This is a genomic window from Aerosakkonema sp. BLCC-F183 (assembly GCF_041929145.1).
GTDB lineage: Bacteria > Cyanobacteriota > Cyanobacteriia > Cyanobacteriales > Aerosakkonemataceae > Aerosakkonema.
Window position 1 is genome coordinate 1 of record NZ_JBHFNU010000044.1, and the last position, 57,671, is coordinate 57,671.

Annotated in this window: 56 protein-coding genes and 1 CRISPR repeat array (1 of these 57 running past the window's edge); of the genes, 21 read left to right on the top strand and 35 right to left on the bottom strand. The window is 43.7% G+C overall.

What is annotated here, in order from left to right:
* Positions 1–19: 19 nt before the first annotated feature.
* The 4 genes from ACE1CD_RS11460 to ACE1CD_RS11475 form a co-directional block, all read right to left on the bottom strand.
* Positions 20–577 carry a transposase gene (locus ACE1CD_RS11460; protein ID WP_374824054.1) on the bottom strand — a complete coding sequence of 186 codons (558 nt, stop codon included), beginning with the start codon at positions 575–577 and terminating at the stop codon, positions 20–22.
* Positions 574–906, bottom strand: a complete 333-nt coding sequence (locus tag ACE1CD_RS11465) for a transposase (protein WP_374824057.1) — start codon at positions 904–906, stop codon at positions 574–576. Before ACE1CD_RS11465 ends, ACE1CD_RS11460 begins: the two co-directional genes overlap by 4 nt.
* Positions 907–990: 84 nt before the next feature.
* Positions 991–1,473 (bottom strand): SDR family NAD(P)-dependent oxidoreductase, encoded by a 483-nt coding sequence (locus ACE1CD_RS11470; protein WP_374824060.1) that lies wholly within the window; start codon positions 1,471–1,473, stop codon positions 991–993.
* A gap of 141 nt (positions 1,474–1,614) precedes the next feature.
* On the bottom strand, positions 1,615–2,460 hold the full coding sequence (locus tag ACE1CD_RS11475; RefSeq protein ID WP_374795938.1) for a nuclear transport factor 2 family protein: 846 nt from the start codon (positions 2,458–2,460) through the stop codon (positions 1,615–1,617).
* Positions 2,461–2,506: 46 nt separating this feature from the next.
* Here ACE1CD_RS11475 and murG point away from each other — a divergent pair, with 46 nt between their 5' ends.
* Complete coding sequence (gene murG / locus ACE1CD_RS11480) at positions 2,507–3,619, top strand: undecaprenyldiphospho-muramoylpentapeptide beta-N-acetylglucosaminyltransferase (RefSeq protein WP_374824063.1); 1,113 nt, start codon at positions 2,507–2,509, stop codon at positions 3,617–3,619.
* Positions 3,620–3,868: 249 nt separating this feature from the next.
* Here the strand turns inward: murG and ACE1CD_RS11485 are convergent, their stop codons facing one another.
* The 5 genes from ACE1CD_RS11485 to ACE1CD_RS11505 form a co-directional block, all read right to left on the bottom strand.
* Positions 3,869–5,059, bottom strand: a complete 1,191-nt coding sequence (locus ACE1CD_RS11485) for a low temperature requirement protein A (RefSeq protein ID WP_374824066.1) — start codon at positions 5,057–5,059, stop codon at positions 3,869–3,871.
* 79 nt (positions 5,060–5,138) lie between these two features.
* Positions 5,139–7,544 carry a CHASE domain-containing protein gene (locus tag ACE1CD_RS11490; RefSeq protein ID WP_374824069.1) on the bottom strand — a complete coding sequence of 802 codons (2,406 nt, stop codon included), beginning with the start codon at positions 7,542–7,544 and terminating at the stop codon, positions 5,139–5,141.
* A 440-nt stretch (positions 7,545–7,984) separates the two neighbouring features.
* Positions 7,985–9,463 (bottom strand): RtcB family protein, encoded by a 1,479-nt coding sequence (locus tag ACE1CD_RS11495; protein ID WP_374824072.1) that lies wholly within the window; start codon positions 9,461–9,463, stop codon positions 7,985–7,987.
* Between the two features lie 349 nt (positions 9,464–9,812).
* The gene (locus ACE1CD_RS11500) at positions 9,813–10,214 is read right to left on the bottom strand and encodes a type II toxin-antitoxin system VapC family toxin (protein WP_374795943.1); all 402 of its coding nucleotides are present in this window, start codon (positions 10,212–10,214) and stop codon (positions 9,813–9,815) included.
* A complete protein-coding gene (locus tag ACE1CD_RS11505) occupies positions 10,211–10,426 on the bottom strand; it encodes a hypothetical protein (RefSeq protein ID WP_374795944.1) in 216 nt (71 codons plus the stop codon). The genes ACE1CD_RS11500 and ACE1CD_RS11505 overlap by 4 nt, the downstream gene beginning before the upstream one ends.
* Before the next feature lie 153 nt (positions 10,427–10,579).
* Between ACE1CD_RS11505 and fusA the strand changes: the two genes are divergently transcribed.
* Together fusA and ACE1CD_RS11515 are read left to right on the top strand one after the other, a co-directional pair.
* Positions 10,580–12,643 carry an elongation factor G gene (gene fusA / locus ACE1CD_RS11510; protein WP_374824075.1) on the top strand — a complete coding sequence of 688 codons (2,064 nt, stop codon included), beginning with the start codon at positions 10,580–10,582 and terminating at the stop codon, positions 12,641–12,643.
* 210 nt (positions 12,644–12,853) lie between these two features.
* Positions 12,854–13,024, top strand: coding sequence for a hypothetical protein (locus tag ACE1CD_RS11515; RefSeq protein WP_374824077.1), 171 nt, complete (start codon positions 12,854–12,856; stop codon positions 13,022–13,024).
* Positions 13,025–13,186: 162 nt separating this feature from the next.
* Here ACE1CD_RS11515 and ACE1CD_RS11520 read toward each other — a convergent pair whose 3' ends face one another.
* Both ACE1CD_RS11520 and ACE1CD_RS11525 read right to left on the bottom strand, forming a co-directional pair.
* Complete coding sequence (locus ACE1CD_RS11520) at positions 13,187–13,432, bottom strand: hypothetical protein (RefSeq protein WP_374824080.1); 246 nt, start codon at positions 13,430–13,432, stop codon at positions 13,187–13,189.
* 12 nt (positions 13,433–13,444) lie between these two features.
* Positions 13,445–13,801, bottom strand: a complete 357-nt coding sequence (locus ACE1CD_RS11525; RefSeq protein ID WP_374795947.1) for a hypothetical protein — start codon at positions 13,799–13,801, stop codon at positions 13,445–13,447.
* 352 nt (positions 13,802–14,153) lie between these two features.
* Here ACE1CD_RS11525 and ACE1CD_RS11530 point away from each other — a divergent pair, with 352 nt between their 5' ends.
* Both ACE1CD_RS11530 and ACE1CD_RS11535 read left to right on the top strand, forming a co-directional pair.
* A complete protein-coding gene (locus ACE1CD_RS11530) occupies positions 14,154–14,378 on the top strand; it encodes a hypothetical protein (protein WP_374795948.1) in 225 nt (74 codons plus the stop codon).
* Positions 14,379–14,383: 5 nt separating this feature from the next.
* Positions 14,384–14,653, top strand: coding sequence for a type II toxin-antitoxin system RelE/ParE family toxin (locus tag ACE1CD_RS11535; RefSeq protein ID WP_374795949.1), 270 nt, complete (start codon positions 14,384–14,386; stop codon positions 14,651–14,653).
* A gap of 144 nt (positions 14,654–14,797) precedes the next feature.
* Here ACE1CD_RS11535 and ACE1CD_RS11540 read toward each other — a convergent pair whose 3' ends face one another.
* From ACE1CD_RS11540 to ACE1CD_RS11555, 4 genes are all read right to left on the bottom strand, one after another.
* Positions 14,798–15,121 carry a clan AA aspartic protease gene (locus ACE1CD_RS11540; RefSeq protein ID WP_374795950.1) on the bottom strand — a complete coding sequence of 108 codons (324 nt, stop codon included), beginning with the start codon at positions 15,119–15,121 and terminating at the stop codon, positions 14,798–14,800.
* Between the two features lie 38 nt (positions 15,122–15,159).
* On the bottom strand, positions 15,160–15,432 hold the full coding sequence (locus ACE1CD_RS11545; RefSeq protein WP_374795951.1) for a hypothetical protein: 273 nt from the start codon (positions 15,430–15,432) through the stop codon (positions 15,160–15,162).
* A gap of 247 nt (positions 15,433–15,679) precedes the next feature.
* On the bottom strand, positions 15,680–16,396 hold the full coding sequence (locus ACE1CD_RS11550) for a hypothetical protein (protein WP_374824083.1): 717 nt from the start codon (positions 16,394–16,396) through the stop codon (positions 15,680–15,682).
* A gap of 210 nt (positions 16,397–16,606) precedes the next feature.
* Entirely contained in the window at positions 16,607–17,116 is a 510-nt protein-coding gene (locus tag ACE1CD_RS11555) for a hypothetical protein (RefSeq protein ID WP_374824085.1), read from the bottom strand.
* Between the two features lie 254 nt (positions 17,117–17,370).
* On the opposite strand from ACE1CD_RS11555, the gene ACE1CD_RS11560 reads away from it, so the two are divergent.
* The 3 genes from ACE1CD_RS11560 (at position 17,371) to ACE1CD_RS11570 (ending at position 19,903) form a co-directional block, all read left to right on the top strand.
* A complete protein-coding gene (locus tag ACE1CD_RS11560; protein WP_374824428.1) occupies positions 17,371–18,744 on the top strand; it encodes an NB-ARC domain-containing protein in 1,374 nt (457 codons plus the stop codon).
* 267 nt (positions 18,745–19,011) lie between these two features.
* The gene (locus ACE1CD_RS11565; RefSeq protein ID WP_374824088.1) at positions 19,012–19,488 is read left to right on the top strand and encodes a Panacea domain-containing protein; all 477 of its coding nucleotides are present in this window, start codon (positions 19,012–19,014) and stop codon (positions 19,486–19,488) included.
* Positions 19,469–19,903, top strand: coding sequence for a hypothetical protein (locus tag ACE1CD_RS11570; protein ID WP_374824090.1), 435 nt, complete (start codon positions 19,469–19,471; stop codon positions 19,901–19,903). Before ACE1CD_RS11565 ends, ACE1CD_RS11570 begins: the two co-directional genes overlap by 20 nt.
* 227 nt (positions 19,904–20,130) lie before the next feature.
* On the opposite strand, the gene ACE1CD_RS11575 is transcribed toward ACE1CD_RS11570, so the two are convergent.
* Positions 20,131–20,619 (bottom strand): DUF29 domain-containing protein, encoded by a 489-nt coding sequence (locus ACE1CD_RS11575; RefSeq protein WP_374824093.1) that lies wholly within the window; start codon positions 20,617–20,619, stop codon positions 20,131–20,133.
* A gap of 100 nt (positions 20,620–20,719) precedes the next feature.
* Between ACE1CD_RS11575 and ACE1CD_RS11580 the strand changes: the two genes are divergently transcribed.
* From ACE1CD_RS11580 to ACE1CD_RS11590, 3 genes are all read left to right on the top strand, one after another.
* Positions 20,720–22,606: a tetratricopeptide repeat protein gene (locus ACE1CD_RS11580; protein ID WP_374824095.1), complete on the top strand. Its 1,887-nt coding sequence runs from the start codon at positions 20,720–20,722 to the stop codon at positions 22,604–22,606.
* Between the two features lie 143 nt (positions 22,607–22,749).
* Complete coding sequence (locus tag ACE1CD_RS11585; protein WP_374824097.1) at positions 22,750–25,317, top strand: FkbM family methyltransferase; 2,568 nt, start codon at positions 22,750–22,752, stop codon at positions 25,315–25,317.
* 460 nt (positions 25,318–25,777) lie between these two features.
* Positions 25,778–26,956, top strand: coding sequence for a pentapeptide repeat-containing protein (locus ACE1CD_RS11590; protein ID WP_374824099.1), 1,179 nt, complete (start codon positions 25,778–25,780; stop codon positions 26,954–26,956).
* 139 nt (positions 26,957–27,095) lie between these two features.
* Here the strand turns inward: ACE1CD_RS11590 and ACE1CD_RS11595 are convergent, their stop codons facing one another.
* The gene (locus tag ACE1CD_RS11595) at positions 27,096–27,980 is read right to left on the bottom strand and encodes a hypothetical protein (protein ID WP_374824102.1); all 885 of its coding nucleotides are present in this window, start codon (positions 27,978–27,980) and stop codon (positions 27,096–27,098) included.
* A 246-nt stretch (positions 27,981–28,226) separates the two neighbouring features.
* On the opposite strand from ACE1CD_RS11595, the gene ACE1CD_RS11600 reads away from it, so the two are divergent.
* A complete protein-coding gene (locus tag ACE1CD_RS11600; protein ID WP_374795962.1) occupies positions 28,227–28,652 on the top strand; it encodes an ester cyclase in 426 nt (141 codons plus the stop codon).
* Between the two features lie 73 nt (positions 28,653–28,725).
* Here ACE1CD_RS11600 and ACE1CD_RS11605 read toward each other — a convergent pair whose 3' ends face one another.
* Both ACE1CD_RS11605 and ACE1CD_RS11610 read right to left on the bottom strand, forming a co-directional pair.
* Positions 28,726–29,796, bottom strand: coding sequence for an aldo/keto reductase (locus ACE1CD_RS11605; protein ID WP_374795963.1), 1,071 nt, complete (start codon positions 29,794–29,796; stop codon positions 28,726–28,728).
* A gap of 32 nt (positions 29,797–29,828) precedes the next feature.
* Positions 29,829–30,224: a VOC family protein gene (locus ACE1CD_RS11610; RefSeq protein ID WP_374824105.1), complete on the bottom strand. Its 396-nt coding sequence runs from the start codon at positions 30,222–30,224 to the stop codon at positions 29,829–29,831.
* A 375-nt stretch (positions 30,225–30,599) separates the two neighbouring features.
* On the opposite strand from ACE1CD_RS11610, the gene ACE1CD_RS11615 reads away from it, so the two are divergent.
* Positions 30,600–32,219, top strand: a complete 1,620-nt coding sequence (locus tag ACE1CD_RS11615; protein ID WP_374795965.1) for a methyl-accepting chemotaxis protein — start codon at positions 30,600–30,602, stop codon at positions 32,217–32,219.
* Between the two features lie 85 nt (positions 32,220–32,304).
* On the opposite strand, the gene ACE1CD_RS11620 is transcribed toward ACE1CD_RS11615, so the two are convergent.
* The 5 genes from ACE1CD_RS11620 to ACE1CD_RS11640 form a co-directional block, all read right to left on the bottom strand.
* Positions 32,305–32,553 (bottom strand): type II toxin-antitoxin system HicA family toxin, encoded by a 249-nt coding sequence (locus ACE1CD_RS11620; RefSeq protein ID WP_374824108.1) that lies wholly within the window; start codon positions 32,551–32,553, stop codon positions 32,305–32,307.
* Positions 32,550–32,780, bottom strand: coding sequence for a type II toxin-antitoxin system HicB family antitoxin (locus ACE1CD_RS11625; RefSeq protein WP_374795967.1), 231 nt, complete (start codon positions 32,778–32,780; stop codon positions 32,550–32,552). Before ACE1CD_RS11625 ends, ACE1CD_RS11620 begins: the two co-directional genes overlap by 4 nt.
* Positions 32,781–33,061: 281 nt before the next feature.
* Complete coding sequence (locus ACE1CD_RS11630; protein ID WP_374824111.1) at positions 33,062–34,555, bottom strand: CIA30 family protein; 1,494 nt, start codon at positions 34,553–34,555, stop codon at positions 33,062–33,064.
* A gap of 37 nt (positions 34,556–34,592) precedes the next feature.
* Positions 34,593–34,928, bottom strand: coding sequence for a XisI protein (locus ACE1CD_RS11635; protein ID WP_374795969.1), 336 nt, complete (start codon positions 34,926–34,928; stop codon positions 34,593–34,595).
* Positions 34,916–35,329 (bottom strand): element excision factor XisH family protein, encoded by a 414-nt coding sequence (locus ACE1CD_RS11640; RefSeq protein ID WP_374795970.1) that lies wholly within the window; start codon positions 35,327–35,329, stop codon positions 34,916–34,918. The genes ACE1CD_RS11635 and ACE1CD_RS11640 overlap by 13 nt, the downstream gene beginning before the upstream one ends.
* Positions 35,330–35,592: 263 nt before the next feature.
* Between ACE1CD_RS11640 and ACE1CD_RS11645 the strand changes: the two genes are divergently transcribed.
* Both ACE1CD_RS11645 and ACE1CD_RS11650 read left to right on the top strand, forming a co-directional pair.
* Complete coding sequence (locus ACE1CD_RS11645) at positions 35,593–38,319, top strand: MBL fold metallo-hydrolase (RefSeq protein ID WP_374824114.1); 2,727 nt, start codon at positions 35,593–35,595, stop codon at positions 38,317–38,319.
* Between the two features lie 432 nt (positions 38,320–38,751).
* Positions 38,752–39,705: a CRISPR direct-repeat array (repeat unit 37 nt; unit sequence GTTTCCAAATCCTTAATCCCCGCAAGGGGACTGAAAC).
* Positions 39,706–39,790: 85 nt separating this feature from the next.
* Positions 39,791–41,293 carry a phenylacetate--CoA ligase family protein gene (locus ACE1CD_RS11650; RefSeq protein WP_374824117.1) on the top strand — a complete coding sequence of 501 codons (1,503 nt, stop codon included), beginning with the start codon at positions 39,791–39,793 and terminating at the stop codon, positions 41,291–41,293.
* A 107-nt stretch (positions 41,294–41,400) separates the two neighbouring features.
* Here the strand turns inward: ACE1CD_RS11650 and ACE1CD_RS11655 are convergent, their stop codons facing one another.
* The 7 genes from ACE1CD_RS11655 to fabG all read right to left on the bottom strand — a co-directional run bounded on the left by ACE1CD_RS11655 (position 41,401) and on the right by fabG (position 50,114).
* A complete protein-coding gene (locus tag ACE1CD_RS11655) occupies positions 41,401–43,782 on the bottom strand; it encodes an adenylate/guanylate cyclase domain-containing protein (protein ID WP_374824120.1) in 2,382 nt (793 codons plus the stop codon).
* A gap of 118 nt (positions 43,783–43,900) precedes the next feature.
* Complete coding sequence (locus ACE1CD_RS11660; protein WP_374824123.1) at positions 43,901–44,686, bottom strand: PAS domain S-box protein; 786 nt, start codon at positions 44,684–44,686, stop codon at positions 43,901–43,903.
* Between the two features lie 17 nt (positions 44,687–44,703).
* Positions 44,704–44,910 carry a hypothetical protein gene (locus ACE1CD_RS11665; RefSeq protein WP_374795975.1) on the bottom strand — a complete coding sequence of 69 codons (207 nt, stop codon included), beginning with the start codon at positions 44,908–44,910 and terminating at the stop codon, positions 44,704–44,706.
* Between the two features lie 37 nt (positions 44,911–44,947).
* Entirely contained in the window at positions 44,948–45,478 is a 531-nt protein-coding gene (locus ACE1CD_RS11670) for a Rab family GTPase (RefSeq protein ID WP_374795976.1), read from the bottom strand.
* Positions 45,479–45,480: 2 nt separating this feature from the next.
* Positions 45,481–48,276, bottom strand: coding sequence for an OmpA family protein (locus tag ACE1CD_RS11675; RefSeq protein ID WP_374824126.1), 2,796 nt, complete (start codon positions 48,274–48,276; stop codon positions 45,481–45,483).
* 115 nt (positions 48,277–48,391) lie between these two features.
* Positions 48,392–49,006 (bottom strand): hypothetical protein, encoded by a 615-nt coding sequence (locus ACE1CD_RS11680; protein WP_374795978.1) that lies wholly within the window; start codon positions 49,004–49,006, stop codon positions 48,392–48,394.
* Between the two features lie 283 nt (positions 49,007–49,289).
* Positions 49,290–50,114 carry a 3-oxoacyl-ACP reductase FabG gene (gene fabG, locus ACE1CD_RS11685; protein WP_374795979.1) on the bottom strand — a complete coding sequence of 275 codons (825 nt, stop codon included), beginning with the start codon at positions 50,112–50,114 and terminating at the stop codon, positions 49,290–49,292.
* A 237-nt stretch (positions 50,115–50,351) separates the two neighbouring features.
* Between fabG and ACE1CD_RS11690 the strand changes: the two genes are divergently transcribed.
* The 3 genes from ACE1CD_RS11690 (at position 50,352) to ACE1CD_RS11700 (ending at position 52,433) form a co-directional block, all read left to right on the top strand.
* Complete coding sequence (locus ACE1CD_RS11690; RefSeq protein ID WP_374824129.1) at positions 50,352–51,290, top strand: hypothetical protein; 939 nt, start codon at positions 50,352–50,354, stop codon at positions 51,288–51,290.
* Between the two features lie 68 nt (positions 51,291–51,358).
* Positions 51,359–51,586 (top strand): hypothetical protein, encoded by a 228-nt coding sequence (locus ACE1CD_RS11695; protein WP_374795981.1) that lies wholly within the window; start codon positions 51,359–51,361, stop codon positions 51,584–51,586.
* A gap of 163 nt (positions 51,587–51,749) precedes the next feature.
* Complete coding sequence (locus ACE1CD_RS11700; protein ID WP_374824132.1) at positions 51,750–52,433, top strand: Uma2 family endonuclease; 684 nt, start codon at positions 51,750–51,752, stop codon at positions 52,431–52,433.
* A 261-nt stretch (positions 52,434–52,694) separates the two neighbouring features.
* Here the strand turns inward: ACE1CD_RS11700 and ACE1CD_RS11705 are convergent, their stop codons facing one another.
* The 3 genes from ACE1CD_RS11705 to ACE1CD_RS11715 all read right to left on the bottom strand — a co-directional run bounded on the left by ACE1CD_RS11705 (position 52,695) and on the right by ACE1CD_RS11715 (position 54,590).
* Positions 52,695–53,450 carry a tetratricopeptide repeat protein gene (locus ACE1CD_RS11705; protein WP_374795983.1) on the bottom strand — a complete coding sequence of 252 codons (756 nt, stop codon included), beginning with the start codon at positions 53,448–53,450 and terminating at the stop codon, positions 52,695–52,697.
* A gap of 110 nt (positions 53,451–53,560) precedes the next feature.
* Positions 53,561–53,809, bottom strand: a complete 249-nt coding sequence (locus ACE1CD_RS11710) for a hypothetical protein (RefSeq protein WP_374795984.1) — start codon at positions 53,807–53,809, stop codon at positions 53,561–53,563.
* A 214-nt stretch (positions 53,810–54,023) separates the two neighbouring features.
* Positions 54,024–54,590: a hypothetical protein gene (locus ACE1CD_RS11715; protein WP_374824134.1), complete on the bottom strand. Its 567-nt coding sequence runs from the start codon at positions 54,588–54,590 to the stop codon at positions 54,024–54,026.
* Between the two features lie 257 nt (positions 54,591–54,847).
* On the opposite strand from ACE1CD_RS11715, the gene ACE1CD_RS11720 reads away from it, so the two are divergent.
* From ACE1CD_RS11720 to ACE1CD_RS11730, 3 genes are all read left to right on the top strand, one after another.
* A complete protein-coding gene (locus ACE1CD_RS11720; protein WP_374795986.1) occupies positions 54,848–55,210 on the top strand; it encodes a VOC family protein in 363 nt (120 codons plus the stop codon).
* Between the two features lie 202 nt (positions 55,211–55,412).
* Positions 55,413–56,696, top strand: a complete 1,284-nt coding sequence (locus ACE1CD_RS11725; protein ID WP_374824137.1) for a recombinase family protein — start codon at positions 55,413–55,415, stop codon at positions 56,694–56,696.
* Between the two features lie 138 nt (positions 56,697–56,834).
* Positions 56,835–57,392, top strand: coding sequence for a peroxiredoxin (locus ACE1CD_RS11730; RefSeq protein ID WP_374824140.1), 558 nt, complete (start codon positions 56,835–56,837; stop codon positions 57,390–57,392).
* A 35-nt stretch (positions 57,393–57,427) separates the two neighbouring features.
* Here the strand turns inward: ACE1CD_RS11730 and ACE1CD_RS11735 are convergent, their stop codons facing one another.
* Positions 57,428–57,671, bottom strand: partial view of a phosphatidylglycerol lysyltransferase domain-containing protein gene (locus ACE1CD_RS11735; protein WP_374824143.1) — the end only. It continues 1,439 nt past the right edge of the window; only the last 244 of its 1,683 coding nucleotides appear in the window; its start codon lies off the right edge, out of view — the gene reads right to left on this strand; it ends in the stop codon at positions 57,428–57,430.

Genomic DNA, 57,671 nt, shown 5'->3' on the forward strand with positions numbered 1-57,671 from the left:
GATACAGCGCTTTGCGCTGTTATGAGGTACAGTAACAACAACGAGCAAACCAATTTCTTAAATGTTGAGGATTGATTAAATGGAGAGCCACTGCAATGATTTTATCAATCATAGAAGTGGAAGTGGGAGCGAACTTCCGCAAAAAAGATTTGAGTTGCGACCACCAAAGTTCAATTGGGTTAAAATCAGGAGAGTATGGAGATAAACAAACAACACTCGCACCTACAGATTGAATCATCGGCTCAATAGATGCTAGTTTATGGGCGGGTAAATTATCCATAACTACTACTGCTCCAGGCCATAATTGAGGACATAAAAACTTCTCAATAAATACGGTAAATGCTTTGCCATCCATTGAATCATTCATGGTCATCAATGCCAACACTTTATTAATACTAATTGCACCAATAGCTGTGACTTTAGCAGCCCGATAAAATGGTTTTAGTTCGGTTAATCTTGTGCCTGGATATGAACGAGCATGAGTTCTGGTCAACCCTAGTAGAATGCCTGTTTCATCCAGAAATACGAGATTTTCTGGCTCGATATGTTTGATTGAGTCCCAATACTCGACTCTCAATTTTTGAACTCTTTCTGTCGCCGCTTGGCTACTGTACCAAGTTTTTTTTTCCGATTTAACCCTAATTTTTGCAAACAGCGACACATGGCCGACTGACTCACCCAATTTCCTGTTTTAACTGCAAATAATTCACATAACTCGGCTAAAGTGGCATCTGGATGCTCTGCTACCAATGCTTTCACTTCTGGTTCCGCAGAAGTCAGATAACTAAATTGTGGCTTTCCCGTCTGTTTGGGCTGTAGGTTTCCCTCTGTTCGTTGTTGGTTTACCAGTTTTTGGACTAAACTTTTACTGACAGCAAAATTGGCGGCTACTTTCCTGATTGACATCTTTTCTACCAAATGCGCTATCACTATTCTTTTGCGGAACTCAACTGAATATGCTTTCATTACCTTTGGCTACAAAATGATATCTTATTGTACCTCATAACAGCGCAAAGCGCTGTAAGTTTGATAAGCGGCGATCGAACCGATATTTACGACATGACCTTTACCGCGATTTATCATTCCCGGTACTATGTAGCGTGTGACGTATAGCAAACCTTTGATATTAGTATCGATCATTTCTTCCCAGTCTTGGAATGAGCCTTCTTGAAGTTTGTTTAAACCTCGACTCAGACCTGCGTTGTTAATCAAAATATCTATATTAGACCAAGGTTCTGGGAGAGATTTTAGAGCTGATTCGACTTGGGTGCGATCGCGCACATCGAGTTGTAACAAATGAATTGAGGAGGAAAATTCTTTGCCGAGTCGAGCTGCTAACTCTTCTAACCTTTCAAAGCGCCGCGCTGCCAAAATTAATTTTGCACCCGCTTGTGCAAAAATTTTGGCACAAGATGCACCAATACCGCTACTTGCACCCGTAATTAGAACAATTTGGTCTTGAAGGGAAAGCATTTTCAGTGATCTTTAGCTTTTAGATTGTCTATTGTTCATTGGTAGGTTGGATTTCGCTACTTTCAACCCAACCTACAGTTATTGCTTTTGACTTTTGACTTTTGACTTTTGACTTTTGACTTTTGACTTTTGACTTTTGGCCTAACTTCCAGAACTAGAAGAGGGACGGTTGGGAGATACATTTCTGCCAGTGGTATTGACAACTGGTAAACGTTGTGTATAAACAGTCATACCATCGGCTCGGATCAAAACGGCAGAAATCCAGTATTTACCTTCCTGGGCGGGTGCGCGACCCACCTTAAAAATACCGCCTGCATCCAATCCTTCTAATTCGATCGGACCGTTGTTAATATATTTATCCGCTTTGACGGGTTGTTCCAAAGCTGTTCCCACCAGCAAGTCATCGCCTAGCGGCTCTTTGACTATCACATCCAGGTTATATTCTTGATTTGTGCGGACTTGTGCGGGTAATCTGACATCAAGTGTGGGTGGCTTTTGACCGGAGGCGAGCTGAGTTTGTTCGCTGAGAATTTCTTGGCTGACTATTTTTTGGCCTTCAAAGCCTTGGCGCGATCGAATTGTTGAGTTAAAAGTCCAGTCTCTTCCTTGTACTGGCTGAGTACCGGTAATTTTAGTGACTGTTTCTGCGATAATCCTGCCGCCTTGAGATTCCCAAGATACAAGTTCTGTGCGGTAATTAAGCTGGGGGTAGAGTTGCCAGAGTTGGGTAAGAGTTTTTTCCATACTCTGACGATTTAAGCCATCGGAATGGCTAAAATTCGGACTGTAGAACTGCATGACAGCCTGAACGTTGCGCTTGTTGGCGGCTGCATCTATTTGGGATATGGCGTTTTTCAATTCGGGGGGTGCGGTATCGGGAGTCGCTGCGCGGGCGCTTGTCCACCCAGTCGATAAGCCCAGCGTTAGCAGAACAAGCAGAGGAAAATGTTGGGAAATGCCTTTGAGTAAATTTAGAGGGTGACGCATCGGTAATATTTTGAGAGTTGGTGATTCGATCGCTTTTATTTAATTGATGCTAACTGACAAACAGAATTTGGATCGACAAGTGGCTTCCCCAGAAGGATCGCCCAAGGCGTCGCCGCGACTGCTAATTGCTGCCAGCGGTACGGGCGGACATCTATTTCCGGCTCTAGCTGTGGCAGAACAATTGCCAGATTACCAAATTGAGTGGCTGGGTGTTCCGAATCGGCTGGAAAAACAGCTGGTTCCTTCTCAGTATCCTCTGAATACGATCGCTCTGGAAGGATTCCAGCAACGTTTTGGTTTGGGTACGCTGCGAATTGTGGCTCGTTTCGCCAATTCTATTCTTGTTTGTAGGAAACTGCTAAAACAGGGAAAATTTAACGGCGTGTTTACTACAGGCGGGTATATTGCAGCACCGGCGATTATTGCGGCGCGATCTCTCGGTTTGCCTGCTATCCTCCACGAAGCCAATGCTTTGCCTGGAAAAGTGACTCGATTCTTGAGTCCTTTGTGTAGCACTGTGGCTGTGGGGTTTGAAGTGGCGGCGAATTACTTAAAACAAGGTAAGACAATTTATACCAATACGCCAGTGCGATCGCAATTCCTTTCGCCGCAAAAGCTAGACCTGCCCATTCCAAAGAACGTCCCCCTAATTGTAGTGTTTGGTGGATCTCAGGGTGCGGTGGCAGTCAACAAGCTGGTGCGGGAATGCGCTAGTACTTGGTTTGATGCTGGTGCTTGGGTTGTCCACCAAACTGGAGATAAAGATCCAGATGCCGCGACGCTTCAGCATCCGCAATATATCCAAGTGCCATTTTATGACAATATGGCTGGACTGCTGCAACGCGCTAATTTAGCAATTAGTCGTGCGGGTGCCGGTTCGCTAACAGAATTGGCGGTAACGGGAACGCCTGCAATTTTGATTCCTTATCCTTTTGCAGCAGAAGATCATCAATTTTTTAATGCTTCTGTGTTTAAAGATGCAGGTGCGGGATTGATATTTCGACAATCGGAACTAACGGCAGAGGTGTTGAAAGGGGAGGTGTTGAGTTTGTTGCAAGCACCGGATAAACTGCAAAAAATGGCTGATGCTGCTGCTAGTTTGGCAGTCAAAGATAGTGCCGATCGCTTGGCAAATTTAGTGCGGCAATTGATTAATTAGCAATTTTTGGGCTGAATATTGTAGAGACGTTTTATGAAACGTCTCTACAGCCGATTGAGATAAAGGGGGGTCATCGAAGCGGTTTGGTATTATATCGTGTCCGGTTGCATCGGGAGTACATGAGTGATGCGAAAAATTGTCTGCTGGAATCGAGGGTTAAATTTTAACCGCAGATGTGGACAGATAAACGCAGATAAACGCAGATAAGAGAGCGATTTTTTGAGGCAATCGATGTTACCGGACATGATATCAGTTATTTGCTTGAGGTAGAGATTGACGACTTCGCAGCAGATCGAGAACAACTTGTAAAGCGCAAGCCAAAGCAACTAACACCATCAATACAATTGGTGAAAGATTTATGCCACCGATCGCGATAATTAAAATAAAAGCGGCAGATCCGATGCGATAGGCGGCTAAAATTTTACTCCGATGCTTTGCGCCGACAATACAGGTAATTAGGTGGATGACAGCAAGGGAAATTAAGCAAATTGCGACAGCACCGCAGATCAGCCATCGTTCCGGAGATGGTAGTGCGATCGCTTTTTTGCTAGATACAATGATGTGTTCTACTCCGACACCAGTCGCTGCAATGCCGATCGCCAGGGGTAAATGAAAATAAAGCCATGTGAGACTGATCCCCATTTTGCCAGATGCCATTCCTCGCAGGGGAGAACCATCAACGCTGTCAAAGTAAATCCACCACAAGCTAAAAGCGATACTCATACCCAGCAAAGCGACGCCGGCAGATAAAATACCCCATTGCAATTGGGCGACTGCTCTGACTACACCTATGACTGCTTCACCCAAGACAATGATAGTAAATAGCCCGACTCTTTCAGGTACGTGGGAAAATGAAGGGGGTATTTTGGCTACTAATTTTCCTGCTGTTAGAGGGGTACCGAAATCGATAATTAGTGCTAATATCCAAAGTGCAAATCGCCAAGGAGGTGGAACAGAAATTGACAGCAGCCAAATTGCAACGGCGAGCGAAAAGCCTCTGGCGTACCAATTTGTCAAACTACGGGCGACGGGGACATGGTATCCAGCGATGAGATACTGGACAATCAAAATACCTCTCACGGTTATGTAGGATAAAGCAAAGCCATCTGAACTTTCCTCTAAGCCGTGATGGACGTTGACTGCCAAAACTGCGATCGCTACCATTTGCAGTAGTGTCAGCAGTCGGTGTCCTAAGTCGTCGGTATCGAAGCGAGTGGCGTAAAAAGTTGCCCCGACCCAAGACCACCAAATTGGTACGAATAGCAGCATATAGCACAAAAAGCCCGATACGGAAAGGTGTCCGTCTAAATAATGCGCTACTTCTGCGATCGCTGCTACAAAGACTAGATCGTAAAATAATTCCAGCCAAGTAGCGCGGCGTTCCTCTTCCTCTTCTTCAAGAGTACGCAGGCGGGGAGGTTGCCAAAAACCTTTTGTCATCCCAGGATCTCCGAAGTATTTCTGGTTTCAATATATATTTAGCTGAAAATTGGACTTTATAGTGTAAAAATTAACAGTTTCAAAGCACGGGAATTTCAATCCAGAATTCGGTACCTTTTCCCGGTTCCGATTCACAACGCAGCACACCGCCATGCTTTTCCACCACAATTTGATAACTGATCGATAAACCCAGTCCCGTACCTTTTCCTACAGGCTTAGTAGTGAAAAAAGGGTCAAATAGTCGTTTTTTTACTTCTGGCGTAATTCCAGGGCCATTATCAGCAATTTTAATTATAACTCGCTGAGGATAATCTACAATTGTAGTAGTAATTTTTATCGTACTGGGGGAACTTTTAATCTCTGCGGTTGAGCGCTGGGCATTATAACTATCTAAGGCATCAATAGCATTAGCGATAATATTCATAAATACCTGATTTAGCTGTCCGGCATAACACTCCACCAATGGCAGTTTGCCATACTCTTTAATCACTTCAATTGCCGGATGTTCTGGTTTTGCTTTCAGACGATTTTGTAAGATTAATAAAGTATTATCAATGCCCTCGTGAAGATCGACAGCTTTCATATCCGCTTCATCGAACCGAGAGAAGTTCCGCAAGCTGAGGACAATTTGACGAATGCGATCGGCTCCCATTTTCATCGAAACAAGTATTTTAGGCAAATCTTCGACAAGAAAATCTATATCGCCGTCTTCAATATGCTCTTGAATTTCTCGATCGGGGTAGGGATAATGCTGTTGGTACAACCGCACGAGTTCCAACAAAACTTGCACGTATTCATCAATGTGAGTTAGGTTGCCGTAGATAAAGTTAACTGGGTTGTTAATTTCATGGGCTACTCCCGCCACCAATTGACCGAGACTGGACATTTTTTCAGTTTGAATGAGTTGAACTTGAGCTTTTTGGAGTGCGTCTAGTGTTTGCTGTAGCTGTTCGGCTTTCTCGCGTTCCCGTGCTTCTGATTCGCGCAAGGCATCAAGAGCCTGTTTGCGATCGGTAATATCGTTATTGATTTCCAATATGGCAAAGATTTGGCCATATTCATCTTTTTGTAAAGTCCAACGACTGGCAACGATGATTTTTTCCCCATTGTGCTTAGTGTGAATTAACTCTCCCTCCCAATGACCTTCCTGTAGGAATAAAGCCATAATTTCTTCCAGAGGTTGCGGAAAAATTGTTTGCAATAATGAATGAATATAGTTACCCAAAGACTCAGCTTTTGACCAACCATATAACCGTTCGGCACCTTGATTCCAATAAGTAATTTTATCGTCAAGGTCTCGAATTATAATGCTGTCATTAGCTAGGTCTAGCATTTCCATATTTTGCTGCAACTTTTGTAGGGTTTCGCTCAGTTGTTTGGCTTGTGCTGTACGTTCTTGCACGAGATATTCTACCTGGAAGGTATAACGCAATGACATCATTATATAAATTGTTAAAAATATTGTTAACAGTAAACTGCTCGCCAAAGTTAATCCCGTTTTCCAGTAACTCTTGATGGCAATATATCCCGGTTCTGGAATTATGACGATCGACCACTGACGATCGGCAACTTGGAGGCTGCGGCTACAGAAAACAAAGTTATTCCAGCAAAGCGATTTATCAGCAATTTTTAGAGGTACTTCGTGGCTGGGATCTGTGACGATCTCTTGATTTTTTGATTGGTAAAATGAGAGGAAGCGATCGCTAACAGGAGCCGTATCATCAAAAATATAAAAATTGAAGCGATCTAACTCTAATCCCGGTAAAGCAGCTTTGACAATATCAGCTATTTGAAAAACAGCAGTAACAACTCCTTCAAAGTTTTCCCGACGAGATTGCAGGTTGTTAACAGAAGTGCCATTCCGGTAGACTGGTTGAAATGTTAAAAAGCCGAGTTTTCTGGTTGTAAAGATTCTAACTCGTCCGGTACTACTCATCGCTGCTGTATCGCGTGCATTTTCCAAAGCAGCGCGACGCATAGGATCGGAAGCTAGATCGAAGCCGATGGCTACATTCTGGCTATTTGAGGAACTTACATAGGTGATGGGGAAATATTCTGGGCGCTCTCCCGCTCTGACCATCTGGCCTTGGGCTCCGCTTTCTGTAATCTGGAAGTTGGGATAACCTTCCGTTCGCACTGCTTGCTCGAAAGCTTGTCGTTCCTCTGCCAATACCCGCTGCGACCAATTAAATCCCAGGATGCTGGGATACTTTGCCAGGAAATCTCCCACAAAAATTTTAAATTCCTGCCGATCGACTTTTCCAGATGCTGCATACAACTTGCCAGTTGCTTGCAGCATTCCCAAATTGGTGTCTATACTTTGCTGCAAGGCAGTTGCCAGCTTGTCTGCTTGGTTTTTAAACTGAGCTTTTCGGTTTTCTGTTTCCCATTTACCCACAGTTAGGCTAGCGACAACGGATAAAAAAATACCCGCGCACAGCATCAGCAACGCTGGAGTGTAATGGCGCTTTTTAGGTAAAGCCATATAGTATGAACTTAGCCTTTGGCTAGTAGTGCTGTTATTTGAAAAGTAGATGGTTCCCGATTGGAGGCGATCGGCTTTGGGCCACTAGGCCAGATGCGAATTTCGATCGCAGCTGACACCATATACGAAGGCCGATGCCCTTAAGTGATTGCTATCCTGATATTAGGTAATATTTTCATAGATTGAGAACCAATTTTGAAATCTGTGGGCCATCGTGCCAGTACGGAACGAGTTCGTTCAGATTGATTAGACCTCTCCTCGAAAAGAATCTCAGAGACAGGCAGGATGCCTATCCCACAAGAATTTTTGGATATCTCTATTGAGCAAAGTAAAGCTAAATAAGAGATTGCTTTGTGGCGATCGTTTTGAGATTAGTTTAAAAATCAAATATAGGTCTGAAAAAAGTAAGGCAAGCATTGCCCACCTTACTTTACTGGCTACTATGCTTTAAAAGTCAACACAGGTTTGAGACGCGCCACTACACCAACCAAACCAGCTGCAATTTGAACATCAATTACTGGCTGAATTGGCTTATAAGCTGCGGGTGCTTCTTCGATTCTGCGTTCCTCGCGCAGAGTGATGCAATCTATACCAGTTAAACCCAAAGCATCCTCACTTTTATCTGCACCTTCACGATTGAGATCGAAACGAGAACGTATCCGACCCGCACCATGAGAAGCAGAACAAAGAAATTCTGAATTTCCTTTCCCAATTAATAGATAAGAAGTTGCTCCCATCGAACCGGGAATAATTACTGGTTGTTGCGGATGCGCGGGACAAGCACCTTTACGAGTTACCCAATGATTCCCCTCAAAAAGAGTAATATTGTGAGGTAAATCATATACTAAAGGTGCTGCCAAATCTCCATAAACTTCCCGCAATCGCAAACGCAATAATTCGGCCAATAAAAGACGATTGATAAAACCGTAATTGGCAGCAGTTGCTTCTGCTTGTAGATAGTCGCTGACGAGGTTGGGATTGGCTGTTAAGGAAAGAGGAAAAAGGCGAGAATCGGGATATTTGAGGTGTTTTGGCCATGCCGCTTGAGCGCGATCGCGCCACATTCCGCCAATATATTTGCCCACATTGCGAGAACCGGAGTGAATCGTAAAAGCGAGTTGTCCTTTCCGCACGCCCCAAGCAAAAGCTGTCGCTTTGTCTTCGATTTCTTCTACTACCTGAATTTCGACAAAATGATTGCCTCCTCCGATGGTAGCCAATCCACCATCGCGCACGATTCCGGTGTCGGGAACGAGTTCTTCTGGTGCCCATTTCCAGCCACCATTCATGGAACCGCCCAAATATACCCGGTCAATTTCATTCGCCAATTGGTCTAAATTCGACTTAGCAACGCTACCTGTAGGCGCATCCAGCATCACATCCAACCAACCCGGAATTCCGTACTGAAAAAGGGCGCGGGCGGTTTTAGCAGTCATGGCGACATCGCGAGTACCGAAGAAGTAATCGCCTTTCATCAATTCGACAAAGCGATCGCGTTTTTGCAGGAACTTCTCCAGCGACAAATCCGCAACGTGCAACCGCATTCCGCAGTTGATATCGGAACCGAGAGCGGCGGAAATAACCATCCCTTCTGTTTGCACGATCGAGCCTATAGCAACCCCAGCATCACCGGGATGAAAGTCTGGCGTTGCACAGCACTTGCAAACAGAACCGCCTGCGGGATGGCAAATTTGTGCGAGATTTGCTAACTGCTTGAGTGCTTTCGCTTCTACGGGAAAGCCTTCTGGGAGAAGGATTTCCGCAGTTGGTGCATCGGCATTTGTGGGACAGGCATCTTGCCTGTCAAACTCAGAGGAATCGTTGAGACGGACAGAGTAAGTGCGATCGTTGTAAGTTACATCTAGCCCCTGTTTAGCCAAAGCTTGAAGGAGCCGTTTGAGATTTTTCGGCTGCTGCATAGATAAATAGTGTTTTGCAGGTCGAAGGCGACCCAAATTGAGTGAAGGGATGAGGTGACTTTGGTTCAGCAGCCGCAGTCTAGCTTCTTTATATTAAATCATTCTTGTTTGGGATAATTCCCGATCGCGATCGCACTTTTGGCAAAGTTTTGAGATTTGCGCGATCGATCTAAAAAATCTCTGAGTCTGATTCGTTCTCTTGTGCTGCTACACGCTTTGCTTTTCCCAAGCGATAAGCTGTCAGGGGACTGTTGCGAATGTCTAGACAGCTAAAATTTAAAAACAGAGGCTAGTTCATCATTGCTAAACAGCGTTGCAATCAATTCCAGCTTAGCACGCGCCAAAATTATCATGGTTTCTTTTTCAAAGTTTTCACATAAGGATAATTGAGAATCTTTTCGTCTGCGGTCAACAATGAGCAGTCGTAACTTCTCGCAGTAGCAACAATTATTTGATCGGCTGGATCTCGATGAAAACTACCGGGTAACTGCGTTGACTCCAAGGCAATACGCCACGTAAGGTCTACCAGGCAAATACCGGGGTACGCCAAAGCTTGCTCAAACCACTCTTCAATTGAACAAGGTAATCTTAGTCGGTTGTATTCCACCAACTTCGCAACTTCCCAGCAGGAAATGATGCTGATACCAAGACCATCAGCCTCATATTCATTTATCCATCCGAGATAATCTTCTGTTAATCGAGCATCGCCATGAATCCACCAAACCCAAATATGTGTGTCTAGAACTATCATTCCAAAACCCTCCAATCTTCCTCAGCAACAGGTTCGGTTGGATTGTCATAAAGTATAGGCGTACCGCGTAAAGGGTAAAGATTTTTTGTGCTTAACTTTGCAATCCGTGCCAAAACGATTACCTCTACTGAATCGCCAGCATGGAAAGGTAAATCGTTGAGTGTGAGTGTTCCGTCCTGAGTTAGGGTAGCCTTGACGCGATGGGCGTTCATTGCTAGTGCCTCCATTAAGTTTTGTCAAGCATTATTATATGCCGATAACAGGTTGTCCATATACTTGAATTTTATTGTAGTATATCGTAGTATAAATATTATTGCCACACAAGCGGCAACCATGTTTCCATCGCTCTAGCAAGGAGCAAGTCTATGATTCCTCTCAAAAACATACGCAACATCGGAATTTCTGCTCACATCGACTCTGGTAAGACAACTTTATCGGAGCGCATCCTTTTCTACACTGGCAGAATCCACAAAATTGAGGAGGTGCGTGGCAACGGAGATGGTGCCACGATGGACTTTATGGAGCTAGAGCGTCAGAAGGGTATTACGATTACTTCTGCCGCTACAACTTGCATTTGGAACGATACCCAAATCAACTTGATCGATACTCCGGGTCACGTAGATTTCACCATAGAAGTTGAGCGTGCTTTGCGCGTTCTCGATGGTGCAATTATGGTGCTTTGTGCTGTTGCTGGCGTGCAGTCGCAGTCTATTACTGTAGACCGACAAATGAAACGCTATCGCGTACCGCGCATTGCTTTTATTAACAAAATGGATCGTTTGGGTGCAGATCCGTTTCGTGTTGTGCAAGCTTTGAAAGATAAGCTGAATTTGAATGCTTTACTGCTTCAGTATCCGATTGGCAGCGAGGATAAGTTTGCTGGTGTCATCGATTTAATCGAGATGAAGGCGAACTATTTTGAAGGAGAAAAAGGAGAAGATAGAGTTGTTCGATCGATTCCCGAAAACCTGCAAGCAGAAGCGGCAATAGCTAGGGAAAAAATGCTCGATCGCCTTTCGATGTTTTCCGAACAAATGATGGCGAAACTGCTGATGGAAGAAGAAGTTCCTCAAGAAATGATTTGGGAAACGATTCGACAGGCAACATTGAGTCTTGAGCTAACACCCGTTTTGCTAGGTTCTGCTTTCAAAAACAAAGGCGTGCAGAATTTGCTGGATGCTGTAACTCTCTACTTGCCATCACCGATCGATCGGGAAGTAGTGAAAGCGTTTGATGTCAAAACAGAGGAAAAAATCAATGTTTACGCTGATAGAGATGGGCCAGTTGTGGCGCTAGCTTTCAAAATTGCCGATGACGAACAATCGGGACAATTGACTTACACGCGCATCTATTCGGGAACGCTGCGGAAGGGCGAACGCATCCGCAATACCCGCACGAATAAATCCGTTTCTGTAGGTCGGTTTGTGCGAATGCACGCCGACAAACGGGAAAATATCGAAGTTGCCGCTACGGGTGATATCGTAGCATTAATTGGTGTTGATTGCGCTTCTGGCGATACCTTCTGTTCGGAAGGAATAAATGTTTCTTTGGAAGGAATGTTTGTTCCCGATCCGGTGATTACTTTGGCAGTTACGCCGAAGCACAAAGAAGATAGCGATCGCGTCTCGAAAGCACTCAACCGTTTTATGCGCGAAGATCCGACTTTCCGCGTCAGCATCGATCCGGAATCTAAGCAAACTTGGATTTCGGGAATGGGTGAATTGCACCTGGAAATCTACATCGAACGTATCAAGCGGGAATACAAAGCGGAAGTTTATGTTGGCGATCCGGCGGTAGCTTATCGCGAAACAATTTCCCAAACGGCAACTTTCGATTATTTACTCAGAAAGCAGACAGGTGGTTCCGGTCAATTCGCTCATGTAATTGGTAAAATCGAACCTTGCCAAGAAACATTTGCGTTCGAGAACAAAGTCGTCGGCGGTGCAATTCCGAAAGAATTTATACCCGCTTGCGAGAAAGGTTTCCGCGATGGAATTAACGGCGGACTTTTAATCGGTTATCCCGTAACTGGGGTAAAGGTAATTCTGGAACACGGTAGTTACCACAGGGAAGATTCTTCGGAATTAGCTTTTCGATCGGCTGCTCATTTTGCCTTTGAACAAGCATTCAAAAAAGCTCATCCGATTATCCTCGAACCGATTATGCTGGTGGAAGTGGAAACACCAAACGAGTATCTCGGACGAGTGCAGGGAGATATTTCTTCTCGTCGCGGTTTGTTGTTAGGTTCGGAAACAATGCAAGGATATTCTGTTATCCGCGCAGAAGTTCCGCTGAAGGAAATGTTCGGTTATTCGACGGATTTGCGATCGATCACTTCCGGACAAGCTAGCTTCGTAATGGAGTTTGCAGAATATCGGCAAGTTCCACCCAGTTTGCAACAGCAATTGGTTGCTCATGGCGCGAGATGACCTCTCGCCCAACCCCTCTCTTCCCAGGAGAGGGGAGAAAAGAAATCCGGTTTCTTGAATAATACCTTCGCCATTTTCCTGTAGGTTGGGTTGAGAGAAGCGAAACCCAACATAAACCTTGGTTTACCCTGCGGGAAGGCTACGCCTACGTGCCTCAACCCAACCTACGAATCTGGACTCAAAGATGCAATCCTGATGCAGAGGATAGTTATGGTACAAGAAAATACTGTGAAAGAACGTATTGAAAAGATTATAGGAGCGTGTCCTAATGCGGAAAATGATTATCTTGAAGCAACTGATTGGTTATACGAGCTAGATCCCGATAAAATAGATGAAATTATCGCTGATTTTGAAATAAAGTACGAAAATATATTAAAATAATGTATTCAAATAATTGGCGATCCCAGCTATGACGAAAAAACGAATCGATCGCTAATCGATCGATGGTATCCAGAAGCAATTAGAATCTCTTGCTGGGAAATGAGCGATCGGCTTTTTTATCTCTCTCTTGAACAGCACGATACCGAAACGCCTGTTTGTATTTTAATTGGTTGTATAACTAACCTCAATAGTTTGAATATATTTGACAGTTGTCCAAAGTTTTGAATAAAGTGCAGGTAAGTTATGCACCTGGGACGGATCGTTAATTCTCACCACCCAACCATTGAAGAGTTCTTGAACGGTGATAATTGTAATGGCAAACGGATGTTTTGCCGCCTTAGCGATAACTTGGGGATGATTGTAGAGAATCAGTGAAACAGAATCGGTATCTAGAATATATCGATACACCAGAAGCCACCTCTACAGGTAATAGGAAGGATCGACTTCGGAGTTATCATCTGAGGTTCTTTCATGGCGAATTGATGACATAATTGCGGCAAAATCGGCATCGTCTTTAAAGACACCTGCAAATTTCATCCAGTTTGGTTCTGAAGTTTGAATCGGCACGTTCCATGAAATCGCTTCCATATTTTTTAGCCGTTCTAAAAAGGTAGCTTGAATTTGTGCGAGCGCTTCTTCTCTTGTTTCTGCTTTCACTCGACAGTCGGGAAACTCTCTGACGGATGCCGCAACTTCCCCGGATGTCAGTGCTTCTAGCAGGAGTGTGACTTTGAGGTTGGTGAATGGATCGGACTGCGACAAGTCTAGGTTCATCATGTTAATTTTGGAAAGGCTATTTATGAGCTTTACTTTTATTGTACCGCAGAGAGCGATCGCACTACAAAAAAAAGTGCGATCGCTATCCGTACAATCATCGCATTGTCATGGTAGAAATGGATAAGATTGTGAGTGGAAATAGATGTTGGGTTTCCTTGGGTTAAACTAAGCTACAAGGAAGGGCGACTCACTAATGGCTATGACAACTCTTCAATTGTCACTAACCCGCCTTTAGGGAACTGCACTACAAGTTCATGTTCCTCTAGCAACGCAGTTCCAAGTAATGGTCGGAAAAAATTGCCAAAGCACTCTGAGGTAAGCTATAATTTGTGCAAGCTTCTGGATTATTAAGATGGAAACTGTGTTAAATATTGAATATATTACCAACAAAGACGGAGATGTAAGCGCTGTAGTGATTCCTATTGAGCTATGGCGACAAATACTACCTAATGAAAAAGTTTCTGTGGAGCAACTTGCAGAGGCGGTAGAAGACTATTGTATGAACAAAGCAATGGATGAAGCTGTTAATACTCCCTTGCTAGATCGTGCGGAAGCCTTAGCTTATCTTGAGGAATAATCATCTTGGAAATTAAATACCGTCAGGCTTTTCTAAAAGACTTGAAAAAATTGAAGAGTTCGACATCATACGAACGCATCTACGAGCTTGCTTTTACAACTTTAGAAGCAATCAAAACTTTGGAGGAGATTCCTGACATTAAAGCTATGCAAGGTTACGCGGGTCGCTATCGCATCCGCATCGGCGATTATCGTATTGGAATCGAGGTTAATGAAGATGTTATAGAAGTTATGCGTGTTTTACATCGTCGGGAGTTTTATCGTTATTTTCCCTAATCCCCGATTTCACGATAGGCGATCGCTCTCCGTCCAATCATCACATTGTTATGCTAAAAATAGATAAGATTGTGAGTGGAAATAGATGTTGGTTTTACTTGGGTTAAACTAAGCTATAAGGAAGGGCGATCGCACTAATGGCTATTACAACTCTTCAATTGTCACTAGCCCGCCCTCAGTAAACTGTACTACAAGTTCATGTTCCTCTAGCAAGGCAGTTCCAAGTAAAGGTCTTCGCCCTGTCGCAAGTACCCGAACTTCTCGTTCTTCTCCATTCCATATCACAACTGCTTCATGGACTGGCAATAAAACCTCGCTGTTGTCTGCTAAGTTTGCCGAGAGATCGTATATGAAAGGAAACCTCAATAATGAAACCGCTTCTGGGGGCAAACAAAGATGTCCAGTAAATCCTGTATCGATGACAAATTCAATCGGTATAGTTGAGCCGTTGTAGAGCAGAAATGTCAACGTTACGGTTGCGTGTCTATCAGTAACTATGCCAGAAATCACTTGTAAACACGCTCCATCACTCCACCGAATGACACCGCTACATTGTATCCAATGCGGATGCCGAAGAGACGAGCATTTGGATGTTTTTCGCTAAGTTTATGGGCTGCTTTTAACCCAGTTTCATCAATTTCGTAGTCTCCTGATTCAATGTCGATGATCACCATTTTGCCGATGTTCTCATCCACTTCCACTTGTTGACGGATGCTATTTTCGTACAATTGTTTTGCACGTCTTGCCACTTCTTCACGGCTGAGAAGGATTGTTTGCATAAGGTAAGTTCCGATCGCTACAGTGATTTTTCAGAACTATTTTATCATATTTTACGGCTAAACAGGGTGGATATTGCTTACCTTATGAGTTTCGTAGCGACTGTCTTAAAATTCAAGCAAGCGATCGCACTTTTTTTGGTAGTGCGATCGCTCTCCTTCCAATCATCGCATTGAAATGATGAAAATGGATAAGATTGTGAGTGGCAAAAGATGTTGGATTTCCTTGTGTCAACCCAACCTAAGAAAACTACTTCGTTAGATAAATATAGCGTTCATTTACTGCTATGGTACTATATCTCCAACCACCAGTATTGATGACTTTGGCATCGCCACCCCAGTTAAGTCCATTAATTCTAGCACCGTACAAGTTATCATCTTTCCCCCAATAAATATAGCCACTTTCTACAGCTATATCGCTATATCTCCAACCACCAGTATTGATGACTTTGGCATCGCCACCCCAGTTAAGTCCATTAATTCTAGCACCGTACAAATTATCATCTTTAACCCAATAAATATAGCCGTTTTTTATTGCTATGGTACTGTTTCTCCAACCACCAGTATTAATGACTTTGGCATTGCCACCCCAGTTAAGTCCATTAATTCTAGCACCGTACAAATTATCATCTTTAATCCAATAAACGTAGCCATTTTCTACTGCTATATTAGTATTTATCCAACCACCAGTATTGATGACTTTGGCATTGCCACCCCAGTTAAGTCCATTAATTCTAGCACCGTACAAGTTATCATCTTTAGTCCAATAAACATAGCCGTTTTTTACCGCTATATCGCTATCCCAGCCTCCTGTATTAATAATTTGGGTTCTGCCTTCCCAACTCAATCCGTTAATCACACCTCCGAAAAGATCTCCTGATTGAGCTTTTACAGCTAGTCCTAATAGGGAGACAGCTGTAATAGTAGAGGCCAAAGTAAAATTAGCAAATAATCTGGATAGCTTCATGATTTTGTTTACCTCATTTTAATGAAACATTCTGACCATTCGGATTCCGGTAGATTACACCACGACTAAATGCCGTGTAGATTGCGTTATTGTATCTAGCTACGGTCGTTTTGGTGGTGCGATCGCTCTCCTTGAATGGATAAGATTGTGAGTGGAAAAAAATGTTGGGTTTCCTTGCGTTAAACTAAGCTACAAGGAAGGGCGATCGCATTAGTGCGAAATACTAACACTACCAGAAGTAACAGTACCAGGAAAACTATCAGTTGGTTGATTACAAAGATTTAGTGCCTTTTCTCTTGAAAGATATAAAACACGGATCTTGTCAGGATTTTGATCTCTTACTCCAACGAATGCCCAAGTATCTGTTGCGGTTATTCTGGAAGAACCACCAATGATTGGACCCGCAAGAGTACCAACAGGAATGGTGTTATTCAAAAGAAAACTTCCTACACACTCAGCTCTAACAACCATTTGGAGACCATTTTGTTCTCCTGTAACTGAAAATGTGCCAGAGCCATTTCCAGATGAGCCGCCGGAGGCATTAATATTAAATTGGAATGTTGTGCCTCCCGATCTGGCGCGACCAGATCCTTGGATAGTGGTGGATTCATGGAATGTTCGACTAAATACTGCTTGACTGGAGGCTAATTCTGACTGTGCAACTATTGCCGCCGTTGCCAACACACCGAATGCAAGAAAAACTTGAACTTTGCTTTTCATCATAATCTCTTAGCTGAATTGCTTTGTATTTGTAACCTTAAGCTGGCTAACTTTTAGTTATAAGGCTTGAATACTTATCTATGATCTTTCTTAAATCAAAGGCTCGTCAAGTCAAAAAATGTACTATTTTGCCGCCAATTTGCCCCTGTATTTCCCTCTCTTCAATCCAATTTTGTACGAAAATGTACGGAAATGTACGAAAATGCTGGCAGATGTGCGCTACAATACCGAAAAAGCTCCCATTTACCTACCCCATGAATCTTAAAGAAATGTTAAAATTCGCTGATGACATAGTATTTGCCAAAACGGGTCAGCACCTTGATGATTTGCAAGAAGCGATACTGCGGGGTACTCTACAACGCGAGACATATAAGGAAATAGCTAATGATTTTGATTGTTCTGAAAGTCGTGTTAGGGAAGTGGGAGCGGAATTATGGCGGATACTTTCAGAACAGTTAGGGGAAGATGTCAGTAAATCGAATTTTCGATCGACAATGGAGAGATTGCAAGTCTCCATATTTTCATATTTTGCACCACAACAAGACTGCGTGCAAATAAGTTGCGTTAATTATTGTACAGAAGCTAGACACCCGCCAGATATACCAAACTCACACGCGCATAATGAGAAAACAGCTAACACAAAACAAACTAAAATATCACATCACGATTTAAGCGAAATGCCGGATTTGGGTGCTTTTTATCATCGGACTTCCGAACTCGACACCCTCACCACCTGGATTTTGCAACAACGCTGTCGTTTAATCGCACTCACTGGTATCTGCGGTATCGGCAAAACTGCATTAGCTGTGCAACTCGTCGAACAAATAAAAGATGAGTTTGAATATGTAATTTGGTGCAGTCTAGACGTATCGCCTACTTTAGCTGAATTTCACGATAAATTGATACAGTTTTTCTCGCAGTCGGAAAAGCTAGATTCACCTGCAAGTAACCAGAAATCATTACCGTTGATTAAGTATTTGCAAAAGTATCGCTGTTTAGTAGTCTTAGATGATATTCACAATCTTTTCAGTAGGGTTGAATTGGCAGGAAAATATAAACCAGGATATGAAGAATATCGCTCTTTTTTCAAACAGATAGAGACATTATCCCATCAAAGTTGCTTTTTATTAATCGGTTGGGAACAACCGAGAGAATTTCCTCAAGTTAAAAGCCAAAATAATTCTATTCGTATCTTACAACTCAAAGGTTTAGATATCGTAGCGGGACGGGAAATACTGAGAGAATATGGTTTAGAAGAATCGGAAGCACTGATTCTCCGCTACCAAGGCAATCCGTTGTGGTTAAAAAGCGTAGGTAATTTTATTCAAGAGTTGGGAGAATGCGTTACAGAGTTATTACCAAATGATACCATATTGTTGCCGGAAGATTTGAAAGATGTTTTACAGCAACAGTTTAATCGTTTATCCGAAATCGAAAAACAAGTTATATACTTGTTGGCGAAAGAAAGCGAAGCAGTGAATTTGGCAAAATTGCTAGAAAATGGCAGCATTCCACCGTCAGATTTACTAAACTCGCTGCAATCTTTATCGCGGCGCTGTTTGATAGAACAACAAGGAAGTTTTTATACTCTACCACCTGTACTGAGGCAGTATATTAAGGGGTTATAACTTTAGTCAAAACCTACCAAGGAATAAATTCCCTGCGTCATAGCGAAAGTCCTCTTTAGAGGACTTTCGCTATGAGACGGGTGTTTAAACCCTCGTCGGGCGATCGCAAAAGTGCAAGATATTAGTTATAACGTCAATAAATTGCTAAAATTAACTTTAAAATAATCTTACTTTTTTATGATAAAATAATAGATAAGGAAGCGATTGCAGGAGAGCGATCGCTCTGTGCTATTATAAAAAATATCAAACTGATTTAATCTCTGTTATATGACAACAATAACTCCCGTAACAACGCTTTCCAAACTTGTTGATTACTTCATTTGGTTTGCTAATGACGTAGGCTCCTATCTCAGCAACCAAAAGCTACAAAAACTCTTGTATTATGCCCAAGCATGGTATCTGGCATTTGAAGATAAACCCCTTTTTGAAGAGGATTTTGAAGCTTGGGTGCATGGGCCGACTATCCCAGCTTTATTTTACGAATACAAAGAACAATTTGGATTTAAACCTATTCTGAAAGAAGTGGAAAAACCAGAGTTTCCAGAGGATGTACAAAAGTTTTTAGACGACTTAGTTGACGAGTATTTCTTTCTGGATGCTTATGAGTTAGAATTGATGGTGCGTCGCGAAGACCCTTGGATTAAGGCTAGAGGTGGGTTGCCAAAAGATGAACCTTCTCATGCTATTATTTCTAAGGAATTAATGAGAGAATTTTACAAAACCCGTGTCATCGAAGAAACCTAAAAAGGCAGATTTACGCCGCCAGACATCCTTATCTAATATCAAACGCAAAGATGTAAAAATACCGGAAGGAATTAGTTTTTCTTTCAGGTATTATCAGGAGGATAAAAATAAATTTTCAATAGGCGGGAGAGATGCTAGATATCTTGCATCTCTCTTGAGAAGGTTGCGCGATTTATCGCAATTGAAAGCTGAAGAAGTTATTAACAATCAAAGTAAAAGTTTGCGCTGTCATATCATAAACTGGCAAGATACAACCGAGCCTAATGGCTTCGGCATTCCTAATGAAGACCAGCTAGTAAATATACCCTACCAGTTTCAAATATCTGCGAATGAATATGGCAGAGTACATGGATTTTTTAGTGAAAATGTTTTTTATATTGTTTGGCTAGACCCAGACCACAATCTTTATAGTTGAAATTGTTAAAATAAGTTCTGGTAAAAATGCGATCGCAAGATTTAAAAAATAAATAGGATCTTTCGGATTTATGGGGAAAAATGTTCGTGATTTTACAGTAGGATGGTGGGTTACGGCACGGGAACTAAATTATCGATCGAAAGTGCTGAAATTATCGCCCGTGCCTAACCCACCCTACGGTTAGATAAGTTTGTATTATTACTACAAAGCAAACAAATAAAATTTTATTACTCCAACTCAATCGGTTCGCCAGGGTAAAATTGCTCGTCCAGAATCTCGGTTAAATTATAAGGACAATTGGAGGCAAAAGTTGACTTTGGCAAGTCAGTTTCTCCCATTGCTAAATCTCTGCCATCCTCATAAGCTTCCGGCAATATTTCTTCCAGGTAAGGCTTTAGACTGGGGTTATCTTTTAATAAGCGTAACGTATCGCGGCGTTGCACCCGAATTGTTGCCAGCCAACTGCGACTGCGGCGTTGTGGTTGGTACTCCCATTTCAGCAAATGTGCAATTAATACGCTCAAGCGATTTCGCAGTTCTTGCCGTTCTTTTCTACCCAAAGATTCAATTTCCTCGATTAAATTTAACAAATCTAGTTGATGCCATTGCTGGTTGCGAAGTAGCAATGCTTGTTCTTGCGTCCAACTATAGAAATCGGTTTCGTATAGTTTGGGCGTAGATATTGCTGTTTTTGGATTAGTTGGTGAACTGTGCATTTAAATTATTTCACCTCAATATTTCCATTGTATGACCTTTCTACGCTATCTTAGTGCAAGAACCGTTCGCGTAGCTTGCCGCAGGCATTCGCACCAGCTTATGTCAGATTCACCATCTTTACGAGATCGCTACTTCTCCCTGATCGACGAGATTGTGCAAACTACCCTCAAGGGCAAAATTCGATCGAAACAGCAGGTTTATCAAATGCTGGCGCAAGGTGTCAGTGCGGGTACGGGGGAAATTTTCGAGCAAGCTTTGAGCGATCGCATCAGCGCCACCCAATCGGAAATCGACAATACTAAGGATGAACTCAAGCAAGCGAAAGCAACCCGCAGCTTGAGAGCGATGCAAACTATTCAGGGAGAATGGGAACGATATCAAGCCGAAAATCGAGTTTCCAGTGTTATTACAGCAGCTACGAACGCGATCGCCAACGCCGAAACTAACAACAGATTGCAAGCTTTGTTGCAGGCGATCGATCCCAATCAAGCGCAGGCGTTAAACTTAGACCAAATTCAGCAGTTAGCAAAAGCTCTCTTACAACAAGCTCAAACAATTTCTGACACCGAGACGACGCGAGAACTTCAACAATTATCAGAAGGCTTAACAGAAGGTTTGCAATCTTGGCAAAGATTGCAGGAACATCTTGTTAGTTGGATTTACGATCGAAGTCGTCCAATGCTGGGATTTGAAGGCGCACCCGAACAGCGTGGCCCTTGGGCGCTATGGGCTTCTCAAGTAAATAGTCCGTTTCCCAAAGCGCTATTTCAAACTTTAGCTCTTAATCATTCTATTACAGAACTGGCAGCAAAGCAACGCCTAGAATTAAATGAATTTGTCCAACTTGCTGTGATTTTACAGTGTTTGCAAAGAGGATTAGTAAATTGGTTTGACAAATTAGTTTACGACCCGAAAGTAGGAGCAAAACTGTCAATTTCCACATTCTTGACTTTTGCCGTAATTTGGTCGCTGTTAGCTAATGGTTTTCAATCTAATTCTCGCGATCGCCTAACTAGCGGCTGTTTTCAAATCACCCTACAAATTCTCCGCACTTTTGCCCAACAAAAATATTTTCCCCTTTACGGCGGTATCTTTGCTTCCTTCAGCGGCGACTTTCTTCGCTCTGCGCTCAATTACCTGGACGAACCGCTGCGACGAGTTGAAGGCACTCAAGAAAAAGCTCGGATTTTAACATTAATTGGCTATTCGGTAGCTGCCGTTGGACAATATCAGCAGGCGCATAATTTTCATCAACAAGCTTTAGAAATAGCCCGGACGGCGGCAGATGTTCCTTGTGAAATTGCCAATCTCAATCACATCAGCCGCATCTGCGTAGCTCAGAAAAATTATACCGAAGCCATCAATTACAGTCAACGCGCATTAATATTAAGTCGTCAAACGGGAGAGCGTATTGGAGAAGCCAACGCTTTAGCAAATTTGGGTTACAGCGAAGTGTTGCAAGCGCAACAATTGGAAAGGGTAGAACCGGAAGTTTACGAGATGGCGATCGGTTATTTGCAACAAGGATTGCAGTTATCGGAACGATTGGGAGATAGTTACGGAACAGAATCTGTGTTGCAGCAAAGTAAGGCTCTTTGTTGCAGCAGTCTCGGCATTGCCTACATTATTTTATCTCAACCGCAAGCCGCGATTCCCTATTTAGAAATTGGATGGCAAGCTGCCCAAATGTCTGGGGATTTGTATCTTCAGGGGCTTAATTTAAGCTATTTGGCGGAAGCTAATTACAATTTACAACAAATAGAAAAAGCTATCTTTATGGGGAGTTTGGGAATGTATCTTTTGGAGCAGATAAACTCTCCTCAGTGGCGTCAAGCGGCAGGATTAATGACAATTTTGCGAGGACAGATAGGAACTGAAGCTTTTGAGAAGGCGCTGAAGCAGTATCGCGCTCAGATTATTCCCATCATTGGGGTGGATGGGTACGATTACATTCCGCAATTGCTGGTAAAATATCAGAATGGGTAATTGGTTATCGGCGATCGCTTAAAAACCAATGACCGATGACTAATAGACATCTCCAAAAATTCTTGTGGGGTAGGCATCCTGCCTGCCGAGAGAGATTCTTTTGAGGAGATGTCTAATGATTAATAATTAACCACCAACGACCAATGACCAATGACCACTTAGCTGATGCGATCGCATCCTTTCAGCAGGCGATAAACTTAAATCCCTATAATGCTGAAGCTTACAATAATTTGGGTAATGCACTGGCAGATGCGGGTAATTTAGCAGAAGCGATCGCATCTTACCAGCAAGCTGTAACCTTAAACCCCAAACACATCGAAGCACACTACAATCTGGCAAATATTTATAATATTATCGATAAGTTAGAAGAGGCGATCGCATCTTATCAGCAGGTGATTTCCTTAAATCCCGACGATGCAAACGCACACTACAACTTAGGCGTTGCGCTTGGGAAACAGGGTAAATTAGAAGAGGCGATCGCATCTTACCAAAAAGCGATTGCCTTAAATCCCAAAGATGCCGAAGCGCATAACAACTTGGGTAACGCGCTTCAGGAACAGGGAAATTTACAAGAGGCGATCGCATCTTACCAAAAAGCTCTTACCTTAAACCCCAATTATGCCGAAGCATACAATAATTTGGGTTACGCTTTGCAAGAACAGGAAAAATTAGAAGAGGCGATTTCTTACTACCAAAAAGCGCTTGCCTTAAATGCCAACAATGCCGAAGTACACAACAACCTGGGTAACGCATTTGAGGAACAAGGAAAATTAGAAGACGCGATCGCATATTACCAGCAAGCACTTGCCCTCAATCCCAACTATCCCAATGCCTACAACAACCTGGGCAAAGTATTCATAATTCAGGGTAAGATAGCAGAAGCTCAAATCCTCCTGCGTCAAGCTTTAACTCTTAAGCCAAACTTTCCAGAAGCTCATGAAAACTTAGGTGTAACTCTGCTATATAGTGGCGACTTCAAAAACGGATTTGCCGAAACAGAGTGGCGCTGGCAAATAAAAGAATTCATCCGCCTCCATTTACCCCAATCCCTCCTCTGGGATGGATCGGATTTGCAAGGACGAAAAATTTTACTCGTTTGCGAACAAGGATTTGGTGACGGTATTCAGTTTATCCGCTACGCTCCCCTTGTGGCACAACGCGGCGGGCGCGTCATTGTCATGTGTTATGAATCGCAGCGACGACTGTTTAGCAAAGTACCGGGCATCGAACAGTTAGTAACTATGGGGACGCAAGTTGAGTTTGACGTTCATGCCCCGTTTATGAGTTTACCCCATATTTTGGGTACTACTTTAGAAACAATTCCCGCCCAAATTCCCTACCTTTTACCTCCTCAACCATACCCTTTTAGACTAGAAGTACCGCCCGGAACGCAACTAAAAGTAGGAATAGTTTGGGCAGGGAATTCCGCTAATAAACATGACCGCTACCGTTCTTGTTCATTGAGCCATTTCTTATCTATTTTAAATATTCCACAAATTGCCTTTTACAGTTTGCAAAAAGGTGCAAAAACTGCCGAATTATCCGAATTAGGCAGCTCGGAAAAAATACAGGATTTAAGCGAAAAATTCCATGATTTTGCAGATACTGCCGCCGCCATAGCACAACTCGATCTAATTATCACTGTAGATACGTCGGTAGCGCATTTGGCAGGAGCGCTGGGAAAACCAGTATGGGTGGTGCTGGCAAAAGTACCTGATTGGCGATGGATGCTCGATCGCGAAGATAGCCCCTGGTATCCTACTATGCGCCTGTTCCGCCAGTTGCGATCGGGAGATTGGGCAGAAGTATTTGAACGAGTAGCTGTGGCGTTAGAAAACGCGATCGCACAATCCCAGTCAAATGCAATTACCGACAAACTCACTCAAGACAAACTCACACAGACAATTAGCTACGAAGAAAAAACTCTACTTCCTGTCGATGGTTTCAACCGTTTTAAGAAATGCCGTCACGGTGTTTTTATTTATAACATAAATGATACCTATATTGGCAGGTCTCTAGACCTCTATGGCGAGTACTGCGAAGGAGAAATTGATATTTTTAAACAATTCGTACATTCCGGAGATTTGGTATTAGATATAGGAGCAAATATTGGAGCTTATACTCTGTTTTTTGCCCAAGCTGTTGGAACTCGCGGAACAGTGATGGCTTTTGAACCGCAACGCATTATTTTTCAAAATATATGTGCCAATTTAGCGCTGAATAGCATAACTAATACTTACTGTTACAATGTCGCTCTTGGCGATGCGATCGGCTCGCTAAAAGTGCCTATCCTCGACTATAACAAAGCGAATAATTTTGGCGGCATAGAGCTTGGCAGTCATATTGAAGGCGAATTAGTTCAGGTAATAACTTTGGACAGCTTAAACTTGCCCTACTGTCGCCTGATTAAGTTAGACGTTGAAGGGATGGAATTGCAAGTTTTGCAAGGAGCCGTCAACACTATTAATAGGTTAAAACCCATTCTCTATGTTGAGAACGATCGCCTAGAAAAAGCGCTTTCTTTGCTCTCATATCTTCATTCTTTGGGCTACAAAATGTATTGGCATATAACTCCTTTATATAACCCAAACAACTATTTCCAAAATGCTGAAAACATTTTTGGTGACATTGTTTCTATGAATATATTGTGTTTGCATAGCAGTTCTAGTCTTACTGTCAGCGGACTTCAACCAGTGGAAATTCCCAACTAGAACGCATCAATTTGTGCAAATAACGGTATGAATTTTTTCCAATAATTGCTCTGACGTATAGGGCCACCACTTTCGGTAAACGTCAAGCGCTGCTATTTTCGAGCGCGTTTTTTTGGGTATGGGAGCATGGGCAATGCTTGTACAGTAAGCGTTTTCCCCAGATCTATGCCTGCTGCCCGATTGCCCCGTCGCCCCACTTAACAATTAGCAATTTTCACTCCTTTGGGGGAACCACAGGGAGGAGGTTAGCAGTCTGTAATAAGAGACAAAATAAATAAAAGACGAAATACGCGCTCGTGCAGTAGCTTAAAAATACTGCCAACCCACGAGCCAACTAAATAACTTCCCGTTGGCAAATGTAGAACCGATATTAAATTGAACCGCTCGCAAGCGCGGGTCATTCATAAACTGGATTAAATTGTAGGATAGCAAAATTTACCTATACCTTTAGGTGAGTAAAATGAAACTAACCATTCTTTTAACTACCGCTTTAATCGTTAGTTTTGGGATAGCAGCTCCTTTGCGTGCGGCAGATCGCAATGACCTCAGAAGGCTGCTGGACACTAATGAATGTAGGAGGTGCGACCTCCGAGGTGCCAATCTCAGGAATGCCGACTTAGAAAATGCTGACCTGGAAAATGCGGACTTAGAAAATGCCGACCTCCGGGGTGCCAACTTGAGGGGAGCTGACTTGGAAGAAGCTGACCTCCAGCGTGCGGATCTCAGGGAAGCGGATCTCAACAGAGCCAGACTGAGAGGGGCTAACCTCAGAAATGCCAATCTGGACTATGCCAACTTCAGGAATGCCAACCTGGAAAATGCTTACCTCAATGGTGCTTATCTGGGAAATGTTTCCCTGGATGGTGCCAATCTCAGAGGTGTTTACGGGTATGATTCCTCGCGGCGCGATCGCTACAGTCGAGATCCTTATTACAACGATCGCGATCGCTACAGCCGAGATCCTTATGACAACGATCGCAATTATCGGTACAGAGAAGACGAAATTAGGGAAATTTATCGAGAAGTTCTGGGTCGCGAACCCGATTCCAGGGGTTTGCGAACCTGGACTGACGCTCTCGAACGCGGGCGATCGGTGCGGGATGTCCGCAGGGAAATTGCTCGCAGCTCGGAAGCACAAACAGCCATCCAGCGGATTTATCGAGAAGTTTTGGGACGGGAAGCCGATTCGAGAGGACTGCGAACTTGGACCGATCGCTTATCTTCCGGACGCTCCCTAGAGGAAGTTCGCCGCGAGATAGAGCAGAGCGAAGAAGCTCGCAATCGCAGAAGCCAACCGATCCGCATTCAGCCTCCCCCACCTTCCGGTGCGATCGCCCCTGTCCCGCCCTCCTACCCAAGCCTCACACCAACAACCCCAACTCCACCCCCCAATCCACCAGTCCGAATTCAGCCCACCCGAATCCAGCCATCTTCATCCAGTGGATCTACGGTTCAGCCGTACCGAATCCAGCAGTCAAATCCACCAACGAGCGCACCCACCCGAATTCAGCCCACCCGAATTCAGCCATCAACTCCGCCTGCGGTACAAGCAGCACCAGCCCCAGCACCAGCCCCAGCACCAGCCCCAGCTCAGCAGTCCGCTCCCGCCGTACCGATCCGCATTCAGCCCAGGAGTTAGCAGAGGGGAGTGGGGGAGCGGGGGAGTGGGGGAGCAGGGGAGCAGGGAAGCAGAAGAATTACTATTTTCCCTCTTCCCTCTCCCTCTTCCCTCTTCCCGACGCCCTAACCCCGACGCCCTAATCCCTAATCCCTAGTCCCTAGCCTAAGAAAAAGATTCCCTGATTGGTATCTTGGTCGGCTAGCTGTAGAGATTGCACGCCTTCCACTAAAGCGACCAAATCTCCTGTATTGGTGGAGATGCTCACACCAGAAGCCCTGTTGCCGGTGACAGCAAACGAACCCGCAGTCAGAATGTAGTCGTTGAGGGTTCCGGTTAGCTGGATAGAATCTTTCCCGCGTTCAAAGTACTTGATGTAAGCGTAGTCGCTATTACCGCCACCCACATATAACCTTTGGGCAACTGGATTCGCCGTTGTTCTGCCAAAGCCTAATATAAAGGAATCGTTCCCCAGTCCGCCAATCAACATATCCGTCTCGCCAACTCCCAGACTCGTCGGTCTGGGATCGGGGGCTCCCCTGTTAACGAAAACGTCCAGACCGACTCCCACGATACCGTTTAGCGGGCCGTTACCCGTAACGATATCATTGCCCCTGCTTCCTGAAGATAAAGCCAATCGATTTTCAAATTGTCCGACACGGATGTAGTGAGCTTCCGCAGATGCAAACTGCCCAGAGGCAATTAAAGGCGCGACATCGGGATAAAGGGATAAGTAATAATCTTCGTTGAAGCCGACATTGGTAGGAACTACAGGTGCGCCGGCACGACCTTCGACTTCTCCGTACAAGATAAAATGTTGCAAACCCGAACGGAAAGAGCCAGCGGTGACGGCATTTCTGACATCGGGGTTGGCTGCTAAATACTGCGCTTCGTTCCAATAGGGGGAGACGAGAGTGCGGCCTTCTTGTAAACCAAATCGTTGAAAATGTTCTAGGCCGGAAGCAAAGCCTCCGGCTGCAACTGCTGCCCTAATATCCGGGTAACTCTTGAGGTAGAAGGTTTCATCAAAAATGGCAAAAGTCATTATTTTGGCTCCCTGATTTTTGAGTTGAAATTGGTTGGCGATCGCTCCAGGTCTTGACGCCGAATTCTATGTAAGTTGTTCCAAGTCTAAAAGCTGGCTACAATCATTTAATTTTTGCTTCGATCGCACCTCATCCACTTGATTCACCCAATCGGGTGACTTTTTCCTCTGTTGGACTGATGTTGCACAACCGTTACTACTCGGACAATGGTATTGTTCATAACCAAAGGCCGTAAAGTAATCTCGATGTTAGTTTCCGAACCCAAAGCCCTAGCAGATAAGTGGTTTAAAGACATTTTTACCAAAGGGAAACTGGAAATTTTAGATAATCTAGTTGCCCCTGACTTCATTGCCCACGGTCAAGGCAATCGGATCGACTCCTTTGGAATTGAAGATTTTAAGGCATGGCTGCGTTGGTATCGAGCCACTTTTACAGATCCAGTATGGCAAATTGATGATGCGATCGCCGCACAAGATAAAGTCGTCGTGCGCTATTCTGGTTGGACTACTTACCGAGGCGGTTTACTCGACATTCCTCCCCATAATCAGCGCGTGCTAGAAACGGGAATTATAATTTTCCGCATCCAGGATGGCAAAGTTAAAGAGCTTTGGTGCGAGATGAGCGACTTGCAAGTTTTGCAACAATTGGGTGCGTTTCCATTGTTGAGGTAGGGATGATAAACCGGGTTTCTTTGCTTGTTTCGATATCTCGTTATACCAAACTAAAGAAACCCGGTTTCTAGGATTATCTAGTAATATTAGTTCCCCCGCTCACAACATTTTTTACCATGTTGCTAGCGAGAAAATCGTGAGGAAAACCTAACTCTATCTTACTCACCTCATCTAAGCGAAGCAGATGTTCTGGTGACAGGACAAAATCCAAACATTGAAGGTTATCTACAAGATGCCTAAAAGTACGCGCCCCAATAATCGGACTGACGACACCCGGTTTTTGCAATAACCAATTTAAGGCGACTTGTGCGGGCGATCGACCTATTTCTTTGGCTATTTTTTGGACTGACTCGGCGATGCTTATATTTTTATCTGTGAGCTTTCCAAACTTTTTGTTAAAGTCTTTACGCAGGGCTATTTCTTGATTAAAATTTGCCTCTTCTTCCACTTTGCGATTGTACTTTCCAGTTAGAACTCCGCCACCTAGAGGAGACCAAGGCACAACGCCAATATTCATTTCTTGCGCCATCGGAGTCAAATCTCGCTCGACTGTTCGTTCGATTAAACTGTATTCAATTTGCAGAGCAATAAAAGGAGTCCATCCTCTCAACTCGGCAAGCGTATTCGCCTGAGAAACTTTCCAAGCAGGTGCATCCGAAATTCCGATATAAAGGACTTTCCCCGCTCTTACTAAATCATCGAAAGCTCGCATCACTTCTTCTACTGGCGTGCGAAACTCCCACATATGTAACCAGTAAAGATCGATATAATCTGTTTGCAGGCGTTTCAAACTTGCTTCTACAGATTGAATCATATTCTTGCGATGATTTCCACCTGCATTTGGATCGCCTTGATGTGTATTGCAAGTATATTTAGTGGCAATTACAAGTCGATCTCGGCGGAATGACATGAATTCCCCTAAGTATGCTTCGCTAGTGCCACCAGTATAGGCATCTGCCGTATCGATAAAGTTACCGCCTTCCTCTACGTACAGATCGAATACTTTTCGACTTTCTTCTTTGTCAGCCCCCCATCCCGCCTCTGTACCGAAAGTCATAGTTCCCAAGCAAAGCGGCGATACGCGCAAACCGCTTTTTCCCAGCAACCGATAATCGGTGAGCGATGTTAATTTTTGAGATGACATTGTGGTGTATCCTTACTTACAAAGATTTCGCCTTACTTTAATTGATAATCTTGATTGTACTCGACTAATTCGATTTCATTTCCATCAGGATCGGTGACATAAATCCGGTGTTTTGTCTCCGGCGCTGTCATTGTGTAATATTCAATGCCATGTTTCTCAAGCAGTGCTTTCATGGCGTCGCCATCATCAATTACAAATCCTACATGATTTATACCGATATTTTCATAAATGTGATGTACTCGCTCTTCGTTTGGTGTATCGTTGAGTGCTAAATAAAACTGGTTGTTACCTAAGTGCATCCAGCGACTGCCATCGTTTACACCTTCGGAGCGAACATCCCAATTGGGGAAAACTGTTTGATAGAAGTTTTTCGCGGCGTCGATATCTTTGCAGGAAAGATTTATGTGTTCAAAGCGAATCAGGTTCATCTGTCTATCCTTTTTGGGTCAAAAGATTCCCGTAGGTGGGCAATACCCACCTGCTGACTTGGCGATTCCCGCTAGATAAATCATAATCATAATGAGTATGAGTTGCAACTATCATAGGTCTGGCCTAAATCCTGTTGGCTCGATCGCAATTGGGTAAGCTACACGTACTTCTTTCTCGCTCACAGAATATTGATGAGACCGCAGAGGGATAACCTGGGCAAAAGAATGCTAGATACTTTTCTGGTGGGAGGCGAGTAATATTGGCTATTATCGATAAGTTGTACTGATTGATAATCAACTTGCCTCCTTTGTTAAGATAAGTCAGCCAATCCCAGCATCGGCAACTCCTTTAGCGTATATTCTCAACCCACCACCATGTTGAATAAAATTTCCAACCGCATTCTACTTGGATATTCGACACCCCTGATCTTCATGATTGGTGTTGGCTTCATTGTATATTTAACTACTCAAAGATTTGCCGAGACACAGAGGGCTATTCAGCAGGAGTACAGAAGGATTCGACTGGAGGAGGAATTAACTTATGGAGTGGCAAGGATGGCGCGGAATGTTCGCGGTTACGCTGTTTTTTTTGATGACAGCGAGACGCGAGATTCTTATAAAGAAAGCTACAATTCTGGATATAAAGATTTTCGAGACAGAAGTGAAGATTTGATAAAAATTGTCACAGATCCTCTCCAAAAAAAAGCTATTTCTGTGTTAATCTCCGAAGCAGAAAATCACCATCAAAAATCTTTAGAAGTTTTTCGGTTGTTTGATGAAAAAAAAGTAGCTGACGGCGCTCAGATGCTGAAGTCGATACGCTTCGCGAACTATGACGAAGCGCGAAATGAATTCCTCAACAGGTCGGATTATTTACTCAACCAAAAAAACCAAGCGCTCGAACAAGCCCAACAAATCCTGTTATTAACTCTTTTGGTGAGTATTTTGTTATCCATTATAGGTACTATCATTACGGCTGGGGCGATTACTTTGCCATTGAAACAACAGTTGCCGATCGCCATCGGCGCTACCGAAAAAATTGCACAAGGAGATCTCACTCAGAATCTGGACGCAGCAGAAGATAGAACCGAGATAGGTCAACTGCTGAAAGCCTTCGGGATTATGACTGAAAAGCTCAATTCCTTAATCCGTCAGGTACAGCAATCTGGAATTCAAGTCACCTCTTCTGTTACTTCTATTGTTGTCTCCAGCAAGGAATTAGGGGCAACGGTAACAGCACAAGCTGCCACTACAAATCAGGTGGCTGCAACAGCCAAGCAGATTGCCGCCAGTTCCTCTCAACTGGTGAAGATAATCAGTCAAGTGGAGAACAAGTCACAAACAACGGCTAGGGCGGCGGTTGAAAGCCAAAAAGACTTGATGCACATGGAAACAAGCATGGTAAAATTGGCAGATGACACCGATATTATTTCGGAAAAACTAGGTGCGATCGGTGCAAAAGCCAATAATATTAATAATATTATTACCACCATCACCAAGGTAGCCGATCGAACTAACTTACTTTCCCTAAACGCGGCGATGGAAGCCGAAAAAGCTGGCATTTATGGCAAGGGATTTGCCGTTGTAGCCAAAGAAATCGCTCGCCTAGCCGACCAAACCGCAGTCGCCACTCTGGATATTGAGAATACGATTAAAGAGATGCAAGGGGCGGTTTCCATCGGGGTGATGGAAATGGATAAGTTCACCCAAAAAGTCAAACAGATGGTTGAAGTTGTCCATAATATCAGCCCTAAATTAGAGTCGATTATTGAGGAGATACAAAGCTTAAGCCCCAGCTTCCAACAGGTGAGTAATCGGATCGAAACTCAGTCGCAAGAAGCTGACCAAATCAGCAATTCGACCGTGCAATTGAGTGAAGGTTCGTCGCAAATTGTCGATTTGCTGCGCGGAATTAACGGTGCGATGGAGGAATTGGATAATGCAGCAAAAGGTTTGCGCGTGGAAATCTCTCGTTTTAAAGTGGCTGGGGACTGATGTTTCTTAGCCAAAAAACTGAGTTTGCTTGATGGGAACTTCATTAAATCTGGCTTTTTTAAATTTTTGGTTAAGATTGAGTATTTTAAGAGCTTAGATCGATCAACCTAAGTAGTTGCACAAATTCTTCTACGGTCAGTCCAGCATCATTAAGTATACTCTTCAGTGTTTTGGGATGCAGAATTTTGCCAGAATGAAACGGAACTGTGACTCGCATCCCATCTGCATTCTTGTAGATTCTGTGACTACCGCTTTGGCGACTTAACTCAAAGCCTATTTTATTTAACACGCGAATAACTTCTGTAGCGGTGACACGCGGAAGTGGCAGACTCAAACCTGCACCTCCAAAGTTGTTAGACTTACCATTTCGCTAGTTGGAATAGGTTCGTTATTTGCCAGACGGTCTTCAATATGCAGGCGAATTGCATCCTGAATATTGTGGAGAACTTCCTCGTAAGAATCACCCTGCGTATAACAACCTTGCAAAGGGGGACAATAGGCAAAATAGCCGTCACTGTCCTTTTCAATCACTACTGGTAACAGAAATTTTTCCCCGCGCATTTGCACTCACGAGTTATTCAAGTTTTTTTATGGTAGCACACTATTAAATTTATCGTAAGTGCGCTTTGGAATTATATTATATCGTGTCCGGTAGTGTAGAAAGCTCTGATGGTTAGTTGTTTATGATGGTTCGCAGATTACCGATTAAAGGAACAACTGCTATTAATGCCAATAAGTAATAGTAGGGTGCGTCAGAGCGATAAAATTAGTGATGCTCTCCCAAATTCTGGTATCTGACGCACCCTACAACCTATTTACAATTATTAACGCACCCCAAATTATCAGCGTTTAACTACAGCAGCAGCTTGCAAGCTGCTGAAAAGAGTTTCCCAATTTTGACTGCCGTTGTTATTTTCTGCTTCTTTGACTTCAAAAGTGACATTGCAGGCTTTGGGTTGTGCTAGCGCCTGCAAGCACAATTCGGCGATATCTTCCCGACTGACTTTGCCGCGAATGTTGTCACCTTGCTCGAAAATTAACGCTTTGCCACCCGGTTCTTCTGTTAGCGCACAAGGTCTGATAATAGTATAAGGAATACCGCTCGCTCTGATAACATCTTCGCCGCGCAATTTCCAAGTCAGAATTCCCCCTAATTGGTCATTCAATCTTACTGCTGGCGGTTCTGCTTCTAAGTTTAATCCCGGACGACCGGGACGGGTGACGCCAGCGGAACTAATGGCGATGAATTGCGGACGGTAGTTACCATAAGCGGCGATCGATCCCACTTGCAAGGCAAAGCCGCCCGGTGTAAAGTTGGGGTTGAGCGCTCCGTCGTATTCAAATTTGCTCAGCATCAACTGGAACGATCGCACTTTGCTAGCATTGATTTTCTCGGAGTTTGGCAAAGTTTTGGCGCGAAAAACCGGAATTAAATCGGCGAAAGGTACGCGCACAGTTATCCAGGTGTTTGCTACCGTGTCGAAAGAATAGCTGTAGGCGACACCATCCCATTGAGTTTCTGTGCGAATGAAGAATTTGTATCGCTTTCCGTCTCCTTTGACGCGCAATTCGATACCTTCGTATCCAGATAAATCTAAGGGAATGTCAAAATTGCGGGTACGGACGGAAGCAAAACCCCCAGAATTAGCAGTCGATACATTGCCGGCAAATAATGCGGTGTTATCTACTAATTGGATACCGCTTTGACTGACGCCACCCATGACAACATCATCGACAGCACCCCAAATGTTTTTTAAGTCATCATTTGCGTTGGCGAAATCGAAGATGATTTTTTCATCGGATTTAGGCAGATATTTGGCAGCTATTTCTACCAAATTTTTGATGCCTTGATAGTCCACGATTTCCGGACTGTCTACTACTTCTGGCATATAAAATTTGATACCTTGGTAGTATTTGGCGCGATCGGGTGTATCTCCTTCCACCGGTTGCACGCGCACTCCGGTACAGCAGACGATCGCACTCACCTCGCTCATCAATGCAGGCGTCAGAGTTTCTGGTATAGTAATATCGCCCTCGCACAATTCCACTTTGTCTGGAAGCATTTGTTTTGCTCTTTGGGAATCTCGAACTAAGGCGCGGACTCGATAACCGCGATCGATCAGTCGTCGCACCACACGCTTACCCACACCGCCAGTTGCACCCGCTACCAATATCGTTCCCACTTTTTTATCTCCATCAGGTCTGATATTATTATCCTTGGCGCGACCTTGCAGCAAGCGTTGTATGCAGTTGATCAAAGGGATAACCTCGAAATAGGTGAGGGTTTCCACAAATCTGCTCAAATCCCATTGCGATCGATTGTTTTGTTCTGTCATACTTTGAGGGCGTCGGGAAATAGATAGACCGGTAAATTTAAGCTATCGCATATCCAGTATACTGTCGGACATTGGGAGCATGAAAAGCCAAAACAATTTTATCTTTTGGAACGCCTGCGGCAACCAGTTCATCGGTGATGCCATTTTCAATTCCGTCTCTTTGAATCCAAATTTTGCCGTTAACGATCTCAACGTGAACGACACAACCGTGAACTCTGCGTTTACCGTCCCAACCTGACACCATAATGACAAAATTGTTCCCTTCGCGATCGATAATGAATTTACTTTCAAGTTCCCCGTGACTGTAAGGAATCCGATGATGTGCTTCTAAAATGCGTTCAATTATATGGCGATACTCTTCTACCCTATCCATTGGATAATCTCCTCTTTTTCCGAGTCAAATGTAATCAATTTAATTTGGTTGTTTTGTACTACCATTTGGGCAATTTCCTCTTGAAAAAAGTCAAGATAAACTCGCTCTATAATGGCTAAATAAAGGATGCGTTCAGGTTGCGAACGCTTCAAACCATCTCGATAAAGAATATACTGTCCAAGAGCATTTTCCAAATCCTGTACTGGTGATGGACTTAGAAAACTTTTGATTTCAACAGCAATTTTACGGTCTTCCTTCTCAGCAGTTATGATTTTTTCTGCACCCAAATCGATGTAAACTGAACGAGAGCCAATAGCGATCCTGAAAAACTCGTCATTTACGCTCCACCCATCCTTTAAGAGAGCAGCTTTGACTGTATCGTGGTAGATGTCTTTCGCCATAAGCTATGGAAAAAAAGCATTTTTATTCTTAGTCTGGTTGAATAAATTGGGCAGCTTTTAGTTGGTTGGGTTTGTTTAATTTTAGCTGATTTTATGGGTGTTTGCAGCCCTGTTCAATTTTGAAATTGGCACGACCCCAGGAAAATCGTGATTCTAGCACGAAGATTTGCATCATCACTCCGAAAGATCTTACCACCACAACTTTGCCCTGGGAGTGCTAAATTCGTGGAAATGCCGATCGCGCAATATCTTTGCAAACGACTATGACCAATTCCACCGCGATGTCTACGGCGGACAACATCAACGCCACTATGTCACTGGAATCCGCTGATAGCGAGACAACATTCCAGTTCACCATCACAGGACAAATTAGTGCGATCGAAGGCGTACCGCACCTCGTTTGCGTCGATGGCACTGCTTTTCGCATCGCACAAAAACAAACGAACTGGACAGAAGGAGAAGTTTGTCGGTGGCGCGTCATTCCCAGCACCGATTCTACCGGAGAAATCTCGCTGGTGAGCTCGGTCAGTTGCGAATCCATCTCCACATCGCCAGATAGCGAGGATATTTGTAACTTAATCGGTCGGGTAATACAGGTTGGTAAGCGCAATCCCTCCGTTCAGTTTAAAGTAAAACAAACACAGCAAAAAACCCTCAAGCTCACCTTAATCAATGCCAGCACTTTTAATCTCAAGGTGGGTCAATTGCTGGCAGTTCAAGCACATCGAATCGGCAGAGAACTGCACATCTTTGCAGCTCAACTTGTTGACGAAGAACAGGAAAATACACAGGTAGAAAATCAGGGTAATTCGGTAACAGAAGCACAGGAAAATTCCTTAAATGTCGCAGTGATTGCACCTCGACAAAACTCCCCCATTTCCGAATTACCCGAACCCACTCCCCCAAACGATACTGCCTTAGCTGCACTGGCGGCGGAAACTGAAGAAAACTCCTGGGAACTCGCGCCAGCAGTCAGACGCCGCAACGGTTGGGAATGGGAAGCTGTTTCGCCAGCGAGCGGACGACGTGCGCGGGTGTATGTAAGAGGTAAAAGAATCAGAGTTTATCAATATCCGGTTACTTCTTCAGTTCATCCCAGTAGATTTTTAGCAGCAGAAATCGATGACTCGGATGGAGAAACAACCGACAGCGAACAACCGATAACTGACAATTTAACTGATAGATTAATAGTGATTCCTTTGGGTGCTGCCAAGGGAATTGGTGCTTCCTGTTTCCAGATATCGATCGGCCCTTATGAAATTGTACTCGATTGCGGCACCAGACCGAAGGGATACGATCCGCTACCGGCATTAGATGCTTTGAAAAATCCCGATTTGTTGCTGATTTCTCACGCTCACCAAGATCATATCGGCGCTGTACCCGTATTTCACAATCGCTTTCCGGCGACGCGGATGATTTGCACTCCCGGAACGAGAGAAATTGCTCATGTGATGTTGCAAGATTGTTTGAAAGTTCAGCAATTGAGTGAAGATTCGCCGGAACTTTTTGATGAGGGGGATTTAGAGCGCACTTTGTTTTGCTTGGAAACGCAACCGATCGCGACTGATTTTGAACCTTTACCGGGATTGAAGGTGAGGTTTATCAACGCCGGTCATATTGTCGGTGCTGCCTGCATTTATCTTCGCTATGGCGATCGCTCTCTGCTTTATACTGGAGATTACAATACTACTTCGACGCGCACTACAGAAGGGTTGAAGTTGGCGGATCTTCCCACCGCAGATATGCTGATTACCGAGTCAACTTACGGTGCGGATACCCATCCGAATCGTAAATCCCAAGAAACGGCATTGTTGGAAGCGATCGCAGAAGTTGTCACCAAAGGCGGTAACGTTCTCATCCCCGCTTTTGCATTGGGAAGAGCGCAAGAAATTATCTTAGCTATTCGCACGAACGCTCTATTTCACAAACTGAAAATTCCCATTTTTGTTGATGGTTTGGTGCGTGCGATCACCGATGTTTTCCGCGACAATTTGCCTTTGCTACCCCAGTCGGTGCGAAATTTTGCCCAGCAGAAACAAGAACCTTTCTTCGATCCCAATTCTTCTCCGCCCATTATACCGATCGCTTCTCCTAAAGAACGACCTCTGGCAATGGCAAAACCGAGTGTAATTATTGCCAGTTCGGGAATGCTTACTGGTGGGCCTTCCATTTATTATGCTTGTACTTTGTTGGAAAGAGAAAACGCCGCTATTTTTATTAGCGGTTATACCGATGAAGAAAGTCCCGGACGTTTGCTTCAGGGTTTAAAAACGGGAGATACTGTGGAATTGGAGGGCAAACAGCTAACTGTTCGCGCCCAAATCAGACGTTTTAATTTAAGCGCTCACGCGGATAAAGTCGGTCTGACGCAAGTAATTGCGAAGGTGAATCCCAAGCACTTAATTTTAATTCACGGTTCTCTGGAAGCTTTGCACCAACTGGCGAAAGCGGGAGAATTACAACAGAAACACTACGTTCATATTCCCAATTTGGGTGAAGCGATCGAATACGGACAAGTGCCAGAACAAATGTCCCGCGCCAAAATTGTTCAGATGGATTTACCAGCTGAATTTGAGGTAACTGTAGAAGCGGAAGTCGAAGGCGCTTGGATCAGAATCCCGGAAGCTGTGGTAGAATCAGATCCGCGTTGGCAGATGTTAGCTGGCACCGGCGTACTTAAAGCTAGGTGGGATGGTTTTAATCTCAAACTCAGTCCCCTTTCCCAACAACATATCGCCGTTGAAAAAGCGATCGCATCCGGAGAAGATTGCTGTGCGGTGTGTCAGTTTTTCACATCGGGAAAATGTCAGGGCGAGGAAAGTCCGCTGTTTGGTTTTCAAGTAGACCCCAACGGCAAATGCCCCGAATTTATGCGTCGGGATATCAACGGGAAAAATGGCAAAGTGAAAGTTGAAATTGAAGATGATGATGTTGATGAAGAGGAAAATGAAGAAGTAGAGGATTTCTACATAATGCCCGATGACGATTAAATTCAATGTGACGATCGTCAAAACTTATTTCATAGTAGGGTGGGTTAGGCACGGGCGATAAATTCAGGGTTTTCCACCAATAGTTAAAATCCCGTGCCGTAACCCACCATCACCTTTATTTGTAACAAAAAGAACTTTTTTCACCAGAAACCCGACAGATCCAACCGTGTTTCTTCCAGAACCCTTGTCAAGATGAGAAAATTATCCTATGATTGCTTTATCAATCAATTTTTCGTGAATCGAAGCGGGAGCAAAAACCCCAGGGGTTTCACGAAAAAAGCCAGAACCTTGACAAATCAATACTTTCAACGTTTCAGTTTCGGGAAAATTGGTCAAAGTAAGCGATCGCTTGAAGGCTGAAATAGACTTTTCGATCGGACTGACGAATTCATGTTCCCGAACGCTTGCCCAGTCAACGTTTCAGTCTGGGCAGTTTCCAAATCCTTAATCCCCGCAAGGGGACTGAAACCTATAAGGTTTGCGGTACGGAATATTGGCATCGCGTAAGTTTCCAAATCCTTAATCCCCGCAAGGGGACTGAAACCTCCGGGCTGAATTCCTCCCATCAAGCAAGAGGAGTCCTGGTTTCCAAATCCTTAATCCCCGCAAGGGGACTGAAACATGTCGAAATTCATCTTCTTTGATTGGATGCGCGTTAAGGTTTCCAAATCCTTAATCCCCGCAAGGGGACTGAAACAGCAACTACGAAGTCTCCACCGTCAGCGCCGTCCACGTTTCCAAATCCTTAATCCCCGCAAGGGGACTGAAACCAATCTCAAGTCCGGCCTCACCAGCTTAATTGTTCGTTTCCAAATCCTTAATCCCCGCAAGGGGACTGAAACTTTCCATTGGCGATTGATTGCACGAACATCCTTTCGGTTTCCAAATCCTTAATCCCCGCAAGGGGACTGAAACATCTATCTTGGGCAGCTACGGCATTATTCCTTTGTAGAGTTTCCAAATCCTTAATCCCCGCAAGGGGACTGAAACAAATTCATCACAAATATAGGGCTCTCTTTACAGGGCCTCTTTACAGGGCGGTTGTTTCCAAATCCTTAATCCCCGCAAGGGGACTGAAACGATTCGGATCTTTCGGGTGGAATGTGAAGTTTATGCTGTGGTTTCCAAATCCTTAATCCCCGCAAGGGGACTGAAACTTTTAGAAACTGATAGCAAGACGATCGCTAGGCGCAGGTTTCCAAATCCTTAATCCCCGCAAGGGGACTGAAACCAAGCAGAAGAGCTTCTTGGAAAAATAATTTCCGAAAATGGTTTCCAAATCCTTAATCCCCGCAAGGGGACTGAAACAAAGCAATAGTTGAACCAGCAGCAGCACAATTTATTTTAAGGTTTCCAAATCCTTAATCCCCGCAAGGGGGCTGAAACCCTCCCCGATCCTCCTCAATGCCCCATTCCCCATCTCCCATCCCCCATGCAATACAATTTGAGTTGATGCGATCGACTATCCGCAATGCGAGAAAAACAACGGGAAAAAGCTCTGAAAGCGTTTGCAGAATTCCTGACAACGCCAATGGAAACGCTACTTCAACGACACGCCAATACTAGCGCCGAGTCTGCTGCATTAGCATTGTTTCGATCGGTTGCCAACGCAGTTCCCGCCTACCGCACATTTTTGGCAGAACATCACATCGATCCCGCGTCCGTTCAAACTTACGCAGACTTCCAAAAATTACCGCCTGTCACTAAAGAAAACTACCTCAAACTTCACTCTTTGTCCCAATTATGTCGCAACGGGGAATTAGAAAGTTGCGATACGATCGCAGTTTCTTCCGGGTCAACAGGAAAACCTACATTCTGGCCGCGTTTCTTCACCGATGAACTGCATATTGCCACTCGTTTTGAGCAAATATTTTATGATAGCTTTCAAGCAGATACTCGCCGCACTTTAGCTGTAATTTGCTTTACCTTGGGAACTTGGGTAGGCGGCATTTTTACAATGAATTGTTGCCGCTATCTCGCCAGCAAAGGTTATCCCATCACCGTGATTGCACCGGGTAATAACAAAGAAGAAATTTTCCGAGTAGTGCAGGAACTCGGTACAGGATTCGACCAAGTTGTTTTGTTAGGATATCCCCCATTTATTAAAGATGTCATTGATAGCGGGATCGCCCGTGGGGTGGAGTGGCAAAAATATCATATCAAAATGGTTTTTGCCGGAGAAGTGTTTAGCGAAGAATGGCGCAGTTTAGTTGGGGAAAGAGTCGGTTCGACCAATTTTTGTTATGATTCATCTGCACTTTACGGCACTGCCGATGCGGGTGTTTTAGCCAACGAAACGCCGTTGAGTATTTGCATTCGTCGTTTTTTAGCAAATCATCCAGATGCAGCAAAAGCGCTGTTTGGAGAGTCGCGCCTACCGACTTTAGTGCAGTACGATCCTTGCAGTCGTTTGTTTGAAGTTTTAGATGGAACTTTGTTATTTTCTGGCGATAATGGCATTCCTTTGGTGCGCTACAACATTTTGGATAATGGCGGGTTAATTAGTTACGATGAAATGCTGAAGTTTCTCGGAGAATGGGGTTTCGATCCTGTGGCAGAATTATCTACAAAGGTAAGAGGTATTTATAACTTGCCTTTCGTCTATGTGTTCGGACGTTCTAACTTTACTGTTTCTTATTTTGGCGCGAATATCTATCCAGAAAATGTGACAGTCGGGTTAGAACAACCTGTGATTAAAGAGTGGGTGACTGGTAAATTTGTGCTGCAAGTTAAAGAAGATACCGATAAAAATAGGTTTCTTTCTGTCGTGGTGGAATTAGCGCCGGGGGTAGAAGTTAGCGAGGAGAAAAAAGAAGCGATCGCATCTTCTATTCTCGCTCAGTTGCGACGACTCAACAGCGAATTTGCTAACTACGTTCCCCCAGAATATCAAATGCCGCAAGTTGCACTATTCCCCACCGGCGATGCGGAATATTTCCCCATAGGAGTCAAACATCGATACACCCGAAAGTAAAAGTCAAAAGTCACTCAGTCAAAAGTCAAAAAAATAACTAATGACAACTGACAACTGACAACTGACAACTGACTAATGACAACTGACAACTGACAACTGATTAATGACTAATGACTAATATCTTTTCTGCCCACAAGGAAATAAGTAGTCATTTTCCCCTTGCCTTTGACTAAAATTTCACTCCGCTTTTCCAGTAAATAGCGATCGCACAAATATTCATAAGTCGCCTCAGTTACCTGAATTTGTCCCGGTAAACTGTGAGACTCCATCCTGCTGGCAATATTTACGGTATCGCCCCACAAATCGTAAATAAACTTTTTCGTGCCGATCACGCCCGCTACAACGGAGCCAGTATTTATGCCTATTCGCATCTGAAAGAGTTTTCCCGTTGACGCTGAAAATTGGATCAGGGCAGCCTGCATATCGAGTGCCATTTCTGCGATCGCGATCGCATGATCGCTGCGAGGAACTGGCAAACCTCCCACCACCATATAAGCATCTCCTATTGTCTTGATTTTCTCCAAATTATGTTTTTCTGCTAGTTGGTCAAACTTCGAGAAAATTATATTCAGCATCTCAACCAATTCTGTGGGCGATATTAGAGACGAAAGTTCTGTAAACCCAACAATGTCGGCAAACATAACTGTAACATCGCCAAAGTTTTCCGCAATAGTGCTTTGCTCTTGTTTCAAACGCTCTGCGATCGGCTGCGGCAAAATATTAAGCAATAAACGTTCTGTTTGTTCTTGTTGATATCGCAATTCTGCTTCTGCCTGCAAGCGCTCGGTAATGTCGCGAAAGATAGCGCGAGTAGCAACCGGAATACCATCTACAAATTTACAGTTTATGCTTCCTTCGACCGAAATCTTTCGGCCAGCTTTAGTAAGGAATTCAGCTTTAACCTGCTCGACCTTTTCGCCCGACATTACCCTCTGTAAAAGTGCCTGAAAATGCGTTAAAGCATCGGGATGAATGACATCAAATATCATCAGATTAGCAATTTCTGCTGCGGTATAGCCTAAAGTTTCTCGCCAAGCGCGATTGACATAAATAAAATTACCGTCAGCAGCAACAGACTGAATTAAATCACTGGCATTTTCAAACAAATCTCGATATCTTTCTTCGCTCTCAGCTAGCGCTGTTTCTGCACGTTTGCGCTTGATAAACTGACCCAATTGACTGCCAATAGCAACCATTGTCTGAAGCAGGTCTTCATCAACCTCTTCTTTCTCGCGATTAAAGAAAACCATCACCCCCAAAACTTCCCAGTCGCTTTTGATCGGAAATCCGAAAGCTGCGTGCAATCCTGTTTGCGATGCTAGTTGATTCAGCGGACAGTCAGCATCATCAACGGTATCGGCAATCCACTGCGGCGAAAGTGTAGCCCAAATGCGACCGGGCAAACCAACACTAGGAGCAAAAGTAGTCTGCTTGGTTATATTAATCAATTTTGAAATGTCAGACGATGACCCAGACCAAATTTCCGTACACCGCAAATAGGGAACGCCAGATTGGTGAGAAAATTCCGCCTCTCCCACTCTCCTCTTCTTGTCTTCCTCTGGCATCCAAAATTCACCGACTGTCCATCCCAAGCTTTCACAGACTGCCTGTAAGAATTTCGGTAGCGCCTGTTCCACAGTACCAGAATCTGAGAGGACGCGAGTCGTCGCGTATTGTGTCAGCTGACGCTTTTCAATCCGCTGGCGCTCTGTTATATCTCTACCTATATAGATTAAATCTTTTACCCCCTCTATTTCGGTTTCAACAGTGGAGCAAGAAAAAGAAACGACTATCTTTTTTTCCGTTTTGGTCTGACATAGTATTTTCAGATCTTGCAAAAATTCTCCAGGCGGTAACGAATAAGGTTGAATTGTTTCCCAAATAATATTATCTTCTATAATAAATTTTGAGATCTTCTGGTTGATTAATTCGGATTCACTGTACTCAAACAAATCTTGAGCAGCTTTATTGGCCGTTTTGATAATTCCCGAACTATTGGTCACAAACAAAGCATCTGCCATTCCTTTAAGGATTTTATCGATATAATTTTTAGAAGCAGTCAATGCACTAGACAAAAGATGCAATTCATTTACTGTTTGGACTAGATTCTGTTCTAAAACCATCTTTTGTGTTACATCTTCAAAAAAGATTAATAATCGTTTTTGCAGCGATTTTTCATCTTCGTCACCGATAGCATAAAGATCGATATATAAAGGAGATGTTCGATTGGAAAATCTGGCAATTCCTTTATATTCAAAAGAATCCTGCTGGCCTTCTATAACGGCGATTAAAATATCTTCAACTCCTATTAATTCAGGAAAGCCTTCCCGGACATCTTTCGCTATTGCTACTTCTTGGGGAGAATCGGCAAACCTTTGCACTCCCTCGGAAATATCCAGAATCTTGAACTCTCGATCCATTGCCAGATATTCTACGTGGCGGTTTTCTGAAGGTTTGTTGAATATTTTGTCGATTACCCAATATTTCATAACGCTTTTACCCTGGGGATGTTCTTTATTTAAAGCTAAGCCATTTTATGCTAATTTGTATATAATTAACATAAATTTATGTTGGAGCGGTCACATTTAAGTTTGCGTAACTGCTAACTCAAGACTTATCCTTATTCCTTCCTACATAGATAAAATCTTGGAATTCCTCAATGTCCGTTTCAACAATTGAGCAAGAAAACTCTAAGTAAATCAATTGTCCTGTTTTTGTTTTACAAACAACCTCCATATTTTTCAACACATCCTTTGGGTATAAATAATGTTGCTGCTTCGATATCCGTAAAAACTTTTCGTCAAGAATAATTAGTGAGATTGGCTGATTGATTAATTCCCATTCCCTATATCCGAATAAATTTTCCGCTGCCTGATTTACTTTTTTTATATATCCATAATTATTCGTAACTAATAAAACTTCCGCTAGCGCCGCGAAAATTTTATCTATATATTTTTTGTATTCTGTCAAAGCACTAGCTAAAAGGCTTGTTTCATTAGCTCTTTGGGTTAAACTTTGCTGCAACACCATTTTTTCTGTGACATCCTCCAAAACGATAATCAAACGACTTTGTAAAGTTTTTTCATCTCGATCGGCTACAACAAAAACATCAATGTAAAGAGGATTTTCCTGTTCTAGACAGCGAGCGATCCCTCTGATCTCAAAACTATTTTGCTCTCCTCTAAGTATGGCAATTAGAGTATCTTCAACACCGATAAATTCAGGAAAGCCCAGACGAATATCTTTTCCTTTGATTATCTCATCGGGACAATCGGCAAACCTTTGTACATCCCAAGATGCTTCTGTAATGAGGAAATCCTTATCCACTGCCATATATTCCATACGGCGGGGTGGCGATATGAGTTCTAAAAGTTTGTTTAAAAGAGGGTTCATTCTGGTTTGATACTTTTTTAGCTTAAGGTATCTTCATATCCTAATAATTCGGGAAATCTCTCCCGGAGATCGTTTCCAATTACCATCAGAGCGGGAGGAACACCAAACCGCTCTACTGCTTGAGATTTGTTTAAAATCAGGAAGCTTTTCTCGACTGCCAAATATTGAATTTGGCAGAGTCTTGAGCATTTGTTGAAAATTTTATCCAGTAGCCAATATTTCATATGGCGTGGGCTTGAGGATTGATTGAAAGTACAGGTTTTAGGTGGGTTCCACCATTTTGTAAGCTAACTTGTGAAAAATCAGGTCAACGTCTTTGCCTGTTTTAGCAGAAGTTGAATGAGTTGCCAATACTCGCGGCTCCTCAAATTGGTAGTTGTCGAGCAGTTTCTCGATTTTTTCTTCCTCGAACATATCTGATTTATTCAAGGCGGCAATGATAAATCCTTTGGGGTTGATGGAAAAAAACAAATTCATATGCTCTATCATGCGCTCTAAGGTTTCCTGACGGGTGACATCTGCGACGATGATGGCACCGCTGGCCCCCTGGAGGTAGGATGGCGCGATCGCCTTAAATTTAGTATGCCCCTCTAAATCCCAGATCATCATCTGCAAATTTAGCTTTTCCTGCTCCTTAACTCCTTCCAACTCTACAGTCTTCCGGGAAATCTTGACTCCCACAGTGGAAAGATACTGATCGCTGAACTGACGCTCCACAAAGCGGCGAATCAGGCTGGTTTTGCCTACACCAAAGTCACCCACAAGGCAAATCTTTTTGGAAATCGTGGACATGATTATTTATGTTTGAAGCCCGGAGTCACCGGCTGAAATTGTACACATCTACTTAACCATAGCGGTTGACGAGAATCTAGCCCTAACGGAGGATTTGGTGTACCTACCGCTTGCAAGCGTTTGGGTGGGATGCCTTCTGCCACTAGGGCTTGTCGCACCGTTTCCGCACGCAATAGTGCCAAACGCTGATTTTCTGTTGCGGTGCCGATCGTATCGCTATGACCTACTATTATCAGGTTTATTTGTTGATACCGATTCAGAAATGCTTTAACTTGAAGGACTTTGTTTTTGTTTTCTGCTTTTAACTCAGCGTCACCCAAATCAAAATAAATACGTATCGGTAGGGATAATTGCTGTAGTTGCACAGTATTGGTGACAGTATTAACCCCCGGTATTTTCTGAAAAGCCTGGGTAATTTTTTTGGCATCTTCCACCTCGGCTACAGTTCCCTGTACCGTGACTTTCCCTGCTTCATAACCAGATGAAATGGTAACGCCGTTCATCTGATTCAAAGTTAATGTGACTCGTTTTACTTCCGCTGCTGTTAAAACTGGATCGGCAGGTACTTCGACTGCGATAATTTTATTTTCTAACGACAGATTAGGTGCAACTTTTTTGGCAATTTGTTCGGCTTTGTTGCGGAGATATTCAGAAGGCAATTTTCCTTCTAGTCGCAGTTTGCCGTTATCTACATCAATGGAAAGTTGATAAATGGCTAACTCTGGGGTTGATGCTAATGCTAGGGCGGTGTTTTTCTCGATGCGGCGATCGCTAGCGTTACGGTATTGATAATATCCCCAAGGTACAAAAATTAAACCCGCTCCAACCAAAGCGAGGGCTAACAAGCCAATGGGTATAGATTTTTTGCCTTTTGAAGGTTTTTCCTCGCTGTTTACTAATCCTTCTATAATATAGTTGACTCGTTCGGGAATAATGCTGGGGTCTCCTTCGTAGTTTTTGATAATATCGCCATAGCTTTCTACGATGGCAAGGAGCCCTTCTTGCATCCTATGTACGTACCATTGCGGAGTTTCTCCTTGAGTTACTACAGCTAAATAACAATAGCCGGCCACTTCTAAAACTATCTTGGAATTGCCATAGTCGATCGCATCAATTTCCGATACATCACCAGTGCGAGCGATGCAGTCATTCACGAAGCTGCGGATCGCGGTTAGCATACCCGCCACCATTTCCGATTCCAATTTTTCATCGCCAGAAATTTGCGCTTCTGCAATCACCAAACCGGATGCTTTGTGAATTAAGAAAACGGCGCGGACAGCAAAAGGTATCGCTTCTTTGAATATTAGTTCCGCTTCCGAGACTCCCTGCATTTTGGCACGGATTTTGCGATTGAATCCCTCTAAGCTTAAGGCATTTTCGATTTTTTCGTTGATACTGCGAACTACGTCTGCCATGTATTTGGCAATTGTGCTGCCAATGATCGTATAAAGGGCATCCACCATCGTATCCCGCTCGATCTCAATCTGCGTTTTGATCGCTTTGCCCATTTCCGGTGCTAGCGCATCCGCGATCGAGTCTTGTTGCAGCCTAACTTGTTCTTTGATCGCTGATGCTATTTCTGGGGCGATCGCCTGGGCGATTTCCTGGGGATTATTGCGAATTTGTTTGGAAATTGCAGGTGGAAGCAATGGTGCGATCGCAGCGCTGAGTGCTTCTTTATCTTCTTCTCGCTTGCTTTCTAAAATTGCATCAATGATTGGATAAAGGGCATCCACCATTGCCTGTGGATTTTTTCTAACTTGCTCCTTAATCGCGGCTGGAATTTCTGGTGCGATCGCATACCCTATTTCTGTTGGTTTGTTGCGAATTTGTTGGGCAATTGCCACTGGAAGTGCTGCGGCTATAGCTGTACCGATCGCTGCTTTGTCATTTTTAGTTTTCGCCAGAATCGCTTCATCAATGATGGGAGCTAGCGCCGTGGCAACCGCTTCTCTTGATTCCGCCGAATCCGCAATTTTTCGCTCCAGCAGTTCGCAAATTATTGGCCAAAGCAGTTCGATTAATTCTGTGCGATCGCTAATTGTATTTTCTATATCTTGAATTTTATTTTGAAAACCTGTTATTACAGCCTGCATCTCAGTCATTTCCGGCCCTAACAGCATAAATTGCAGCTGTTTAAACGCACCGTATTTATCCTCTATATTTTCTGACTCAGACTCAGATGATGAAATTCGTTTGTTCGGATTTTTTGGGATTTCCTTTTCTTGCCGAGCGATTTCTTGTACTTTCTTCTCCTTTTCCTCTGGTTCCTGCTTGGCGGTAATCTCGCTATTTGAATCGGATAAATCGGATGAATCGGGCAACAATGATAACTCTTCGCCCCTAGATTCTTCTAATTTCTCCTCTATATTAAAAGTTTGTTCTGCCAGGTTTGCATCTGGCTCCAATTCGGCGATAATATTATCTGATGCGATATCTGAACTAAGCTCAGATAGCAAATCGTCGCTGTTTGCCTCTTCTACTTGTGCTTGTAAAGGCAATTGCTGTTCTGCCAGATATTCTTCTGGCTCAATTACGGATGAAGCATTTACATTAATATACCCATATCCATCTATAATCTCGTAATCGATCGCTTCCTCACTGCTCCTGGAATCTTCGTTCATTGGAGCAAGCGATTCGCTCGTCTGTTTTTCTTTCCTATCAAGGATTTTGAGGTCAATTAACAGATCTAGCAAGCCCTCAATCCGATCTATTTTTTGATAACTTGACTCGGTTGGCTCGGAAATAACATTTTCCCGACTCTCTACCTCAGTTGAATTTTCTTTTGACAAAGGCATAGGTAGGTATCCCCGCTCTTAGTGTTCAACTTTGCTACAGCAGTGAGTTGAAAACCGAGCGATGCCAAATAAAATTGTGCAATTTTATAGCAAGGCTTCAGCTCGGTTATTTAATCTATTCCCAGTTTTTACTTTGTCCTAGCAAACGAACATCGTTATACAGATTCTCAGTGTCGGCAACTTCCTTGAGCTGGGGAACAAACTCGTTTCCTTTCAGCCTCATGCCAAGCTCAAACAGAATTTCTGCCATATCATCTCTGGAAACTTTTACATCTCTCATCACCGAGATGCGCCGTTCCAATTCATCAAAAACCTGCGCTCTCAAACTCCGAACATCTTCCTGAAGTTTGCTTCTTGCTTGCGACAATTCCTCCCGCAGTGAAGATGTTTGGTTATCAACAGTTTGATCTAGCGCCTCAATCGAGTTGGAGAACTTTTTGTTGACGCGATCTAACTGTTGCCGCAAGTCGTTAATTTCTTCCTGCGATGTTAAATTAAGAGACTTGACTTTCTTCTCCAGCCCATCAACTGCTGCCCGTAGTTCTGTAGATAACACAGTCCTTACTTGATCGATGCGATCGCGCATCTCCTGCTGTACCAACGATATATCCGACTCTATCTTGTCAAAGCGATTGTTATATTCTCGCAGTTGAGGGCCAAAAATAATATCGCGAATCTGGTCAATATTGCCCAGTCGTTCGCGCATTTCCTCTTTTGTGATTTCTGCCATGCCAACCCCTTTGTTTATCGGGAACAATTGTTGAATAAAATGTTTACCTTTCTAGCCAAGGTGACTGGATCGTCCAAAGGCGATTTCGGACTAAGTTCCTTTTAATCTTACATTGTATCCCGGCTTTTGTTCATACCGACAATCCACAATTAAGCTTGCTTTCTTATCTAAAGTCCGTTTTGTTTGCTTGGATACAACTTTTCTATACCTTGACTTTATATACAATTTGTGATTATATGCCGCTACCCCCAACGCCTTTTGAATGAGTGACTTTTCTCGCCTCTCAGATGCTTCCATAGACGGGAATCGCCGCACCGCGCACATCTTGGGCAGCTTCCGAAGCCAAAAAACAGATAACTTTGGCGATAGATTCCGCTTTCACCCACTTATCGGCATTTTCCTCACCCATCGCTTGCCGATTGGCCGGAGTATCGATTACGCTGGGTAGAACAACGTTGGCAGTGATGTTCGTGCCTTTAGTTTCATCTGCTAGAGCCTGAGTCAGCGCCACCACCCCAGCCTTCGACGCACAGTAAGCCGCAAATTGTCCCGCAGGTTGCACAGCACCTCGCGATCCCACCGTCACGATACGCCCGTAGCCATTTTCCCGCATCCGTCTCAGGCTATGTTTGCACACTAAAAAAGTCGTATTCAGATTTAAATCGAAATCCCGTTTCCAATCCCAAAAGCTGTATTCGTGGGTTTTTCCCATCGCAAAACCACCCACCAGATGAATCAGCACATCCACCCGTTCCATGCGATTGATAACATTTTCCACCGAACCTTCATCCGTAAGGTTAGCGGGGATAAATTGAATCCTGCCAAAATCCTCCGGCGAGAGAATTCCCTTCAGGCGATCGATTTCCTGTCCGTTGCGATAGGGAATCGTCACTCCCGCGACACCGTGGGCCAAAACCGCAGGCGTCACACCCAAACCCAGTCCCCCAGTACCGCCAGTCAGTAGAACTTGCTTACCTTGCATCCCTGTTCCCTCATCTGCACACACAACAAAAGATAGCGCGATCGTACCCTCTATGGAAGGGGAGTGGGGGAGTGGGGGAGTGGGGGAGTGGGAAAAGTTTGATGATTTTGGTGATTGATTTACCACTTCCAATAATTATAATTTACCCAAAAATCGCAATCTAACCTATCTTTGTAGGGGCGAAGCATTCGGGCGACAATCCCTTCCTCAAAACCAACAAATCTTCTTCCCGAATGCTTCGTCCTCCCCTCACGCAACCAACCTGAAAAACAATATTTTTATATTAAAAATAGCTTCATTTTATTGTATTATATATTCAATAGTGCCAGCATATTTTGCTAATACTTGCTAACATCAATATAAATGACGAGACTGATTTACGACCAATTTGCCAAAGATTATCTCAAAGAATTGTTAACCCCTCTCGGTGAGATAGAAACCAGCGTAGATGTCCCAGGCGAAATCCGCGAAATAGATGTGTGGTTCACACCTTACCCATCCGAACAGAGGGGAGACGCAGGAGTGCTGGGATTGTTGGGACAACTCGCCAGTACCCCATGTATCTTTGAGCCTTTCCGCAACGCCGTCAACCCCAACCAAATTCGGAGTTGTATGGGTAAACTATATGATATCCACGCTAATTTACAACGTCAGCGTCAACGGGAAAACAGCCGCCTGGAAGAAGCTGATTTACCTTGGTTGTGGATACTTTCACCTACTGTTTCGGCAAATATTTTAAATGGATGTAAAGCCGAACTGGATCAAAAAAACTGGCTACCTGGAGTGTATTTTCTGGGAGAAATTCTCAAAACCGGAATTGTGGTAATTCACCAGTTACCGCGCACCCCAGAAACGCTATGGCTGAGAATGTTGGGGAAAGGAAATGTGCAAAAACAAGCTATTAATGAAATAGGCGCACTTCCACCCAATCATCCATTACGTTCCAACGCTCTTTTGTTATTAGCGAATTTGCAAGCAACCATCCAAGCGAGTCAAAATGTAGATCGAGAAGACCAGGAGTTAGTTATGGAATTATCACCATTACTTTTACAATGGGAAGAACAGGCTGTACAACGGGGTTTGCAGCAAGGTTTACAACAAGGCTTGCAGGAAGGTGAAGAACTAGGAGTAAGGAGGGGACACCGCACCATCGTACAGAATTTGTTGCGCTTGCGTTTTGGTGTTTTGGATGAAGAATTATCGAGAATTATTGAGCCTTTGTTGGAATTACCCCCAGAAGAGTTTACGGCGTTATTGCTGCAATTATCTCGCGAGGAATTGTTAGCTAGGTTTGGTAGTTAATTAGGTATGTTGTTGCGCTTTAGCGCTGAAGCGCAACTACGTAATAAAGAGAACATTAGGAGTTAATTATGGAATTATCACCACTACTTTTACAATGGCAGGAAGAGGCTTTGCATGAAGGTGCAAGAAAGGCAATACGCACTTTTATAGAAGCTTTCTTCCGTGTGCAATTTGGTGATTTGGATGAAGAACTATCAAAAATTGTTGAGCCTTTGGTAGAATTACCGTCAGAGGAATCTGTTCCATTATTGCTGCAATCATCTCGCGAAGAATTGTTAGCTAGGTTTGGTAGTTAATTAGGTACGTAGTTGCGCTTTAGCGCTGAAGCGCAACTACATACCTGTTATTATACGAGTTGTGCTTTTCCTTCCGCTTTTCCTGTTTGAAAAACACCCAAATTAAGTAATTTTATCAGAAACCAGCTTACAATTAAATTATGCGTGTCACCCAGACTCCATCATGTTAAAGTACAACCCAAGACATTACTTACCCTCTTCCGAGGAACTACCCGACTCTGACGATACACCAGTGGATAATCAATTACAACATTTAATTCCCGGTTTGCTAGAAGCAATCTTAGCCTTAGTTTGGGCGAACCGTATGGATTGGTTTTTTGGTGTTGATATGGGAGTATATTACGACCCCGAAGAACCTGCTGTAGTTCCAGATGGATTTCTTAGTTTAGGAGTAGAAAGAGTTTTTGATGAAAATTTGCGCCTTAGTTATGTGTTTTGGGAAGAAAATCATACTCCTCCTATTATGGTGTTAGAAGTTGTTTCCCAGACACGGCGGGGAGAATATACCAAAAAGAAGAAACTTTATGCCGAATTGGATGTATTGTTTTATGTGGTATATAATCCTCAGCGCCGCCGCAAAGCACCTTTAGAAGTATATCGTTTGGTGGATGGCGAATATGTTTTGTTACCGCAAGAGAATCCTGTTTGGCTACCTGAAATTGGGTTGGGAATTGGGAGAGAAAGGGGAACTTATCAGGGAATAACGCGAGAATGGCTTTATTGGTATGATGATAAAGGGCAAAGATTATTCACACCTGAAGAACGGATTTTGCAAGCGGAACAAAAAGCCGAAAGATTGGCGGAAAAATTGCGGGAATTAGGGATAGATCCAAATTCTTTAAATTGAAATTTAGGTACGTAGTTGCGCTTTAGCGCTAAAGTGCTGTGTTCCAGAAACCCGGTTTCTCTAAGAAACCGGGTTTCTTTGCAGCATGTTATAACTCCTATCGTGCTTTTCCTCCCGCTTTTCCTGTTTGAAAAACACCCAAACCGCCATCGCCAACACCAACAAAACGCATCCCCAAACTAGGTAACGGCGAAACATTTCCACAGAAAAATATCCGTTTTTAACCCTCAATTGGCTAGGATTTTCTGAATTGACAGTTTTTTAACTAGCAGCCATTTTTTGCACGTTAGCAATAATTTCCTTAACCGTTTCAGCATCGGGTGATTTAATTCGCTGCAAGATTTCCAGAGATTGCTGTAAACATTTTAGCGCCGTGTCAAACTTTCCTGCTACTGCTAACAATTGCGCCATCATCGCCAAAGTAGCGGCTTTTCCTTCTACGGAACCAATGCGTTCGCTTAGTTGCAAAGATTGGTGATAATATGCGATCGCTTTTTCCATCTCTCCCGTGTTAGCGTAGATAGTAGCCAATTGGTGCAAAGTAGCGGCTTTTGTTTTCACATCACCAATGCGTTCGGTTAGTTCCAAAGATTGGTGATAATATGCGATCGCCTTTTCGATCTCTCCCGTGTTAGCGTAGATATTAGCCAAACTGTGCAAAGTAGCGGCTTTTCCTTGTACGTTACCAATGCGTTCCTGTAGTTCCAAAGATTGCTGATAAAAAGCGATCGCCTTTTCGATATCTCCCGTGTTAGCGTAGATGATAGCCAAACAGTGCAAAGTAGCGGCTTTTCCTTGTACGTCACCAATGCGTTCGGTTAGTTCCAAAGATTGCTGATAAAAAGCGATCGCCTTTTCGATTTCTCCCGTGTTAGCGTGGATGATAGCCAAATTATGAATAATTGCCGCTTTTTCTTTTTCGTCTTCTGGCGGACAAAGTGAGAGTGCTTGTTGATAGTGTTGCTGTGCTAATTCAACTTCTCCTTGTACTTTTTCAGAACGTGCGAGTTGATGCAAAATGCGATAATCTTGATTCAGTTATAAGCTAGATTTGCATAACTGCACTGCTTCCCGAAATCGGCTTGTATTTTGCCATTTATTTGTCAAAACAGTTGCCATTTCTACCGCTATTTCTGCTTCTTTACCCAGCAACGCCAACCGATGAATTTCCAAACGTTGTTCTTCTGTAGAAGTTTCCGACTCTTCCACCAAAGGCGATAGAGAAATTGTCCAGCCGTGCGATAAATACTTTCTGCATCAGCCGGAAATTCTAGCAAAGATGCCAATATCCGAGGAACGCGATAGTGAAGTTCAGCTTGCGGATTGCTAATTTCCAACAAACCCAAAATTCCAGTGCGTTCAACGTGACTATCCAAATTAGAAATATTCCCACAAACAGCAGCAATCGCTACTTTAATTGCTTCAAACAGCGTTGCAATGTCCGCGGCCTTCCCACAAATTCTTCTGGTGTCGCCACTCGCACTTGCTGGGTAGCGGGGTCTAAAAATTGCTGCGGGATAGGTTAGTTAATTGGTATTGTCGTAATGCGACCCCATGACCCTCGTGTTCTCAAAAAATGAAAGGATTCGCTTATCGACATCCTCTTAGACCTCTTCTAATGGCTAACCATTCTCGCGCTAAACCGACTTGATTTTTATCAATTCTTTGCCCAACCATTTCCGGGTGTCTTCTATAAAAGATCTCATCAGCTCTGTCATCACAGATTTGAGCTGCGTTGTTTGTATTTGCCACTCTACCATACCCAGACAGTTCAGCCACTTGCTGCAAAGACAACAAACCTCTGTAGCGGCGACCAGCAATTTCCCAGGTAGGATAACCTTGAATACCTCGTCCAAGGCATTGCGAGTTAAGCGCACCCCCTCTACCTGCCGGGTAGCATTCTATGTATTGAATATTTCTTAACGCCTCTCCAAGTATCGCTTTTTGCCTTTGAGTGAAAGGACACCAGGAAGCACCATACATTTTGACACCCGTCTGTCTGAAATGGCGAGCCAGAGATGCCATTGTCTGTGCTACAGCAGGTTGAACTACGCTAATAGACTTGATTCCAATTGAGCCAAGGATGGTTAATGTTCCTATAGCGGCTACGCTAGAAAGCAAAAAATGCTTCCAAGAACCTGTCAACTTGTATTTCATTTAGTTTTACGGTGGTCTAGATAGGCTAAGCATATATACTTAGTATTCAGGCTAGCTCTCTAAATCCGGTTTGTCAACAGCGATCTTACTCACGTATATCTACTGGATCGTGGTAAGCTTCCCCCGTTTCGGTTTCGGTAATAAAATAAGGTGTGAAAGGTGCTGCCGTCGGAATCGAAGCGTGTCCGTTGAGGTGGAAAACATCAAAAGGTTCCTGGTAGCGTTTCCAAATTTTTAGCTATATCGTCAACCCAACTATGCAAATCACTCAATGTCTTCACGCCGCTATTCTGGTTTCCGATTTGGCCAAAGCCGAAGATTTTTATGGCAATATTTTGGGATTACCAAAAGTAGACCGCAATCTCAAGTTTCCCGGTGCGTGGTATCAAATCGGCAACTTCCAAATTCACCTCATTGTTGCCGATTCCATCCCATCGGATTTAGTCAATTCGGAAAAGTTGGGACGCAATCGCCATTTAGCTTTTTCTGTTGCTAACTTAGACGAAGCCAAAGCGCAATTGCTAAATCGCGGATGTACAATTCAAATGAGTGCATCGGGTCGCGCTGCTTTATTTACAGAAGACCCTGATGGTAACATTATCGAAATGAGCGAAATGTAGGGTGTTGGTGCTATTCAGTATTCGGGGGAATGAGAAACCGGGTTTCTTTGATTGCCCATTTCAATATTTTCTTACTTTAAGTGAAAGAAACCCGGTTTCTGGGATTATTCGCGTGGGGAATGAGAAACCGGGTTTCTTTGGTTGCCCATTTCAATATTTTCTTACTTTAAGTGAAAGAAACCCGGTTTCTGGGATTAAAAAAATGAAAATTATCGCCTACCTGTATAGCGACCCGCTGTTAGAATCACCACCAGAATCAACTATTTCCGGATGGGAGGTAGATAAAGTTTATCAAGATTTGGGAGGTCGTCAACAACTGGGAAAATTACTCGAAGATTGCCAAACAGAACGACCGGATTATCTATTAGTTAGAAGAGTGGAAGATTTGGGCGATTCCCTCACAGAAATCGCCAATTGTCTGGCGCAAATAGAATCTTTTGGGATTGAGTTAATTTCGATCGCACAATCCCCCACTTCCAATATCCGCGCCGATTTACTCAAACTTCTGCAAGAAATCCAAAAATACCAGCGCAGTCGCCGCATCCGTCAAGGACACGCCCGCAATCGCCTCAAAGCTTCGCCTCCCCCCGGCAAAGCACCCTATGGCTATCGGCGCGGCAAAGATAAATACATCCTTGACAAAAGTGCCGCACCTGTGGTAAAAGAATTTTTTGAACGATTTCTGATTTACGGTTCCTTGCGCGGCGCAGTGCGCTACTTGGCGAAAAAATACGGTAAAAAAATCTCCGTATCTACCGGGCGTCGCTGGTTAACAAATCCAGTTTATCGCGGCGATACAGCTTATCAGAATCACGAAATTATCTCCAATACTCACGTTGGCATAATTTCCAGAGAAGAAGGCGCACAAATCGATCGACTTTTGCGCCGCAATCGCCGAATCTCCCCACGCAGCGCCAGCGCCAATCGTTCTCTCGCCGGATTGGTTGTCTGTGGGGAATGTCAATCGCCGATGACAGTCGCCCGCGTCACCACACCCCGCCAAGCCAAAGAATACCTTTATTTGCGCCCGATAAGCTGCGCTAAACGTCCCAAATGTCGCGCCATTGCTTACGAGGAAGTTTTACAGCAAACTATTGCCACAATTTGCCGGGAATTACCCAAAGCAGTCGCCCAGATGGATTTACCGGATATGGGAAATATTAAAGCCGGAATTAAGAGTGCGATCGCCACCAAACAAGATATACTAGCTCAACTCCCCTCACTGTGCGAAACGGGTATCCTCGATACAGAAACCTCCCAGTTACGCACATACAAACTGCGTACAGAAATCGCTTCCTTGCAACAGCAACTCGCGCAACTACCCCCCGTCAACTTGCGCGAAACCGCCCAAGCTGTCTCCATTCCTCAATTTTGGCTGGATTTGTCCGAATCCGAACGTAGATTCTACTTTCGCGAATTTATCCGCCAAATTCAGCTATCCCGTGAAGATACAGAATGGCAATTGCAAGTAATCTTCATTTTTTAGGGGCTAGGGGCTAGGGATTAGGGGAGAGCGGGGGAATTAAGATTTTCTCTTTTCCCTTTTCTCTTTTCCCTTTTCCCTAGCCCCTAGCCCCTAACCCCTTTCTTGGTAAACTTATGTAAATACGTTTTAATCTTCACGATGATCTCTCGCCGCAACTTTCTAGGCACACTCTTAGCCTTTTGTCTAGCCTTACTCCCCTGGTTTAACTTCGCCCCAACTGCTTCAGCTCTCGGTGGCAAATTGCCGCCTCTCAATCAGCCCGCCCCAGAGTTTACTTTACCGACTAACACTGGGGATGGGGAAGTGTCGCTGTCCGATTATCGCGGTAAGTGGGTGGTTCTCTATTTCTATCCGAAAGACTTTACTTCCGGTTGCACCCTGGAAGCTCGCCGCTTTCAGGAAGACTTGCCAAAATACATCGAAAAAAATACTCAAATCCTTGGCGTTAGCGCCGATTCTGTAGATTCGCACGCGGAATTTTGTGACTCGGAAGGGTTAAAATTTCCTTTGCTAGCCGATACCAAGGGTGAAGTTAGTAAAGCCTATGGTTCCTGGATAGGTTATCTCTCCATGAGGCACACTTTTATTATCGATCCAGAGGGGATTATCCGCGAGGAATATACTGGAGTAAACCCAGCAATTCACAGTAGCGAGATTTTGGCTCGTTTGGATGAATTGCAATCAGCAAATTCTTAGCGAGTAAGGTGGGCAATGCCCACCCTACTGTTAGGCTAAGCCTCCGGTTTAAAATAATCTAATAATCGATCGCCCGAATCTGCCCTTACCAATCCCACCACCACATCGGGCAAGGCAGCTAAACTCGGATAAACTAAATATCGCGGTTCCCATTGAGGATGAAACTTTTCTTTGAAAGCGTGCAATCCTTTAAAATTGTAGAACTGGTTTAAGTGTTCGGAAAGATAGCGTAACGCCTTTTCTAAGCGAGGAGACTTTTCTGTTTCTCCTACACCAGAA

Excerpts from the sequence above, each read along its gene's own strand:
- ACE1CD_RS11465 (WP_374824057.1), bottom strand. The coding sequence starts at position 906 with ATGTCAATCAGGAAAGTAGCCGCCAATTTTGCTGTCAGTAAAAGTTTA.
- ACE1CD_RS11470 (WP_374824060.1), bottom strand. The coding sequence starts at position 1,473 with ATGCTTTCCCTTCAAGACCAAATTGTTCTAATTACGGGTGCAAGTAGC.
- ACE1CD_RS11475 (WP_374795938.1), bottom strand. The coding sequence starts at position 2,460 with ATGCGTCACCCTCTAAATTTACTCAAAGGCATTTCCCAACATTTTCCT.
- murG (WP_374824063.1), top strand. The coding sequence starts at position 2,507 with ATGCTAACTGACAAACAGAATTTGGATCGACAAGTGGCTTCCCCAGAA.
- ACE1CD_RS11485 (WP_374824066.1), bottom strand. The coding sequence starts at position 5,059 with ATGACAAAAGGTTTTTGGCAACCTCCCCGCCTGCGTACTCTTGAAGAA.
- ACE1CD_RS11490 (WP_374824069.1), bottom strand. The coding sequence starts at position 7,544 with ATGGCTTTACCTAAAAAGCGCCATTACACTCCAGCGTTGCTGATGCTG.
- ACE1CD_RS11495 (WP_374824072.1), bottom strand. The coding sequence starts at position 9,463 with ATGCAGCAGCCGAAAAATCTCAAACGGCTCCTTCAAGCTTTGGCTAAA.
- ACE1CD_RS11500 (WP_374795943.1), bottom strand. The coding sequence starts at position 10,214 with ATGATAGTTCTAGACACACATATTTGGGTTTGGTGGATTCATGGCGAT.
- ACE1CD_RS11505 (WP_374795944.1), bottom strand. The coding sequence starts at position 10,426 with ATGAACGCCCATCGCGTCAAGGCTACCCTAACTCAGGACGGAACACTC.
- fusA (WP_374824075.1), top strand. The coding sequence starts at position 10,580 with ATGATTCCTCTCAAAAACATACGCAACATCGGAATTTCTGCTCACATC.
- ACE1CD_RS11515 (WP_374824077.1), top strand. The coding sequence starts at position 12,854 with ATGGTACAAGAAAATACTGTGAAAGAACGTATTGAAAAGATTATAGGA.
- ACE1CD_RS11525 (WP_374795947.1), bottom strand. The coding sequence starts at position 13,801 with ATGATGAACCTAGACTTGTCGCAGTCCGATCCATTCACCAACCTCAAA.
- ACE1CD_RS11530 (WP_374795948.1), top strand. The coding sequence starts at position 14,154 with ATGGAAACTGTGTTAAATATTGAATATATTACCAACAAAGACGGAGAT.
- ACE1CD_RS11545 (WP_374795951.1), bottom strand. The coding sequence starts at position 15,432 with ATGCAAACAATCCTTCTCAGCCGTGAAGAAGTGGCAAGACGTGCAAAA.
- ACE1CD_RS11550 (WP_374824083.1), bottom strand. The coding sequence starts at position 16,396 with ATGAAGCTATCCAGATTATTTGCTAATTTTACTTTGGCCTCTACTATT.
- ACE1CD_RS11555 (WP_374824085.1), bottom strand. The coding sequence starts at position 17,116 with ATGAAAAGCAAAGTTCAAGTTTTTCTTGCATTCGGTGTGTTGGCAACG.
- ACE1CD_RS11560 (WP_374824428.1), top strand. The coding sequence starts at position 17,371 with ATGAATCTTAAAGAAATGTTAAAATTCGCTGATGACATAGTATTTGCC.
- ACE1CD_RS11565 (WP_374824088.1), top strand. The coding sequence starts at position 19,012 with ATGACAACAATAACTCCCGTAACAACGCTTTCCAAACTTGTTGATTAC.
- ACE1CD_RS11575 (WP_374824093.1), bottom strand. The coding sequence starts at position 20,619 with ATGCACAGTTCACCAACTAATCCAAAAACAGCAATATCTACGCCCAAA.
- ACE1CD_RS11580 (WP_374824095.1), top strand. The coding sequence starts at position 20,720 with ATGTCAGATTCACCATCTTTACGAGATCGCTACTTCTCCCTGATCGAC.
- ACE1CD_RS11585 (WP_374824097.1), top strand. The coding sequence starts at position 22,750 with ATGACCAATGACCACTTAGCTGATGCGATCGCATCCTTTCAGCAGGCG.
- ACE1CD_RS11590 (WP_374824099.1), top strand. The coding sequence starts at position 25,778 with ATGAAACTAACCATTCTTTTAACTACCGCTTTAATCGTTAGTTTTGGG.
- ACE1CD_RS11595 (WP_374824102.1), bottom strand. The coding sequence starts at position 27,980 with ATGACTTTTGCCATTTTTGATGAAACCTTCTACCTCAAGAGTTACCCG.
- ACE1CD_RS11600 (WP_374795962.1), top strand. The coding sequence starts at position 28,227 with ATGTTAGTTTCCGAACCCAAAGCCCTAGCAGATAAGTGGTTTAAAGAC.
- ACE1CD_RS11605 (WP_374795963.1), bottom strand. The coding sequence starts at position 29,796 with ATGTCATCTCAAAAATTAACATCGCTCACCGATTATCGGTTGCTGGGA.
- ACE1CD_RS11610 (WP_374824105.1), bottom strand. The coding sequence starts at position 30,224 with ATGAACCTGATTCGCTTTGAACACATAAATCTTTCCTGCAAAGATATC.
- ACE1CD_RS11615 (WP_374795965.1), top strand. The coding sequence starts at position 30,600 with ATGTTGAATAAAATTTCCAACCGCATTCTACTTGGATATTCGACACCC.
- ACE1CD_RS11625 (WP_374795967.1), bottom strand. The coding sequence starts at position 32,780 with ATGCGCGGGGAAAAATTTCTGTTACCAGTAGTGATTGAAAAGGACAGT.
- ACE1CD_RS11630 (WP_374824111.1), bottom strand. The coding sequence starts at position 34,555 with ATGACAGAACAAAACAATCGATCGCAATGGGATTTGAGCAGATTTGTG.
- ACE1CD_RS11635 (WP_374795969.1), bottom strand. The coding sequence starts at position 34,928 with ATGGATAGGGTAGAAGAGTATCGCCATATAATTGAACGCATTTTAGAA.
- ACE1CD_RS11640 (WP_374795970.1), bottom strand. The coding sequence starts at position 35,329 with ATGGCGAAAGACATCTACCACGATACAGTCAAAGCTGCTCTCTTAAAG.
- ACE1CD_RS11645 (WP_374824114.1), top strand. The coding sequence starts at position 35,593 with ATGACCAATTCCACCGCGATGTCTACGGCGGACAACATCAACGCCACT.
- ACE1CD_RS11650 (WP_374824117.1), top strand. The coding sequence starts at position 39,791 with ATGCGAGAAAAACAACGGGAAAAAGCTCTGAAAGCGTTTGCAGAATTC.
- ACE1CD_RS11655 (WP_374824120.1), bottom strand. The coding sequence starts at position 43,782 with ATGAAATATTGGGTAATCGACAAAATATTCAACAAACCTTCAGAAAAC.
- ACE1CD_RS11660 (WP_374824123.1), bottom strand. The coding sequence starts at position 44,686 with ATGAACCCTCTTTTAAACAAACTTTTAGAACTCATATCGCCACCCCGC.
- ACE1CD_RS11665 (WP_374795975.1), bottom strand. The coding sequence starts at position 44,910 with ATGAAATATTGGCTACTGGATAAAATTTTCAACAAATGCTCAAGACTC.
- ACE1CD_RS11670 (WP_374795976.1), bottom strand. The coding sequence starts at position 45,478 with ATGTCCACGATTTCCAAAAAGATTTGCCTTGTGGGTGACTTTGGTGTA.
- ACE1CD_RS11675 (WP_374824126.1), bottom strand. The coding sequence starts at position 48,276 with ATGCCTTTGTCAAAAGAAAATTCAACTGAGGTAGAGAGTCGGGAAAAT.
- ACE1CD_RS11680 (WP_374795978.1), bottom strand. The coding sequence starts at position 49,006 with ATGGCAGAAATCACAAAAGAGGAAATGCGCGAACGACTGGGCAATATT.
- ACE1CD_RS11690 (WP_374824129.1), top strand. The coding sequence starts at position 50,352 with ATGACGAGACTGATTTACGACCAATTTGCCAAAGATTATCTCAAAGAA.
- ACE1CD_RS11695 (WP_374795981.1), top strand. The coding sequence starts at position 51,359 with ATGGAATTATCACCACTACTTTTACAATGGCAGGAAGAGGCTTTGCAT.
- ACE1CD_RS11700 (WP_374824132.1), top strand. The coding sequence starts at position 51,750 with ATGTTAAAGTACAACCCAAGACATTACTTACCCTCTTCCGAGGAACTA.
- ACE1CD_RS11715 (WP_374824134.1), bottom strand. The coding sequence starts at position 54,590 with ATGAAATACAAGTTGACAGGTTCTTGGAAGCATTTTTTGCTTTCTAGC.
- ACE1CD_RS11720 (WP_374795986.1), top strand. The coding sequence starts at position 54,848 with ATGCAAATCACTCAATGTCTTCACGCCGCTATTCTGGTTTCCGATTTG.
- ACE1CD_RS11725 (WP_374824137.1), top strand. The coding sequence starts at position 55,413 with ATGAAAATTATCGCCTACCTGTATAGCGACCCGCTGTTAGAATCACCA.
- ACE1CD_RS11730 (WP_374824140.1), top strand. The coding sequence starts at position 56,835 with ATGATCTCTCGCCGCAACTTTCTAGGCACACTCTTAGCCTTTTGTCTA.